Origin of the sequence: Sedimentibacter sp., from assembly GCF_032080165.1 — a bacterium.
Classification (GTDB): Bacteria; Bacillota; Clostridia; order Tissierellales; family Sedimentibacteraceae; genus Sedimentibacter.
The window spans coordinates 1-46,219 of sequence record NZ_DAMASY010000016.1 but is presented as its reverse complement, the minus strand read 5'-3'; the positions used below and the strand labels follow the sequence as shown (position 1 = coordinate 46,219).

37 protein-coding genes, 5 pseudogenes and 1 riboswitch are annotated in these 46,219 nt (G+C 32.9%); of the genes and pseudogenes, 23 read left to right on the top strand and 19 right to left on the bottom strand.

The window, feature by feature from the left end:
* Positions 1-101 precede the first annotated feature (101 nt).
* The 3 genes from RT412_RS16350 to RT412_RS16340 form a co-directional block, all read right to left on the bottom strand.
* Positions 102-683 (bottom strand): TetR/AcrR family transcriptional regulator C-terminal domain-containing protein, encoded by a 582-nt coding sequence (locus tag RT412_RS16350; RefSeq protein ID WP_313346534.1) that lies wholly within the window; start codon positions 681-683, stop codon positions 102-104.
* A gap of 28 nt (positions 684-711) precedes the next feature.
* Positions 712-1,164 (bottom strand): response regulator transcription factor, encoded by a 453-nt coding sequence (locus tag RT412_RS16345; protein ID WP_313346536.1) that lies wholly within the window; start codon positions 1,162-1,164, stop codon positions 712-714.
* Between the two features lie 247 nt (positions 1,165-1,411).
* A complete protein-coding gene (locus RT412_RS16340; protein WP_313346538.1) occupies positions 1,412-2,092 on the bottom strand; it encodes a Crp/Fnr family transcriptional regulator in 681 nt (226 codons plus the stop codon).
* Between the two features lie 158 nt (positions 2,093-2,250).
* Between RT412_RS16340 and RT412_RS16335 the strand changes: the two genes are divergently transcribed.
* The 7 genes from RT412_RS16335 (at position 2,251) to RT412_RS16305 (ending at position 11,250) form a co-directional block, all read left to right on the top strand.
* Positions 2,251-2,730 (top strand): permease, encoded by a 480-nt coding sequence (locus RT412_RS16335; protein WP_313346541.1) that lies wholly within the window; start codon positions 2,251-2,253, stop codon positions 2,728-2,730.
* Positions 2,730-3,275 (top strand): permease, encoded by a 546-nt coding sequence (locus RT412_RS16330; RefSeq protein ID WP_313346544.1) that lies wholly within the window; start codon positions 2,730-2,732, stop codon positions 3,273-3,275. Before RT412_RS16335 ends, RT412_RS16330 begins: the two co-directional genes overlap by 1 nt.
* A gap of 181 nt (positions 3,276-3,456) precedes the next feature.
* Positions 3,457-4,557, top strand: coding sequence for an efflux RND transporter periplasmic adaptor subunit (locus RT412_RS16325; protein ID WP_313346547.1), 1,101 nt, complete (start codon positions 3,457-3,459; stop codon positions 4,555-4,557).
* Positions 4,558-4,559: 2 nt separating this feature from the next.
* Positions 4,560-7,640, top strand: a complete 3,081-nt coding sequence (locus tag RT412_RS16320; protein WP_313346550.1) for an efflux RND transporter permease subunit — start codon at positions 4,560-4,562, stop codon at positions 7,638-7,640.
* A complete protein-coding gene (locus RT412_RS16315) occupies positions 7,640-8,233 on the top strand; it encodes a TetR/AcrR family transcriptional regulator (RefSeq protein WP_313346552.1) in 594 nt (197 codons plus the stop codon). Before RT412_RS16320 ends, RT412_RS16315 begins: the two co-directional genes overlap by 1 nt.
* Before the next feature lie 17 nt (positions 8,234-8,250).
* Complete coding sequence (locus RT412_RS16310) at positions 8,251-9,417, top strand: TolC family protein (RefSeq protein WP_313346554.1); 1,167 nt, start codon at positions 8,251-8,253, stop codon at positions 9,415-9,417.
* Between the two features lie 474 nt (positions 9,418-9,891).
* On the top strand, positions 9,892-11,250 hold the full coding sequence (locus RT412_RS16305; RefSeq protein WP_313346556.1) for a sodium-dependent transporter: 1,359 nt from the start codon (positions 9,892-9,894) through the stop codon (positions 11,248-11,250).
* Between the two features lie 120 nt (positions 11,251-11,370).
* Here RT412_RS16305 and RT412_RS16300 read toward each other — a convergent pair whose 3' ends face one another.
* The gene (locus tag RT412_RS16300) at positions 11,371-15,387 is read right to left on the bottom strand and encodes a DUF445 family protein (protein WP_313346558.1); all 4,017 of its coding nucleotides are present in this window, start codon (positions 15,385-15,387) and stop codon (positions 11,371-11,373) included.
* A gap of 258 nt (positions 15,388-15,645) precedes the next feature.
* Between RT412_RS16300 and fusA the strand changes: the two genes are divergently transcribed.
* Positions 15,646-17,712, top strand: a complete 2,067-nt coding sequence (fusA, locus tag RT412_RS16295; RefSeq protein WP_313346560.1) for an elongation factor G — start codon at positions 15,646-15,648, stop codon at positions 17,710-17,712.
* Positions 17,713-18,019: 307 nt separating this feature from the next.
* Here the strand turns inward: fusA and RT412_RS16290 are convergent, their stop codons facing one another.
* Positions 18,020-18,454: an isochorismatase family protein gene (locus tag RT412_RS16290; protein ID WP_313346562.1), complete on the bottom strand. Its 435-nt coding sequence runs from the start codon at positions 18,452-18,454 to the stop codon at positions 18,020-18,022.
* Between the two features lie 120 nt (positions 18,455-18,574).
* Between RT412_RS16290 and RT412_RS16285 the strand changes: the two are divergent.
* The 3 genes and pseudogenes from RT412_RS16285 to RT412_RS16275 form a co-directional block, all read left to right on the top strand.
* Positions 18,575-18,913: pseudogene (locus RT412_RS16285) on the top strand (helix-turn-helix transcriptional regulator); the annotation flags it as partial.
* Between the two features lie 118 nt (positions 18,914-19,031).
* Complete coding sequence (locus tag RT412_RS16280; protein WP_313346564.1) at positions 19,032-19,442, top strand: GNAT family N-acetyltransferase; 411 nt, start codon at positions 19,032-19,034, stop codon at positions 19,440-19,442.
* Between the two features lie 308 nt (positions 19,443-19,750).
* The gene (locus RT412_RS16275; RefSeq protein ID WP_313346566.1) at positions 19,751-20,605 is read left to right on the top strand and encodes a methyltransferase domain-containing protein; all 855 of its coding nucleotides are present in this window, start codon (positions 19,751-19,753) and stop codon (positions 20,603-20,605) included.
* Between the two features lie 147 nt (positions 20,606-20,752).
* Here the strand turns inward: RT412_RS16275 and RT412_RS16270 are convergent, their stop codons facing one another.
* On the bottom strand, positions 20,753-20,935 hold the full coding sequence (locus RT412_RS16270) for a hypothetical protein (RefSeq protein WP_313346568.1): 183 nt from the start codon (positions 20,933-20,935) through the stop codon (positions 20,753-20,755).
* A gap of 558 nt (positions 20,936-21,493) precedes the next feature.
* Between RT412_RS16270 and RT412_RS16265 the strand changes: the two genes are divergently transcribed.
* On the top strand, positions 21,494-22,006 hold the full coding sequence (locus RT412_RS16265; RefSeq protein WP_313346569.1) for a dihydrofolate reductase family protein: 513 nt from the start codon (positions 21,494-21,496) through the stop codon (positions 22,004-22,006).
* A 235-nt stretch (positions 22,007-22,241) separates the two neighbouring features.
* Here RT412_RS16265 and RT412_RS16260 read toward each other — a convergent pair whose 3' ends face one another.
* From RT412_RS16260 to RT412_RS16250, 3 genes are read right to left on the bottom strand one after another with little or no spacing between them, the layout of a single operon-like run.
* Positions 22,242-22,778: a DUF2703 domain-containing protein gene (locus tag RT412_RS16260; RefSeq protein ID WP_313346571.1), complete on the bottom strand. Its 537-nt coding sequence runs from the start codon at positions 22,776-22,778 to the stop codon at positions 22,242-22,244.
* Between the two features lie 41 nt (positions 22,779-22,819).
* Complete coding sequence (locus RT412_RS16255) at positions 22,820-23,059, bottom strand: thioredoxin family protein (protein WP_313346573.1); 240 nt, start codon at positions 23,057-23,059, stop codon at positions 22,820-22,822.
* A 31-nt stretch (positions 23,060-23,090) separates the two neighbouring features.
* Positions 23,091-24,095, bottom strand: coding sequence for a permease (locus RT412_RS16250; RefSeq protein ID WP_313346576.1), 1,005 nt, complete (start codon positions 24,093-24,095; stop codon positions 23,091-23,093).
* 446 nt (positions 24,096-24,541) lie between these two features.
* Here RT412_RS16250 and RT412_RS16245 point away from each other — a divergent pair, with 446 nt between their 5' ends.
* The 5 genes and pseudogenes from RT412_RS16245 (at position 24,542) to RT412_RS16225 (ending at position 28,090) form a co-directional block, all read left to right on the top strand.
* On the top strand, positions 24,542-24,955 hold the full coding sequence (locus tag RT412_RS16245) for an arsenate reductase ArsC (protein ID WP_313346578.1): 414 nt from the start codon (positions 24,542-24,544) through the stop codon (positions 24,953-24,955).
* Between the two features lie 62 nt (positions 24,956-25,017).
* Entirely contained in the window at positions 25,018-25,410 is a 393-nt protein-coding gene (gene arsD / locus RT412_RS16240; RefSeq protein WP_313346580.1) for an arsenite efflux transporter metallochaperone ArsD, read from the top strand.
* Positions 25,411-25,422: 12 nt separating this feature from the next.
* Positions 25,423-25,755 carry a metalloregulator ArsR/SmtB family transcription factor gene (locus RT412_RS16235; protein WP_313346585.1) on the top strand — a complete coding sequence of 111 codons (333 nt, stop codon included), beginning with the start codon at positions 25,423-25,425 and terminating at the stop codon, positions 25,753-25,755.
* Between the two features lie 12 nt (positions 25,756-25,767).
* Positions 25,768-26,817, top strand: coding sequence for an ACR3 family arsenite efflux transporter (gene arsB, locus RT412_RS16230; protein WP_313346588.1), 1,050 nt, complete (start codon positions 25,768-25,770; stop codon positions 26,815-26,817).
* A 56-nt stretch (positions 26,818-26,873) separates the two neighbouring features.
* A pseudogene (locus RT412_RS16225) lies at positions 26,874-28,090 on the top strand (ArsA-related P-loop ATPase).
* Positions 28,091-28,257: 167 nt separating this feature from the next.
* On the opposite strand, the gene RT412_RS16220 reads toward RT412_RS16225, so the two are convergent.
* Both RT412_RS16220 and RT412_RS16215 read right to left on the bottom strand, forming a co-directional pair.
* On the bottom strand, positions 28,258-28,965 hold the full coding sequence (locus RT412_RS16220) for a peroxiredoxin (RefSeq protein ID WP_313346591.1): 708 nt from the start codon (positions 28,963-28,965) through the stop codon (positions 28,258-28,260).
* 196 nt (positions 28,966-29,161) lie between these two features.
* The gene (locus tag RT412_RS16215; RefSeq protein WP_313346594.1) at positions 29,162-30,052 is read right to left on the bottom strand and encodes a LysR family transcriptional regulator; all 891 of its coding nucleotides are present in this window, start codon (positions 30,050-30,052) and stop codon (positions 29,162-29,164) included.
* Between the two features lie 154 nt (positions 30,053-30,206).
* Here RT412_RS16215 and RT412_RS16210 point away from each other — a divergent pair, with 154 nt between their 5' ends.
* The 3 genes from RT412_RS16210 (at position 30,207) to asnB (ending at position 34,932) form a co-directional block, all read left to right on the top strand.
* Positions 30,207-31,448: a dicarboxylate/amino acid:cation symporter gene (locus RT412_RS16210; RefSeq protein ID WP_313346597.1), complete on the top strand. Its 1,242-nt coding sequence runs from the start codon at positions 30,207-30,209 to the stop codon at positions 31,446-31,448.
* 47 nt (positions 31,449-31,495) lie between these two features.
* Positions 31,496-32,779 (top strand): aminotransferase class V-fold PLP-dependent enzyme, encoded by a 1,284-nt coding sequence (locus tag RT412_RS16205; protein ID WP_313346602.1) that lies wholly within the window; start codon positions 31,496-31,498, stop codon positions 32,777-32,779.
* Between the two features lie 308 nt (positions 32,780-33,087).
* Positions 33,088-34,932, top strand: a complete 1,845-nt coding sequence (asnB, locus tag RT412_RS16200) for an asparagine synthase (glutamine-hydrolyzing) (protein ID WP_313346604.1) — start codon at positions 33,088-33,090, stop codon at positions 34,930-34,932.
* Positions 34,933-34,995: 63 nt separating this feature from the next.
* On the opposite strand, the gene RT412_RS16195 is transcribed toward asnB, so the two are convergent.
* From RT412_RS16195 to RT412_RS16185, 3 genes are all read right to left on the bottom strand, one after another.
* Positions 34,996-36,390 carry a tryptophanase gene (locus RT412_RS16195; RefSeq protein ID WP_313346607.1) on the bottom strand — a complete coding sequence of 465 codons (1,395 nt, stop codon included), beginning with the start codon at positions 36,388-36,390 and terminating at the stop codon, positions 34,996-34,998.
* Positions 36,391-36,590: 200 nt separating this feature from the next.
* Positions 36,591-38,186 carry an L-glutamate gamma-semialdehyde dehydrogenase gene (gene pruA / locus RT412_RS16190; RefSeq protein ID WP_313346609.1) on the bottom strand — a complete coding sequence of 532 codons (1,596 nt, stop codon included), beginning with the start codon at positions 38,184-38,186 and terminating at the stop codon, positions 36,591-36,593.
* Between the two features lie 281 nt (positions 38,187-38,467).
* Entirely contained in the window at positions 38,468-39,889 is a 1,422-nt protein-coding gene (locus RT412_RS16185; RefSeq protein ID WP_313346612.1) for an aldehyde dehydrogenase family protein, read from the bottom strand.
* Between the two features lie 77 nt (positions 39,890-39,966).
* Positions 39,967-40,088: riboswitch (molybdenum cofactor riboswitch) on the bottom strand.
* A 246-nt stretch (positions 40,089-40,334) separates the two neighbouring features.
* Here RT412_RS16185 and RT412_RS16180 point away from each other — a divergent pair.
* Positions 40,335-40,634 (top strand): metalloregulator ArsR/SmtB family transcription factor, encoded by a 300-nt coding sequence (locus tag RT412_RS16180; protein WP_313346615.1) that lies wholly within the window; start codon positions 40,335-40,337, stop codon positions 40,632-40,634.
* A gap of 2 nt (positions 40,635-40,636) precedes the next feature.
* Here RT412_RS16180 and RT412_RS16175 read toward each other — a convergent pair whose 3' ends face one another.
* The 5 genes and pseudogenes from RT412_RS16175 to RT412_RS16155 all read right to left on the bottom strand — a co-directional run bounded on the left by RT412_RS16175 (position 40,637) and on the right by RT412_RS16155 (position 45,494).
* Positions 40,637-40,873, bottom strand: coding sequence for a thioredoxin family protein (locus RT412_RS16175; protein WP_313346618.1), 237 nt, complete (start codon positions 40,871-40,873; stop codon positions 40,637-40,639).
* Positions 40,874-40,896: 23 nt separating this feature from the next.
* A pseudogene (locus RT412_RS16170) lies at positions 40,897-41,214 on the bottom strand (permease); the annotation flags it as partial.
* Between the two features lie 148 nt (positions 41,215-41,362).
* Positions 41,363-41,587, bottom strand: coding sequence for a MoaD/ThiS family protein (locus RT412_RS16165; RefSeq protein WP_313346620.1), 225 nt, complete (start codon positions 41,585-41,587; stop codon positions 41,363-41,365).
* Positions 41,588-41,599: 12 nt separating this feature from the next.
* Positions 41,600-43,414: an aldehyde ferredoxin oxidoreductase family protein gene (locus tag RT412_RS16160; protein WP_313346623.1), complete on the bottom strand. Its 1,815-nt coding sequence runs from the start codon at positions 43,412-43,414 to the stop codon at positions 41,600-41,602.
* A gap of 169 nt (positions 43,415-43,583) precedes the next feature.
* On the bottom strand, positions 43,584-45,494 hold the full coding sequence (locus RT412_RS16155) for a sigma-54-dependent Fis family transcriptional regulator (protein WP_313346625.1): 1,911 nt from the start codon (positions 45,492-45,494) through the stop codon (positions 43,584-43,586).
* A 240-nt stretch (positions 45,495-45,734) separates the two neighbouring features.
* On the opposite strand from RT412_RS16155, the pseudogene RT412_RS16150 reads away from it, so the two are divergent.
* Together RT412_RS16150 and RT412_RS16145 are read left to right on the top strand one after the other, a co-directional pair.
* A pseudogene (locus RT412_RS16150) lies at positions 45,735-45,969 on the top strand (arsenate reductase ArsC); the annotation flags it as partial.
* Positions 45,960-46,121 (top strand): annotated as a pseudogene (locus RT412_RS16145) (arsenical-resistance protein); the annotation flags it as partial. The pseudogenes RT412_RS16150 and RT412_RS16145, both read left to right, overlap by 10 nt.
* Positions 46,122-46,219 lie beyond the last annotated feature (98 nt).

Sequence of the window (46,219 nt, the reverse complement as noted above, 5' to 3'; positions counted from 1 at the left end):
TATTATCTCATCTTATTATTTTGCTGTAAATGTACCGGCAGGTTTGACGCTTACTCTGAAACATAGTAACATAAAACCCTCTAATATTAATATTAGGGGGTTTAACAATTAGAGGATTCAGATTCGTATTCTTGAAGAATATTAGACATTGCTGAATTTAAAGTCATGTCTAACATTTGGACGATTTCATCAATATTTTCTTTCATACCGTTATTTGCCCATTGAATTATAACAGATAATAATGTGATAGTTTGCAAATTTGCTAAAAAGTGTATTTTATCTGTGGGAATTTCCAATTCCAAAGAAGCCTTATAAATTTTGTTTTTGCTGAATTCATATAAATTCGGATAAACAGCTTGTTCAAAATGCTCACGTCCAACGGATTGAATAGTATATGCGAACATTGATTTATTCTCTTTAATATAGTTCAATATACCTTTAATGACAATGTCCCAACTACTATTGTTTGCAGTATGCAAAATATGACCTAATTCATTTTTATAAGTCCAATCAAGCAATTCAAAAATATCCTGAAAGTGATAATAAAAAGTTTGTCTTGTTAATTTGCAGTCACTAACAATATCCTTTACAGTTATTTTGTTTAATGGTTTTTTACTTAATAATTTTTTTAAAGATTTCGAGAGTATTAATTTAGTCATTTCTGTCATTATTGAATGTGCCACGTTTATCCTCCTTACAAATGTAAGATTATTAAATGTCTTTCAACATATATCCTTTGCCTCTTATAGTCTTTAAATATTTATTGTCCGGGTCTATTTTATTTCGCAATCTTTTAATAGCTACTCTTAACATTCCTGCATTAGCATAGGCAATACCCCACACACAATTAATAATCTGTTCGTTTGTTAAAGTCTTTCCTTTATTATCAATAAAAAGATGAAACATTTTATATTCTCTTGGAGACAAGTCGATTTTTATTTCATCTCTACATACTTCAGAACTGTCAGTATTTATTGTTAATGGTCCATAATTAATTATATTCTTGTTTTTTCGTGATTTTAATTCAATAATATTTAACTTTTCTAAGAAATCTTCAATGGAAATTTGTTTATATGAATTATCATTGCTGTTAATTTCTAAAATCACAAAATTATCAAGCTTTTCATCTATATTCTGTATATTTTCAGAAATTGCACTTTCCACATAAATCTCCTCACAATCAAATGTAAGTCCTTTAAATTACAATAGCGAGCATATGTTCTAAGCTAAGCTTTTAAATATGCTCGCTATTACATCCCCTTAAACAATTTCATAGGAGTTTGGGGGAATAAAGAATTTAAAATACTACAAGTATTCTTAATCTAAATTATATATTTTTATCGTATTAACACAATAGACAATATAGCAGTATTGACAATAATTCTTACAAATTCGACAATTTGTAAATCATCTAACTATCTATATGCAGCTCATTCAATAATTCTACATCCTTTATGATTATATATTTATTATTGAAATCAATAAGATTGTCTTTACGCATTTTATTTAATTCCCTGGAAAGTGATGTTCTCTGAACACCAATTTTGTCAGCTAATTCTTTTTTTGTCATGTTCAGTTTGATTTTATTTGTTTTTTGCACGTTATACTCATATAATAAAAATTCTACTATACATTGCCGTAATGTTTTCATTGTTAAGGAAGCAATTTTATTTGACAAAAGCAATGCTTTTCCGGACAAAGATCGTAAAAAATTGATTAAAAAACATTCATTGGTTTGACATAATTGAAGTATAAGCTTTTTATCAATATGCAATATTTTAACATTGCTTTTTGCTAATACAGTATTTGGATATTTATTATCTATAGAAAAAAGTAAATTTTCTCCGATAACATCTCCATTTGAGAAATCACTAATAGATAGTACATTGCCATCAGAATCTATTTTTTGTATGGTGATTGTTCCTTCTAAAATTATATCTAAACTTTTACATTTTTCATTTTGTATATAAATTATAGAATTTTTTGCATAATATTTTGTACTGTAGTTGTTTCTAAAAATATTTTCTAAATTATCGGTAGTAAAACATTTAAACATATCTATATTTTTAAGCAGGTTTATAAAATTCTCCATTAAAGTCTCCCTTTTCATTATATAAATGTTTTTTTAAAATTTAGTTACCATGGTAACAGTTTTAATTATTGTTTTATATTATATTTTTAAAGTGACTTTTTTACAACACTTAATGTAGAATTAAATTTAAAAAGAAAATAGAATAAAAGGAGGGTTTTATGTCATCAACAATAGTATTTTATTTAGTAACATCAATCGCTTTGACTGTATCTTTTGTGAAAGATAAGAATAATACAAAGATGGCGCTAAAAAAGGCGTGGAAGTCATTTGAAAATATTTTGCCTCAATTCCTTTCCATATTGATCTTGATTGGAATAATATTGGCAATAATGACTCCGGAACAAATATCCAATATTATAGGAAAAGAATCAGGATGGATGGGAGTAATTCTTGCCTCCATGGTGGGAGCAATAACGCTTATACCGGGTTTCATAGCATTTCCATTAGCAGCGGCTTTGTTAAAAAGCGGGGCCGGATATATACAGATTGCAGCATTCATCTCAACATTAATGATGGTAGGAGTTGTTACAATTCCTTTAGAAATGAAATTTTTCGGAAAAAAAGCAGCATTAATCAGAAATGCCGAAGCATTTATTTTCTCTTTGATTGTAGCTTTTGTAATGGGGGTATTTTTATAATGAAAAAATTTATATATGTAATTAAAAGATATAAAATATTTATTTTACTTGCAACTGCAAATGCCATAGTTGTTGTTTTATATCCTGAAACAGGAATGAGATCAGTTGATATTACAATGAGTAGCGCCTTGGAAATGCTGTTTATATTACCTCCGATATTTATACTTTTAGGCTTATTGGATGTTTGGGTAAAAAAAGAAACTATGATGAAGTATATGGGTGAAAAATCAGGATTTATAGGAGTGCTTATTGCATTTTTGTTGGGGTCTGCGGCAGCAGGACCACTATATGCTGCATTTCCTGTAGCGATTGTGCTGCTTAAAAAAGGAAGCAAACTTACTTATGCATTAATAATGATCGGGGCATGGTCCACAACGAAAATACCTCTCTTGTTGTTTGAAGCTTCGTCAATGGGAATTAAATTTACTGTTTTAAGATTTGCCCTCAACATTATAGGAATTTGTATAATTGCCTATACAACAGAAAAATTATTGCCTAAAGAGGATAAAGATAAAATTTATGAAAGAGCTTCATTAATGGAGTAAATTACAATTAATTAACCGTTAATAAATAATTAATAAACTTTTAATAATAATGTCTTATATTTATTAATATAACTTTTTAGAATAAGAATAGATTTTACATGTTTTATATTGACAATGAAAATTTTCAGTGATAGAATTTTTTTAATACTGACCGGTCGGTCGAAAAAAAGAGGAGGAAACTTTGAAGAAATTTTTGACATTATTATTAGTTATTGCAATTGTATTAACCGGCTGCAGCCAAAATGCAGCTGTAACCGAAGAAGAAGCTTATACTGCAGTAGAAGCGGAAACTTTAAAACCAATGGAATTATTTATTGAAAACATAATGACGGCTAAGGTTTTTGCAGACAAGGATGTGTTTGTAATTCCCTTAACGGCAGGAAAAGTTGAAAAGATAAATGTGAAGGTTGGAGATAAGGTACAAAAAGATGATGTATTGTTCGTTATGGATAAGGATGATATAAATAAGCAGGTTAAACAGGCATATGCTGCATATGAAGCAGCAAAAGCCGGTTATGATGTAAATGAATCTCAAATCCAAAGTGCAAAGGATAACTTTGAGAAAGTTAAAAAGTTATATGAAGAGGGAGCAATTCCTGAAACTCAGTATGAACAGGCAAAGCTTGCTGCTTCGGATGAAGCTTTAGAAGCAGCCAAAATGAGTGTGGAACAGGCAAGAGTCGCTTATGAAAATGCTGCATCCATGTTGGATAACGCACAGGTAAAAGCACCTATATCGGGTGTAATTTCAAGCGTTAATATTGTAGAGGGTGAATATGCAACATCAAGTAATCCACCTATAACTATTGTTGATTCAGACAGCATAACCATAGAATTTGGTATACCCGGAAATTTGGTTAACAAAATAAATAAGGGTGATACTGTAACTGTTGAAATAAGTGCAGCTGAATATAAGAAGGAAGCGGTTATAAACAGTGTTAGTACATCTGCTGATTTGATGACTAATTTATACAATGTGAGTATAATTTTAGAGAATGACGGTTTAATTAAACCGGGTATGTTTTCTAAGGTTTATTTAAATACGGATAGAATAGAAAGTACTCTTGCTGTTAAAACAGAAGCAGTTAAAGAAAAAGACGACATAAAATATGTATTTGTGGTTAACGGTGATGTGGCAGCAGAAAAAGAAGTAACTACTGGGCTTGATACGGGGACATATATAGAAATCAAATCCGGATTAACAGAAGGTGATATAGTAGTTGTGAAAGGTCAAGATTACATAACAGATGGCAGCAAAATAAAGGTTGTAAGGGGTGAATAAGCATGTTTGCAAAATTCTCGGTTAAAAAACCCGTTACAATTACAATGATGATTTTAATCGTTATTGTATTAGGTGGAGTGTCATTAAGTAAGCTGCAAATTGATTTGCTTCCTCAGATGGAACTGCCATATGTAATGGTTCAGACGTCTTATTCAGGTGCGGGACCTGAAGAAATTGAGAATATGGTTACAAAGCCTCTTGAACAAACGGTGGCAACGGTTGAAAACATAGAAGGTATATTGTCGTATTCAAATGAAGGCAGCTCCATAGTGCTTATGCAATTTGCATTTGGTACTGATATGGATGATGTAATGCTTCAATTACGGGAAAATATAGATATGATTGAGGGATTTTTGCCTGAGGGGACCTCCTCCCCTATAGTTGCCAAGCTTGATCCAAATGCAATGCCGATAATTCAAATGGCTGTTTCGAGTAAAGGAGATATACATACAACCCAAAAAATTGCAGAAGACGTTATTTCACCTCGTCTTGAACGTATAGAAGGAACAGCTTCGGCTAATGTATCAGGCGGTTTGACTCAGGAAGTTGAAATAATGCTGAAGGAAGAAGTCCTTAAGGGCTATAATCTGAGCGAATCATATATAACTCAAATGCTTCAGGCAGCAAATATAAATCTTCCGGGTGGTACTGTAAGTAAAGGAAACAACGAGCTGACAGTAAGAACTGTAGGAGAATTTAAATCATTAGACGAAATTAAAAATCTGAGCATACCTTTAACCAAAGGTGGAACTGTGCGATTAATGGACATAGCAGATGTAAATATAGTTAACAAGGAACAATCCTCCATAACTAAATTGGACGGCAAAGAGGTTGTTCAAGTATCTGTTATGAAACAGTCTGACGGTAATACGGTAAATGTTTCAAAGCTTGTTAATAAGGAAATAGAAAAAATTAAAAAAGAATACCCCGATATAAACATTGTTAATGTTTTCGACCAAGCAGAATTCATAAATTTTGCTATAAATAATTTAACGAAGACTGCCTTACAGGGTGGGTTATTAGCTATTATCATACTTTTAATTTTCTTGAGAAGCTTTAAGACTACGTTGGTAATAGCACTTTCAATACCTATATCAATAATAACTACATTTGTTATTTTGTACTTTGCTGATATAACATTAAATATGATGACAATAGGTGGTCTGGCACTTGGAATAGGTATGCTGGTGGACAACTCGATTGTAGTTCTCGAAAATATTTATAGAAACAGAAGTTTAGGCGTTGATAGAATTAATGCATCAATAGACGGAGCGAATGAAGTTTCCATGGCAGTTACAGCATCTTCATTAACAACTGTTGCCGTCTTTATACCCATAGTGTTTACAGGAGGATTAGCTGCAACAATTTTTAAGGATTTTGCTCTATCAATAGTCATTGCGCTTTTCAGCTCATTGCTTATTGCATTGACATTAGTACCGATGTTATCTTCAAAGCTCGTTTCTGTAAGAAATTTAGAGTCCGAAGAGCTTCAGGAAAAGAAGCATGGAGTTTTGGTAGTATTCTATAAAAAGATATTAAGCTTCGGTTTGAATCACAGATTTATTACTATAGCCATAAGTATAGCAATTTTTGTTGCCAGCATATTGATGGTGGCTTCAGTAGGTGCGGAGTTTTTCCCTGCAACTGATGAAGGTATGATTAATGTAAGTGTAAGTTTACCTGCGGGTTCTGAAATCAAAGAAGTAGATAATGTATTAAAAGAGGTTCACGAAACAATTCAGGAAATCCCTGAGGTTACCTCTGTATTTACCTCAGCCGGAAGCGGAGGAGTTATGAGCATAGGCGGTGGCAGTAGTACCGGTTCTATGAGTGTAATTTTAAGCGATCTGAATGAAAGAGACAGAAGTGTTAAAGAGATAAGTGATGAAATAAGAAAAATTGTTAAGGATATACCCGGTGCGGAAATAAGTGTATCCGAATCATCAATGATGATGATGGGTATGAGTGGAGGAGCCATAAGTATAAGCATTAAAGGTGATGATATAGAAACACTTAAAAGTATCGGAAATGATTTTAAAGGTCTAATAGGAAAGGTTGAAGGTACAAGGGAGGTTTCTACAAGCTATGAAGACGGCATTCCTCAGGTACAGATTGTTTTAGACAGGGGTATTGCATCTCAATACGGTCTTTCAACGGTACAGGTAGGTACTGCAGTAAAAAATACTTTATCCGGTTCCAATGTGACTAAATTTAAGGTTGACGGCAATGAATTAGATGTTGTACTTAAAGGTGACAATATGTACGGACAAAGTATGTCATTGTTGGAAATGCTGCCGATACCGACACCTATAGGCAGTAATATTCCATTATCGGAAATTGCTGATATAAAAGTTGAAGAAGGACCTGTCAGCATAATGAGAGAAAATCAAACAAGAGTTCTTACGGTGACAGGCGGCGTGGCAGGAAGGGATGTTCAGACGGTTTCTACAGAGATAGAAAAGCTTCTAAAAGAATATGATATGCCTTATGGCTACAGTTATACATTTGGCGGCGAAACAGAACAAATCGTAGAAACCTTTACTGATTTGGCAATGGTTCTGTTGGTTGCTATAGTATTGGTTTATATGATAATAGCTGCTCAATTTGAATCACTCCTGCAGCCGTTGTCAATAATGTTTTCTGTGCCTCTTGCATTATCAGGAGGATTTATCGGCTTGTTTATAACAGGACTGCATTTAAATGTAATAGGCATAATCGGATTAATAATATTGGTCGGTATAGTTGTTAATAATGCAATTGTATTGGTTGACTATATTAACAACAGAAGGAATAAAGGGGAAGACAGAACATCTGCAATTATGAAGGCGGGACCTATAAGGATAAGACCTATTATGATGACTGCTTTGACCACTATATTAGGATTGGTGCCTATGGCATTAGGTATAGGAGAGGGTGCTGAACTGACTCAGTCAATGGGAGTCGTTGTAATAGGCGGATTAGCGCTTTCGACTGTTTTAACATTGGTTGTAGTTCCTGTTATGTATACTATATTTGATGATATTGCTAATTTCTTTAAAAGAAAATTTACAAAACACAATAAAGTTACGCCGGAGAAAATATAATGGATGAAAAAAATATTAAGCGAAATGAAATTTTGGATTCAGCAAGATTTTTGTTTAAAGAAAACGGATTCCATAAAACTAAGATGGAAGATATTGCTTTAAGAGCAGGTGTTGGAAAAGGAACATTATACGAGTATTTCAGCAGTAAACAAGAAATTTTTGATGAAGCTTGCGTAGAATATGTTAAGTCTATTCACGACCATGTACAAGAAATAAGCGAATTGGATGTTTCGTTTAAAGATAAGTTAATATCATTATTTCAAGGAAAAGAAAATGCTTTCGAGGAAGATTTTGAAAAAAACCCGGTTGACTATATAATGTCTTATAAAAATATTATTTCAGAGAAATTTGTGAAAACTTTGTTTGAACATGTTTTTGATATGAATAAAATTATTATAAATATAATTGATCAAGGCAAGGAGGAGGGGGTTGTAAAAAAAGAAATACCCTCCGATATAATTGCCTGTTCGATAGTGGGAACCATGGGTGAATACTTCAAGCTTAAGATGCAAAAAAAAAATTATGTGCTAACTGATGATGACATTATATTTAACTTGTTATATAATGGATTTAGCGTAAAAAAAGAAATATAAACTTAAAAGGAGAACGTATGAAAAGAAAAATATCATTATTTTTGGTTATGATTTTAATGCTGAGCACATTGATGAATGTTGTTACGGCAGAGGATACGGCACAAATCGGTAATGTTTCAGCCGAAAACAAAATTTTAGAATTATCGATTAATGAAGCTGTCAGAATAGCAACTGAAAACAGCAGAGAAATGTGGAAGATAGATGATAAAATTAAGGAATTGCAAGATTTAAGAAGGCAAGGTAGCAGTGCAAAAGAATTATATGAACAGCTGAATGAGATGCCTATGGGAACTATGGAGTTAAGTGGAAGTGAATATGTGAATTTAATACTATCTAAAAATAATTATTTCTCCAAAAATGCTGAATTAAGAACAAAAGAATTAAATAAAAGCAGAGAAAATATACTTGTAGGCATTGAAATAGGAACAAAATCACTGTATTACAACGTGCTTGTTGCCGAAAAAGCAATTGAAATTAATCAAGCTAAACTTAACAAGGCAAATGAGCAGTTAAGAGTTGTTAATTTGAAATTCAATAACGGCTCGGCAACAAAAGCTGAAGTGTTAAATGCAGAAATGGCAATACAACAGGCGAAAACAGATTTGGATTCAGCATTGGATGACTTAAACATTGCTAAATTAGATTTACTGAATGCGTTAGAATTGCCCTTTGATACTAAGTTTGTGCTGACAGATACCGATTTGTCATATGTTCCTGCAAATGAAATAAATTTAGATGAGAAAATTGAAAACGCAAAGCAGGGTAGGATAGAAATTTTAACGGCTGAAAATAATTTTGAATTGCAAAAAATAGAAACTCATGCTATTACTGCGTATTACACATCTAATTTATGGCAACATAAATCAGCAAAGGAAAAACTAAAGGATGCTGAACTTAATGTACCACAGGCATACAAGGATGTTGAGCTTGATGTAAGAAAGACATATTTAAATCTTGTAAAAGCAGAAAGAGCTTTAGTTAATATGGATAAAACAGTGGAATTAGCTAAAGAAGCTGCAAGAATAAACAAACTGCTTTATGATAACGGTATGTCAACATCCTTAGATGTATTAGATGCTGATACAAAGTTAGCAGAGGTTGAAATCGGAAGATACCAGATGCTTGCTGCTTACAATATGAGTAAGCTGATGTTTGATTATTCAAATATAGGGACGTTTAAATAAATAGATCTGAAGAAGCCCACAGGGCTTCTCAGATTGCTGAAAAAGTCCCCCTGCTTCGTTGCCGTTCACCCGGTCAATCCTCACGTATGTCTGAATACGCTGCGGTTGCCCGTCTTCCGGCGCCTTGCAGGATGAACTTTTTCAACATCCTATCATCTTGATGACTTTGTCATCAATCTGAGAAGCCAATAAGGCTTCTTTTTTTGCATTAATTTTTGCAAAAACGTGCTAAAATGAAACTTGTTGCACGCAATTAGTTGCATAATCGACAGTAAAACCATAAAATCATTAATAAATGTCAATGTTTTTAAAATAATAAAAGTTGGAATGAATTTTGCTATATATATGCTCATATGTCAGTTTATCTGCATTTTTTTATTGTTAATAAAAAAACGTTTTTACGCAACTGACTTTTACATCGATGAAGTGAATTATTTTGTAATTCACTAAATTATTTTATTTATGGAGGTTAAAATGTCAGAATTGAAAAATGAAAGAGGATCCTGGGGGTCAAGAATAGGATTTATATTGGCAGCAGCAGGGTCTGCAGTCGGATTAGGTAATGTTTGGAAATTTCCGTACTTAACCGGTGAATACGGTGGTGCCGTATTTATTGTTACCTATATTGTTTTACTTGTTTTAGTAGGATTTACAATTATGCTTGCAGAACTTGTTTTAGGCAGACATTCTCAACAAGGTCCGGTAGGAGCTTACAGAGCAATAAAGAAAAATTGGGCATTTGCAGGATTTTTCGGAATATTAGCATCTTATTTAATACTAACTTATTACAGCGTAATCGGTGGTTGGATTATTAAATACATTGTATCAGGTCTTTCAGGTAATTTTAATACATCAGATATGGATGCACTTGGCGGTATATTTACGACTTTCATAGGTCAACCTTTTGAGCCGCTTATTTACCACGCTATATTTATAGTAATTACTCTTGGTATAGTTATGGGAGGAATTCAAGGAGGTATTGAAAAGGCAAGTAAAATATTGATGCCGGCATTGTTTGTTATCTTAATAGCAGTAGTTATCAGAGCCGTTACACTTCCCGGTGCTATGGCAGGGCTTGAATACATGTTAAAACCGGACTGGTCTAAATTTGGCATAGACGTAGTTGTTGCTGCTCTTGTTCAAGTATTCTTCTCATTGAGCTTAGGTATGGGAGTTATTATAACTTATGGTAGTTATTTAGGTAAGGATGAAAATTTAGCTAAATCAGCAGTTCAAATTCCGTTATTAGATTCTGCTGCTGCATTATTATCTGCATTTGCAGTATTGCCGGCTGTATTTGCTCTTGGATACAATCCGTCAGCCGGACCTGGTTTATTATTTATAACACTGCCCGGTGTTTTTGCTAAAATGCCTATGGGTTCATTCTTTGGAGTATTGTTCTTCATATTCGTACTTTTCGCAGCAGTGTCATCTTCTATTTCTTTATTAGAAGCAGCAGTAACATATGCAGTGGATGAATTTAAATGGAAAAGAAAAAATGCTACAATAGGATTAGGAGCATTAGCTTTCTTAATAGGTATTCCTTCTTCATTAGCTAACGGTGCCTTTGGAGCTATTACTTTCATAAACGGCATGAATTTCTTTGATTCAGTTGGTTACATTGCAGAAAACTTATTGCTTCCATTGAGTGCTTTCGTACTTTGCATATTTATAGGCTGGGTATGGGGGTTAGATAAAGCTATTGAAGAAGCTACTAACAATAGAAAGGTAAAATTTGGCATGGCTAAAATTTGGGCAGTTTCAATCAAATATTTGGCACCAATTGCAATAGGTTATATATTAATTCAAAGTATAATGGGATTATTCAGATAAGAATATTATATTGCATAAGCAATTTTAAATATAAGCAGACGACCCAAATCTTTGATTTGGTGTCGGTCGTTTATCCTGTAAGTGCAACAAAAAGCTGTTTCTGTGCAGATAGAAGCAGCTTTAATTTTTATTCATTAATTGAGATGAAACCTTTAGTGCGGTCAATGACATTCCTATGTATACATTTATACCAAAAATAAATCCTCCAAAGCCGTAAATCATTAACCTTCTGAAATACTTTTCACCAAATGAATTAAACATTTTATGTATTTTTTGCGGTTTCATTTTTTCAATTTCTTCTTTGGCGATTTTATCGAATTCAACAGATTTTAATATTTTGTCTAAGTTTCGTTTTAAGCTGTTAATTGTACTGTCAATAAAAATATTAAATAAGTAATCTTTTGAATCGTTACTTATAAAATTAAGGTTATGAGAAACAGCAGTATCTATTGTTTTAATGAATATATCCTTTAATACTTTCTCATTTTCACTGCTTTCAATTAACCTGCTGATATAATTTCTTAACGAAGCTATAAATTCATCTTCATTTAAAATTTGCTCAATAGTTGCATCTTCATTGTTACTTACAAAGAAATTAATAAACTCATCTATAATTTTTTCTATATTACTATTTTTGTTCAATTGATTAATTAAGTTATTTACTGAACTTTCAACATCTTCATATTTTATTTCTTTAAAAATGTCATTGTGTGAAATCTTATTAAATTCTGTTAAAGAATTGATTATATCATTTTTGTTTTCTTTAATATTTTCAGAGATTAAAGTTGTGAAAGTATCTAATTCAGCTCCGTATACATTATAGGCAGTTTGTATATTATTCAAATAAAACACATTCAATATATTTCCGATCTCTATATTATCTGAATTGTTAACTAAACTACTCGTCTTGGTTTTTATAATATTTTCGATTTTTTCTGATTTCTCAGATACGTAGTTGTCAATTAATTCCTTAATTTTAAGCTTATTTACAATTGAAAATAATATTTCGGCTTTCGCTTTATATAGCTTTTCATCCGTTGTAATTGAAATAATATTATTTAGTTCATTCTTTTTAAGCTCTAAATATGCAGGAACCTTTACAGTAATTATTTTACTTAACAGCTCATCTATTATTTCATCTCCACCCATTAATGTATACATTCCTTTTTCAATAAAGCCAAGCTGATTTTTGATTTCTGATTGAACCATTAAGGTTACTTTTGGCTTATTGCTTTGTATACTCTTATTTAACATATTGATTATACTTTCTGTTAAATCAGGAAGGTGTGAATCAATATAATTTTTAAGCTTTCCGTCAAAGATTTCTCCGATAGTATTGTCCTTGTCAATAGATTTATTTAACAATAGAGAAGCATTTTGAAACATTTTATTTCTGATGTTTTGTGATAATAAAATTGAATTGATTTTTTTTGCTGTAAATTCTTCGATATTCTTTAACTGATTTCTGTCTAATATTTCATTTATTTTTTTACTGTTAAGCTGTTTATATTCTTCTTCAAATTTGTAAAGATTATCTTTTAAATTGTACTCACTAAAATTATCTATAAATTTGGATACAAAATTGTTGATGAAATTTCCTCTAATATTACGTTTAGAATTTAAGAAACTATAAATACCTTTGCTTATATTTTCAGAATTTATAAAACTATGACAATAATTTTTAAATACATTGTCAATTACAGAAAATATTTTTATTTTGCTGATTTTAATATATAAAAAGCTGCATAATCGATTTAAGTCATTTTTTATTTTATTTTTAGAAAATAAAAATACTTTATTGACAATATTAATCTTACTGTTAGAAAGCAAATCTTTCAATATTTTATAATCGTTGTCTGCAGCAGTTTTTATGAAGCTGCTCTTAATTTTTTCTTCATGTTTTTCAAATAGATTACTGATGCTTTTTTTGCTTAATAGGTTATTATCAATAAAATAAGAAGTTTTCTCCGCAAATATTTTTTGATTTTTAACAATGTATCCTAATGAAAAATTTCTGAAAAACGGAATTTTAGATATAAGCTTATTTTCCTTGTATGGTTTAAAAATCATATTGATAGCTATGACATTGGTTATAAAGCCTACAAATGCATATAAAATCATGTTAGCAAAGCTGATTTCCTGAGGGTTCAGGGCTTTGTTCTGAAAAGCAGCTAAAATAAGTCCGGCTATAACACCTAAAGCACCTCCGAAAAACATAATTGGTTTTAATTCTCTTCCAATAAAATCATTAGCTAAATCAACAAGCTCGTCATCATTTAGTTTATTCAAATTATCTGTTACAATTAACTTAATTGATCCCTTTAAAATAGTATCAGTGTTTTTTATTGCGTATGAACGCAAATAATCAGAACTGTTATTAGCAATATTGTCAATACTCTTTAACTTGTCTATTGCCGGAGACAGTTTAGTATTTCTCAAATCTTTAGAATAAGCTTCATATTCTTTATACAGCTCTTCATTCAAAAAAGAAATTGTTTCATTGTTCAGGCTTATATCCAAATTTTCAGTAATATTATCAATTTGGGCACAAATCCATTTTTTAATAATATACTTATTGTTTAGCTCTTGAACAATAAAATTATTAAAATTTAAAGACAGATTATTAATTTTTTCTTCCGATAATAAATTCTCCAATTTTGCAGATAAAATATTATCTGTATACAAAGACAATTTTTCTGTAAAAAAATCCTGTACATTTTGTGACGAACAAATTTCCTTAAATTTAATTATTGCCTTATCAACCGATTCATCATTTGGCGACGAAGCAGGAAAAAGATTGTTTATTTTAATATCTTTGATAAATTCAACCGATTGTTTTAAAATTTTGGTGAAGTTATTATTTAAATAGGCAATAATAAGTTCTGTGCATTTATGAGGAGTTAAACCGTTAATTTCTGCCTCTTCAATAAATTCTCTGATAGTTAAGTTATTCATCATATCAAGTATTTTAGCACTCAGAAAAATACTTAACTTTTCCGGCTCAGTATTGCTTTCCACATAAGCAACTATTTTGTCAACTATTGAATACTTTTTACTCAAATTGCTTAAATAAGTATTTTTAATGGTTGAAAGCAGCTTAGCTTTTAGTCCGTCTGATTCATTTATAACCTCATCAATGGAATCCTCTAATAATTTATCAATTGTATGGTTATTTTCTTTAATCCAATTAACGATTTTTTCGGTTATACCGGGTATGGTTTCTATTAAATAATGTTTAAGATTTTCTTCAAAATTATTGTCTAACAGCTCAGATATTGTTTTATTGATTGATTTGCCGTGGGTAAATAGCGAAGTACATAAATTAAATATAAATCGGTATCCTTTATCAGAATTTATATACGATAAAACTTTATCATCAACCTTAACGATGATTTCACTGCTTATATTTATCACTTCATGTACTTGTTTGTTGAGCAATATATTGACAGATTCTTCAACAGCTTTTTCAACACCTGTTATATTAAGTGCTTTTTGTAACTCAAAATTATCACATTTTATAATATTATCTTTTAATGCATTAACCATATTTGAAACTATCTGTTGTGGCGATTTTTTATCTATTATATTATCAAGGGTTAAATTTAAGTTGTTGTTATATATAGACAACAACACATTTTTTGTAATATCTCTATTGTTTTCAAATATTTCAAGGATTGCATCATGAAAAAAGCTGCTGATGGAGTTAAGCTGATTATCATTTAAGAACTCTTTTATATCGAAATCTTTAATCAATAATTCAAATACCTTGGGAGAGTATTCTATTATTAAATTACGGATAAATTTATCGGTATCATCAGTTATTATTTTATCCCAAGTATCATCACCTGCGGTTTCATCAATACAGTTATTATAAAAATCAGCTGTCAGATTTTCAAATTTGATTTTAAAATTTTCATCACTCAATATTTCCTGAAGCTTATCCTTGTTTATTATGTCGTTTTCCACCATTGAGCTTAGGTTTTCTATAAATTCTCCACGGGTTTTCTTTATAACTCCGCCTATTTTTAATGGAGTATACTCCTTAAAAAGCATATTAATAGCATAGTCGTTTGTAATGTAACCGGAAGCTCCGCCCAATATTGCTTGAATTATGTAATTTAATACAATGTCATTCATGCTATTTCCCTTTCATTGTAACCCTCCTGCTATGAAGCTAAGGGGATGTCTTAATTTAGTTATATCACTTTGAAGCAAAAAATGCAAATAGTGTAAATTTAATGTCGAGTCTGTCATAAATTATAAATTTAATGTATACTTCCTATTGTTTGCATAAATTAGACAAAAAAGTCACATAATTAAAATTATATTGATTTATAAGTATAATTCATGTAAAATATTATTAATTAGCTGAATTTAGTAGGAGGAATAAAGTAAATGAAAACGTATAACATTGACAAAATTAGAAACGTTGCATTAGTAGGTCATAGCAATTGCGGTAAAACAACATTAACAGAAGCACTTTTATATGTTACAAAAGTTACAAACCGTATGGGAAAAGTTGAAGATGGAAATACAGTATCAGACTTCGATAAAGAAGAAAAAGATAGACAAGTTTCAATCGGTACATCAATTATACCTGTAGAGTATGAAAACACTAAAATAAATTTTCTTGATACTCCTGGTTATTTTGATTTTGTAGGCGAGGTTTACGGAGCACTGAGAGTTGCAAGCGGAGCTGTTGTGGTTGTAGACGCAAGCTCGGGAATTGAAGTCGGAACAGAAAAGGTTTGGCGATATTTAGAGCAAAGAAACCTGCCAAGAATTATCGTACTTAACAAGATGGATAAAGAAAACGTTAAGTTTGATGTATTGCTTGAAGAATTAAGAGAAAGATTCGGAAAAAAGGTCGTTCCTTTCGCGCTGCCTATCGGAGAAGGAGAAAACTTCAAAGGATACGTGGATATAGTTGACCGTCAGGGACGTTTAATAGAGGAAATAGATAATGTTAAGATAGAAGTGCCGGAAGAGCTGACTGACAAGGTTGAAGAATTGAGAGGCGTTCTGATGGAATCCGTTGCGGAAACAGACGAATTGCTGCTGGATAAATTCTTCAACGGAGAAGAATTTACATATGAGGAAGTAAGCACCGGTCTGAAAAATGCTGTATTGGCAGGAGAGGTAGTTCCTGTTATAGTGATGTGTGCCACAAAAGCCATGGGAATCAAGTGCATGATGCACATGATTAACGAATACCTTCCTAACTCGTCAGATACGGGTGAGGTAACGGGAATGGTGGACGGAAAAACAACACCAAGAAAGGTAACTTCCACTCAGCCTTTGTCTGCTTTCGTTTTCAAAACGATTGTGGACCCGTTTGTCGGCAAGATTACTCTGTTTAAGGTAATGTCCGGAGTTATGAAAAAGGATACGGAAGTTTACAATGACGCTAACAGAGAGACTGAAAGAATCGGAAACATATTCTACCTGAGAGGAAAGGATCAGATAGAGGCTGCGGAGATTGTGGCGGGAGATATAGGAGCCACCGCTAAATTAATGAACTTTAAAACAGGAGACACTATTTCGGTAAAAGCAAGCCCGATTATATACAAGGGAATAGATTTCCCGAAACCTTCCTACTTTATGGCTGTAAGCGCCAAAACAAAGGACAGTGACGAAAAGGTGGGAGTTGGACTCCACAGATTGAACGAAGAGGATCCTACTTTTATAATAGAAAGAAATGTGGAGACAAAAGAGCTGGTTGTAGGCGGTCATGGAAATATTCAGCTTGCCGTTCTTGCAAATAAATTGAAAAATAACTTCAAGGTTGAAGTTGATCTGACCAATCCAAAGGTTGCTTACAGAGAAACCATCAGAGGCAAGTCAGACGTACAGGGTAAGCATAAAAAACAATCAGGAGGAGCAGGTCAATACGGTGATGTCCGTATTCGTTTTGAGCCTTCAGATGCTGACTTTGAGTTTGTAGATGAGGTTGTCGGCGGAGCAGTTCCGAGAAACTATATACCTGCCGTTGAAAAGGGACTGAAAGAATGCCTGGATAAGGGAGTGCTGGCAGGCTGCAAGGTTGTTAACATAAAGGCTACGCTGTATGACGGCTCATATCACGACGTTGACTCCAACGAAACATCCTTCAAGATGGCGGCATCCATCGCCTTCAAAAAAGGTATGCAGGAAGCCAAACCAGTTATATTGGAGCCTGTTGCAAAGGTTGAAATATATATTCCCGACGAATACATGGGAGATATAATGGGTGACATGAACAAGAGAAGAGGAAAAATCCTAGGTATGGAGCAGCAGGAGGACGGCACTCAGAAGGTACTGGCAGAAGCTCCGATGGCTGAAATGTACACCTATGCAATTGATTTAAAATCAATGACTCAGGCAAGGGGAAGCTTCGAAATGGAATTTCTGAGATACGACGAAATGCCTTTCAACATGGCCGAAAAAGTTGTAGCCGACTACAAAGCAAAGAGCGAAAATTAAAATAATTAATACCAGATAAATATATAAGACAAAATAGCACCTATGGGTATCATAACCAATAGGTGCTATTTTTGTGTTATAAGAATGATTATGATATAGACACAGAAATCTAATATTAGATATGAAATTTTATTAGAGTATTCATTCGGGGGGTGCTCGGTTGTATGTCCAATATAAATAATACGCCAGTGAATTTTCAATGTATTTAGATTCTCGTCCCTGCAAGCGGCTTGACGATCTCCCTTGAAAACTGTCTTATGTAAAAAGCACCAACAAACAATATAATTTTATTGCAATTTCAATGATTTCATCCAACGTAAACATACATATCATGCCTGTATTGATACCAAACATCAGACCGTTTAACGCCATAATTTGCTTTGCGTAAGTTGTAACAGGTTGATTTAACACAAGCAACGGCATCTGCTCCTGCTATGTAGAAATCACATATTTCATTTTTACTAATAAAGTCTGTGAATTCTTCACTGGTTAATGCGTTTCCTTTGTATTTTGTAAAAACACTTTTTGATACTATTCTCAAGTCTGAAGCTAATTCAGATCCATGTGTATTGGGTTTAAGAGTCCTCGTGCCGGCTGATAAATTTTCATGCCTTATATAAATAACATGAATATTATTATTGACTGCCCAATCAATAGCTTTATTGATATTGTCAATAATATCCTTGTAATTCTTTGTTATGTCATTTTGAATATCAATTATTACTAAGGCTTTTTTCTGCATAGTGTCTCCTCCTGATAGGTAGATTGATTTGTTTACTTTTTTATTGTACCATGTAATTGTTGACAACATTATGGCAACAATCTATAATGATAAAAAGAAATTTTGAAAGGTGGCTATCAGATGAAAGTTGACAGGCTTGTTAGCATTATTACGATACTCCTTGATAAAGAGCGTATAGGCGCACAGGAGTTAGCAGATATGTTTGAAATTTCACCCCGCACAATCTACCGCGACATAGACACTATCAACATGGCGGGTATTCCTGTTCGCTCAACATCGGGAGTGGGCGGCGGCTTTGAAATCATGCAGAAATACAAGATTGATAGAAAGGTTTTTTCGACTGCCGACCTTTCCGCTATCTTGATGGGACTTTATAGTCTTTCCAACATGGTACGAGGTAATGAACTGGTAAACGCCCTTGCCAAAGTCAAGAGTTTTATCCCCGCCGAACATAGTAAGCAATAGGAAAATATTCGCTTTGTATGAGAGTTGAAAAGTTTACTGAATTACAAAATAATTAGTCATACAAATTCAAATTTATATAGGAAATTATCTGTTTTAAAAGGAGGAAATTGCTTTGAGAGTAGAATTGAATCGATTAAAACCTGAGGAATTTATAATTCTATTTCACAGCGTTGGTTGGGATCCTCCAGAAGTGGATCAGGTAGCGATTGCTTTAGATAATTCAATATGCACATTTAGCTTATATGAAGGTAGTGAATTAATTGGGATGGCGCGAATTTTAGGCGATAAAGCCATGAGTTTTTATATTAAAGATTTTGTCATTTTACCTGAAAAACAAAATAAGGGAAATGGAAAATTATTAATGAATACAATTATTGCTACAATTAAAAATAAATTATCAAACGGATATAAGGTTAGTATAGAGTTGATAAGTTCTAAGGGGAAAGAAGAATTTTATGAAAAGTTTGGTTTTGAAAAGCGACCTTGCGATTATGACGGTGCAGGTATGTTTATGATGATATAGTTTGAAAAATGAACATTATATTTATGAAGGAGTTTTTATGAGCTTCAAATTTTGAAAAGGTGAAAAGGTATGTGTTAGAGCAATTGAACACAAAGATGCGAAACATTTTTTAAATGGTCAAGAGATTATGATCACAAGTCAGATAGATGTTGTGATGAAATTCATTTCCCAAGTACTTATTATATGGTAAAGGATGATATAAATACGGACTTCCATATAAAAGAACTAAAAATAAATAAAAGTTTATCTATAAATATTATTCAAGATAATGATTTAAGGTCACGTTACATTTTTAGAGGGGAATAACTATGTATGAGAATATTTTAAATTATTTAAAAGATAAGCCCAAATTATATGAGCCGAGTACAGCTCCATTTTGGGATGATGAAAATATTTCTAAATATATGTTAGATGCACACTTGAATCCAAATATAGAAGCTGCTTCTAGGCAATTGGATTTTATAAAAAGTTCTGTTGAATGGATTAGCTCTATGTTAAAAAAAACATCAGGAAAAAAATTATTAGACTTGGGATGTGGTTCTGGAATTTATGCTGAATTATTTTCAGAAATAGGATTTCAGGTAACAGGAATTGATTTTTCAAAAAGATCAATAGAATATGCAATTACAAATGCTAATTTAAATGCGAAAAATATAGATTACATATATAAAAACTATTTGGATATTGAATATCATAATGAATTTGATTTGATAACATTAATTTACTGTGATTTCGGAGTGTTATCTCCAAATAAAAGAAACTTTATTTTAGACAAAATTATGAATGCATTAAAACAAGATGGTATTTTAATATTAGATGGGTTTACAAGGAATCAACTTTCTGATGTACCAGAAAAACAGGATTTATATTATGCAGATTCTGGTTTTTGGTGCTCGAAACCGCATGTGTGTATACAACGAAATTATCATTATATTGAAACGAAAAATTATCTTGAACAGTATGTAATTATATCGGAAGATAATTGTGATTGTTATAATATATGGAATCAATTATTTACTGTGAAGTCTCTTTCGGATGAGATAAAGTCAGCTGGTTTTGAAAAAATAACACTTTATGATGATGTTTGTGGGAAAAAACTCTCTGATAAATCAAAAACTATATGTGCAGTGGCACAAAAATTTAACAAGACTGTGAAAGTATAATTACAGATAATATATCAAATTTGGGTGTAACAATTAAGAAGAGCGTATTGAGGAGGGGTTGGGATCAGGGAAAGGCAAAGAAAATATAAGAAGGTTGTTTAAAAAACAATCTTTCTTTGAATTTATTGCCTTATAGGGTATTTTAAATTAACCTCCACCTATTTCATCAGAATCGCTGAAAACACCTGGCACAAGACAATTTCCATCAGCGTCTTTAACCGGGCATTCATTTGAATAAATACTTTTATTATTAGAATTTCTTTTCAGAGATTTATTTAAATGAATATTTTTATCCTCTAGATTATTTTGATTATTTTTACTTCTTTCCATGTTGTGTTCTCCTAATTTAATATTATTATAAATTTATATATAGTATTGTGTATTTATACGATTTTTATGTATTGCAATTACTTAATAGTTAAAAATCAGGTTATGCTGTCTTTAAAGATTCACTTAATTAACACCTCTTGGGTGTAATAACAAGAGGTGTTTTTTATTTAATAAAAATGTGTCGGAAAGAATTGAAATAAATAGGAAAAATGTTATAATTTACTTAAACCTTTTTGAATAATAAAAATGTGATAATTCTCTTGTATTTTACAAAGGAAGAACAAAACAGATGGAAATATTGAATGAAAAACAATTACCGGAAGCATTTATATGGAATGATTCCATTGCTTAGTTACAAAATCGTTAGGTGCTGCAGGAAGCCAAAAAATTTATGTGAACATTGATTATGTTCCGCCTAAAGCATATAGCACCAAATATCATAGCCACTCCAGTCAGGAAGAGTTTTTTATGATCCTTTCTGGCTTGGAACTTTGTGCTTGAACGACAAAGAGTGGATTATATCAATAAATGAGAATTTATCAAAGGAGGGTTTAAAAAATGAGTGTATTTTTTTACGGCTGCATTACCATGGATGGTTATCTTGCTGACAAAAACCATAATCTGGACTGGCTTTATCAAACTGGTTCAATAGAAGAAACTGGTTATGAAAGTTTCTATAAAAGCATGGATATTACTATAATGGGCAAAAGAACATTTAATGAAATTGAAAACATAGAGAATATCGGCAGTCTTTATCCGACTACCAAAAATTATGTTTTTACACATGCTGAAAGCTTATCAGTCAGAGAATTTATTCCTATGAATTGTGATGTTGTTGAATTTGTGAAACAAATAGAGAGGGATAAAAATATTTGGATTGTTGGAGGAAACACAATATTAGCCCCTCTGTTAGATAATGATATGGTTGATAATATGATAATACAGATTGCCCCTGTGTTATTGGGGATGGGAATACCATTATTTTCACAAAAAGAAGTGTTGAAGCGATTTTGCTTGAAAGAAGTAAAAAAATACGGACAATTTGCAGAATTGATTTATAGTAAAATATAGTTCGTTCAGCTTTCAAAATTCCTTACCTTTATCATAGTTTGGTCATACAAATTCCAATTTGTTGTGAAGGGTAGCATAAATGTGTTTTGTCAGACTTTATTTTAAAGCTACAATTATGCAGTTTTAAAATAAAGTCTGACTTAAAAAAATAATCTGCACCTAATTTCAGGGGAGCAGATTATTTTATGTTACTTGTTCAAGAATTTTTTTATGCATATATTGATTTTTAAAGAAACTATTTGCTATCCTTGATTTTCTTTGCATTATAAAACTTCATAAGATTTTCAGGCATAATGTAATCATGTTCTTCCTGCTTTGTACTGCCACCACCATAAACCTCTTTTAAAATAGCTTCGATTATCATGGCTTTTGGAGGTTGCGTGTATTCTTCTCCTTCATAAACCCAAACCCGGCAGTCTATGTCGTCACCGCATAAATCTCCACATGATTCACATAAGCTTTCTCTAAAATTCGTTTGAATATCATTTCCATTAATACGAATGGTTGGTGAAGTTTTAAATTTATACTTTCTCGCAAGTTCCGGGTCAACTACATTTATTTTATTTACCGTTACATGTACACCTGTTGCTTCAAGAACTTTTGAAATTTCTGAAATTGCTTCATCTAAACTATTATCTGTTCCCTGGCATCGATTACATACTGTAACATCAAGATACAAAAAATCGATTACAATATTTTTTTTGTTGAAATCATTGTTAGTGGAAGTGCTGCAACAATTTGAACCGCAACAACATGAATTATTATTTTTCATCACGTAACATCTCCTTTTTTTATATAAAGATTATGAAATTACTATTTTACTTTCTCGAGAATCTTTATTATGTCGCTTGATTTCAACACCTTTCCGAATGACATAACTTTTTCATCAATTACCAATGCAGGTGTTTGCATCACACCATATGATACAATATCTTTCATATCTTGCACCTTTACTACTTCGGCTTTAATACCTGTTTCCTTTAATGCTGCTTCAGTATTTTCTTTTAATGCAACACAATTTTTACATCCCGAACCTAAAATTTTAATTATCATAGTTGAGCTCCTTTTAATATATTTTTATAAATTATATGAACAAATACCCAAAAGCATTAAATGCATATCCTATAATGACAATACCTACAGCAACTAATCCGACAAAAATCCCCAAGAGTCTTGGTTTAACAACCTGCTTTAACATAATAATTGAAGGCAAGGATAATGCCGTTACTCCCATCATGAATGAAAGAGCAGTTCCAATTCCGACGCCTTTGGCGACTAATGCTTCTGCAATAGGCAATGTACCAAATATATCGGCATACATAGGAACACCTACTATGGTTGCTATCAAAACGGAATACCATTTATCTTTTCCTAATATTGCAGCAATAGCAGTTTCCGGTATCCAATTGTGTATTACAGCCCCAATACCAACACCTATCAATATATACAACCAAACCTTTTTAATAATTGATAAAACCTGTTCTATAGAGTAGTTAATTCTATCTTTTCTTGTCATGCTTTCCTGTTTAATGTCAATGGATTTGTTGCCATAAACAAATGGTTCAACGTACTCTTCAAGCTTTAATTTACTAATTGCTGTTCCGCTAACTACCGCAAGTATAAGTCCTACAACAACATAACCAAATGCAATTTTCCAATTGAATATGCTTGCAAGCAACAACACTGAAGCCAAATCAACAAGCGGAGATGATATCAAGAATGAGAAAGTTATACCTAATGGCAATCCCGCACTTGTGAAACCAATAAATAACGGAATTGACGAACATGAACAGAAAGGTGTAACGGTTCCCAGTAATGCACCTAATATATTCCCCGTAATTCCATTAAATCTACCTAATATTTTTTTAGTTCTTTCAGGAGGGAAGTAACTTTGTATATAAGAGATTATAAAAATCAGAACTGATAAAAGTATAAATATTTTTATAACATCATATATAAAAAAGTGAATACTTCCGCCTACTCGCTCTTGGATACTTAATCCAAATACATTTTCCACTAAAAGCTTAATTAAATCGGAAAGCCACTCCATTTTAAGCAACTGGTTATTTAGCCACTGAAAAATATTCATTTTTATTCTCCTTCAAAGCATTAAATTACTATTCTGATTTCATATTTTGTGCTATACTGTCAATAAAATTTTGAAGATTTTCAAAATTATCTATGTCGATTGAATACTTAGTCCATATACCGTCTTTCCTGCCGTTTACCAAACCACTTTCGCATAATATTTTGTCAAAATAATTTGCCTCCTACTTATATAGATATCCATCTATGTATTTAGGATTATTATATGCAATATATAGATAACTGTCAATATAATTTTGAAATTATATTTGCGTTCGTCTATGTATAATCTATAATACATGATGAATCCCGGCGTTATTGCTTGTTTGCGCAATCAGGCGTTATACAATCGCATTTTACATAATATTTACAAAGTACATATTGACACATGAGCATATAATCATATACAATGATTTTGTAAATTAAAAAAATATTAGTAGGAGATAGACTATGAGTAATAAGTCAAAAGTAGCATTTATATGCGTTCATAATTCATGCAGAAGCCAAATAGCAGAAGCGTTAGGCAAACACTTTGCGAGTGATGTATTTGAAAGTTATTCAGCTGGAACAGAAACTAAGCCGCAAATTAATCAGGATGCAGTAAGGCTGATAAAAAAGATTTATAATATAGATATGGGACAGACTCAATATTCAAAGCTGATAACAGAGCTTCCTGAAGTTGATATAACTATAAAAATGGGATGTAATGTTATATGCCCTTTTGTAGACAGCAAGTATGAAGAAGATTGGGGATTAGATGACCCGACAGGCAAAAGCGATGAAGAGTTTGAGGTTGTTATTGCAGAAATTGAGAAAAAAGTAAAAGAACTTGCTTCAAAAATAAAATCGGGAAGTCTATTTTAATAATTTTGTGTTAAATATGAGTAAATGCTCATAAAATAATATAGAAATATGAGGAGGATAGTATGAAAAGAATACAAATATTTGAACCGGCAATGTGCTGCTCAACAGGAGTATGTGGTGTGGGTGTTGATACGGAATTAATTAGAATATCAACTGTTATTAATATGTTAAATAATAAGGGTATAGAAGTTGAAAGATTTAATTTATCAAATGCACCACAGGAATTTATTAAAAACAATAAAATAAACAAATTAATTAATGAGAAAGGTGTTGATGTTCTTCCGGCAATATTATTAGATGGTGAATTAGTTGTAACAGGAAGATATCCAACCAATGAAGAAATAGCAAAATTTTTTGATTTAACTGTAAGAGACTTTGGTTCCCGGCCAAATGTTCTAAAGGCAAGCAGAAAGAAATCAGGCGGCTGCGGCTGCGATAGCGGCGGAGATTGTTGATAGGAGGAAATTATGATTGATATTTTAAAAGCATTAGCTGACGAATCAAGATTACGCATTTTATCTCAAGTACTTAAAAGTGAAATGTGTGTTTGTGAAATTGAACATTGCTTGGGACTTACCCAATCCAATGCATCAAGGCATTTAAATGTACTAAAAAAAGCAGGAATCTTAGACAGCTATAAAAATGCTCAGTGGACTTACTATAAAGTAAGCGAGGAATTTATAAATGACAATAAGGAACTATACGATTATCTGAAAATAAAAATCAGCACACTTCCTTTCTATACAGATGATTGTTCTAAATTTGAAGACTGTAAACCGCAGGATTTATGTAATAAATAATTGGAGGATACTATGAGCAATGAAAATACATCCGGAATAGGATTTTTTCAAAAATATTTAACGTTATGGGTTGCACTATGCATGGCGGCCGGTGTTCTTATAGGAAGGTTAATACCGGCAATTCCAGAATTTTTCGGCAAGTTTGAATATGCTAATGTTTCAATACCGACTGCAATATTAATTTGGGTAATGATATACCCTATGATGATGAAAGTTGATTTCCAAAGTATTAAAAATGTAGGCAAGAATCCAAAAGGATTGTACGTAACATGGATAACAAACTGGATTATAAAACCGTTTACAATGTATGCTATTGCATCATTTTTCTTGTTTACAGTATTTAAAAACTTTATTACACCTGAACTTGCAACAGAATATCTTGCCGGTGCAGTACTATTGGGAGCAGCCCCCTGCACAGCAATGGTTTTTGTATGGAGCACATTAACTAAAGGTAATCCTGCATATACAGTGGTTCAAGTAGCAACCAATGACTTAATTATATTAGTAGCATTTATTCCAATAGTTAAATTTTTGTTAGGAGTCAGCAATGTTTCAGTACCTTGGGATACGCTGGTTCTATCTGTAGTGCTTTTTGTTGTTATACCACTATCAGCGGGAATATTAACCCGAATGAATGTAATAAAGAACAAGGGATTGGACTACTTTGAAAAAGAATTTCTGCCTAAATTTGATGGCGTAACAACAGCAGGGTTATTATTAATGCTCGTTTTATTATTCTCATTCCAGGGAGAAACTATATTAAATAATCCATTGCATATTTTGTTGATAGCAATACCGCTTACTATACAGACATTATTAATATTCTTTATTGCATATTTTGCTTGTAAATGGCTTAAGTTGCCTTATGACACAGCAGCACCGGCTGGAATGATCGGAGCATCAAATTTCTTTGAACTTGCAGTAGCAGTGGCAATAGCACTGTTTGGAATGGATTCTCCTGCAGCACTTGCTACTACAGTAGGCGTATTAACCGAAGTTCCAACAATGTTATTTTTAGTGTTTATTGCAAACAAAACAGCACACTGGTTCCCGGCAAAATAATTTAACAAGTGGAACATTTTCATGCTGTTATGCATTGAAACAAATTAGGAGGCAAAATGGAAATATTTAACCCTATAAATATAAATTTTACAAAATACTTATTTTTTACAGGCAAAGGCGGTGTGGGTAAAACATCCGCCGCTTGTGCCACAGCTGTGACTTTGGCAGACATGGGTAAAAAAGTTTTATTAATAAGTACAGATCCGGCATCAAATTTACAAGATGTGTTTGATACCTTAGTAATTAATGGACTGTTTACTGAGTACGATGACGAAATATCTAAAAGCTATTATATCAAGCAGCAAAGAGCATTGTCAGAAATGCCAATGGGACTTAAGAATATAACAACCTATGTAATACCTCTCAGGGCGTATAATATTACAGGTATTGAAAATGTAAGAGCATTTTTAACAGAAGAAAAATTTAATATAAACGAAGAAAAATTAAATACAGAGTTTTAAAAGGACTAAAAGATATAACAGATGATCTTTATAGCAAAAACAAAAAAGTAATATTCACAATGGGAAAAGGTGGAGTAGGCAAGACAACAATAGCTGCAGTAATTGCCTTAGGATTAGCTGAAAAAGGAAAGAAAGTTCATTTAACAACAACTGATCCCGCAGCTCATCTTGATTTTGTTATTGAAGAGCAAATTGGTATCACTATAAGTCACATAGATGAAAAAGAAGTACTTAAAAAATATCAAGATGAGGTTTTAGATAAAGCAAAAGAAACAATGTCGGAAGATGATGTAGCTTATATAGAGGAAGATTTGCGTTCGCCATGCACGCAAGAAATTGCAGTATTCAGAGCATTTGCAGAAATAGTTGAAAAAGCTGAAGACCAAGTCGTGGTTATTGATACCGCACCGACGGGTCATACATTGCTGTTGTTAGAATCAACCCAAAGTTACAATAAAGAAATATCACGTTCTCAAGGCGATATACCAGAATCGGCAAAAAAATTATTACCAAGACTAAAAAATACTGATGAAACTGAGGTAATAATTGTTACTCTACCGGAAGCAACCCCTGTTTATGAAGCATTGAGATTAGAAGAGGATTTAAAACGTGCAGACATATGTACAAATTGGTGGGTTGTAAATTCTTCTCTCTATAAAGTAAATACTATCAATAAATTGTTATCTGCAAAAGCAAGCAACGAAATTGAGTGGATCAACAGAGTTTTAGAACATTCAAAAGGAAGATTAGCAGTTGTCGGCTGGAGTTCTGACGAAATCAAGGGTGAAAAATTAAACGATTTAGTTAAATAACTGTGTCAAACTTTGTTTTTAAGCTACAAATTATTGTAGTTTTAAAAAATGGGATAGGGAACGGTTCTATTCGTTTTATGTTGCGACGAATAGAATCGTCCTTTTAATTTTGATAATTCAAATAATTATTTTCGTAAGTAGAATTAATACTGACGGAATAACTTTTATTAAGGTGAATCTTCGTCGGATGCAACTGCATCCGGTGTAACCGGAACAAGGTCGCTGTAGTCTTCAAAACAATAATACCATTGTAAGCATGACATATCCGGGCTCGGAGGCGTTGAGGCTCTTTCTAAAAGACCATCATATGTATATGGGGGCGGTACTATAACCGGCTGTCCGGGCAGCCAGTTTGCAGGCGTGGAAACCATGTATCTGTCGGTTGTTTGAAGGGCATCAATCAATCTGAGCAGCTCATATATGTTTCTTCCGTTCGTGGCGGGGTATGTCAGTATGGAGCGTATTTGGCGGTTGGGGTCTATAATAAACACATCTCTTACGCTTGTTTCATATATTCTGTCGGGATTAACCATGCCGTACAGTCTTGAAATCTCGGCATCTCTGTCGGCTATCAGAGGAAATGGTACTTCCATTCCGGTAAATTGCTGTATATTGTACAACCATGCCAAATGTGCCGGGTTGCTGTCTATGCTTATGCCGAGAAGTTGTACATTCCTGTTTTCAAATTCAGGAGCAAGCTGCGTAAATGCAATAAATTCAGACGTACAAACAGGCGTGAAATCTCCCGGATGTGAGAACAGCAATACCCATTTTCCCGTATATTGTGACAGTGTTATTACTCCCCGGGTTGTTATTGCGGTAAAGTCAGGGGCTATCCGCCCTATGGAGAGACATTCTCTGTTATTCGATATCATATAAAATCCTCCTGTATTTCTGATAACATTATATCATACCTGAGTCGAGTGCAGCGCAAGCTCGCTTGCATTGCCGAGGCGATGGTATAATATATGTATTATATAATATGAATACTGTATTTTATTGTGAAGAGAAGTAACAAAAAAGATTAGTTAAATTCCATCGACTATAGATGCGGTGAACATCTTAATTTAGTTATATTAAAGTATTTATTTCGTTTTTTATAAAATCTTCCAGAATATCATCAAAAATTTCTAGTGATTTTATCTTGTTAGGTATAGGATTTTTATTGGTAATCTGATAGCAAATACGTTTTGGCGGAGGGTCAATTATTTTTGAAATTGTAATATTTTTTTTGTTGAATTTTTTCGCTACAGAAAAAGGTACAATTGACCAGAAATCTGGTATATCCATAAATAAACTCAACAGTGCTACTGTATCTACTGTTGAAAACTTTGTTGTATGGTTTTGCCATATATTTTCATGCCATAATTGAAACTTCGGTCCGTGATACATAAATATTCCCTTATCAGGCTTTAGGTCTGTTGGATTAACAATATCAGGCAGATCAGAACCTGACGAAGAAATTAAAACCATGTTTTCACTGAATAAAGGTTTGCATGTGATGTTCTTATATGGTAATTCCCATAATACAAAACCTGTATCAATTTCATAATTTTCAATCATTTTATATATAGTGACTGTCCAATGTGTACTAACTCTAATAATCATATGTCTGTCACTTTTTAAAATTTTTCTATATAATTCATAGAATATATATGTATTTAGACTATCAACACCACCTATGCTAAGTTCATGTAAGGCTTTTTGTATTTTCCATACTTCGGTATCCTTATGAAGGGATTTCCATCTTTCTGCGATATTAATAAACTCTTCACCTTTAGTAGTTAGTGTAATAAATCCTTTTCCTTGCTCACGCTGTATAAGTTCGCTGCCTATTTCTTGCTCCAAAGCTTTTAATCGATAGCTTACGGTTGACTGAGACAAAAAAAGCAACTCGGCTGCCCTTGATAGGCTTCTGGTTTCTGCAATAGCCAGAAAAGTTTCAACATTAGTATAGTCCATAAGCGTCCTCCAAAATATAATATCGAATCTTTAGATATTATATATTAAACTTTTCAGTTTTACAAATATTTTAAATAATAATATAATTAGGAAAACGAAATCATAATTTGTAGCAATGATTTTAGTAAAAATAATATTAAAAAGGAGCATATGTATGGAAAAGTTAAAAAAGTTATCATTGGGTAAACAAATTTTAATCGGAATTATAGTAGGCTTGGCAGTTGGGCTAATTTCACCAAAGACAGCTGAGACATTGTCGCCTTTAGGGGATGTCTTTCTCAGATTGTTGAAGATGCTCATCGTTCCACTTGTATTTTTCAGTATTACCAATGGAGTATGTAAAATGGGAGATGTTAAGCAGCTTCGTACTGTTGGACTGCGATTTGTATTATATATTGTTATAACATCGGGTATAGCAGCAGCTATTGGAATTATCGCAGGACTTATTTTCCAACCGGGTACAGGGACAACTGAATTTTTGAACACAGAAGCAGTTGTTGAAAGTGTATCTTATAACTTTATTGATAATGTTGTTTCGTGGGTACCGGATAATATTATACAAGCAATGTCGACTGCTAATATGCTTCAAATTATTTTCTTTGCCATTTTCATAGGAGTTGCTTTGCTTTCATTAGGTGAAAAAGTGAAAGTATTAATTTCTTTTTTTGCTCAGGGAAGTGATGTAATGCTAAAGATTACAGAGTTTGTAATGGCGTTTTCACCAATAGGTATTGCATCATTAATGGCAACCATGGTGACTACAGTAAGCGGTTCAACAATGAAAGAAGTAATTGGCTTAATTATAATTGATAACATAAGTGTATTACTGGTACTATTTGTTACTTATCCAATATTAATTAAAGTATTTGCTAAACTTAATCCTCTTATATTTATGAAAAAGATTACTGCACCAATGCTGGTTGCGATAACTACGACATCTTCAGCAGCTACGCTTCCTGTTTCTATTCGTACTGCCGATGAAAAATTAGGAATTCCTGAAAACATTTATGGTTTCACGCTCCCGCTTGGAAATACATGTGGTATGAATGGGTTTGCCCTCTTTATAGGATTATGCTGCATATTTGCTTCGAATTTATATGGGTTTGATATTACATTTGGCAGGATATTTCAATTTGTTTTTCTAGGTATGATCTTATCCGTTGGAGCTGCTGGTGTAAAGGGTGCAGGTATTGTTATGTCAACAGTTTTAATGGAAGCATTAGGAATGCCATTATCACTGATTCCAATATTAGCAGCTATATGGCCTGCTATCGATCCAGCTCATACTGTATTAAATAATGTTGGTGACTTAGTTGGAACTACAATTATATCCAGACAATTAGGAAAGATGGATATGGAAGTATATAATAAAGAATTAAGTAGGAGTAATAGTTAGGTAAATGTTAACCAATATAAATTATAATTATTATTTGGAGGCAAAAAATGAATGACAAAATTAACCAGGGAGAGTTGTTTAATGAACAGCTTTCTAAAGAAATTAAAGAATTATTTCACCATGTGGATGAAGATCCTATATTAAATAAAAGAAGAATCTTTTTCGATAATGCAGGTGGTTCTCTAAGACTAAAAAAAGCTAATGATGCATTAAAAGAAGTGGATGAGTTGCCTGATTGTCCGGAACACTCTAATTATACCGCTAAGTGGCTATTGGAAGTTCAGAAAAAGGCTAGTGAGGATATTAAAACAATATTCAACGCAAAATCAGGTAGTATTATTACATCCTTGACAGCATCAATGGTTATATTTGAAATGAACAGAGCGATAATAGAAAATGTTTCAGGCAATAATGTTGTAACCACTGCTCTGGAACATCCATCTGCATATGACTCAGTTGTTAGCTATGCTGAGAAAATGGGGAAAGAAGTAAGAGTTGCAAAAACCAATCCTGTAACTGGAGGAGTTGATGTAAGTGAGATTACAAAGCTCATAGATAAAGATACTTGTTTGCTAAGTTTTATATATGCTTCAAATATTTCAGGTGCAGTTATAGATGTAGAATCAATTATAAGAGAATGCAGACAAATTAAACCTGACCTTTATATTGTTGTAGATTCTGTGCAGCATACACCCCACGGTGCTTTAGATTTAGAAAAAACTCCGGTTGATGGAATAAATTTTGCACCTTATAAGTTTTTTGGCACGAGGGGATTTGGAGTTGGATTTATGTCTGAAAGAGCCGCAAGGCTGCCTCATAATAAACTCATTGCAAAGCCGTTAGAAGAATGGGAGTTAGGAAGTCCTGCACCATCCCAATTTGCGTCAATAACAGAAATAGTAAATTATGTTTGCTGGATTGGAGCAAAATTTATTGATTCAAATGACAGACGAGAGTTATATGTGGAAGGTATGAACAGAATAAATCTTCATGAAAGAGCATTGATGTATAGAATGCTGAATGGCTCTGATATAATAGAAGGACTCAGAAATATTAATGGTGTTAAGGTATATTTGGATTATGAAGATCTTTCTACAAGAGATTTTATAATGGCTGTAGGATTTGATAATATTGGATGTATTGAAGCGGTTGCAGAATATGAAAAAAGAGGAGTAATAACATTTGAAAGAGTTGCTTCAAGTTTATATTCTGTAAGAATGCTTAATTCATTCGGTATAGAGGGAGTAGTTAGAGTATCTCCGCTTCACTGTCATGATGTGAATGATATTGATGAATTCTTGAGAATTACAAAGGAGATTTCTTTGCTATAACCTTTAGAACAGTATTCGACAGGTCGAAATGTTGAGTACTGTTTGGTTTATACCGGAAATTAAGGGATTTCCGTATAAGCCTGTTGTCAGAACATGGAACAAAAGAGCTGTGAATTGTTATAAATCACAGCTCTTTGAAATTGTTGAAACAAAACACCAAAAACATATGCCGGAGATGGTGAACTTTATGTAATGAGATTATATACATATTCTCTGGTTAAGTAAGGGCATTAAATGGAAAAATTCAGCACAATTAATTATTTTTCACATAAAATATTTTTATTTAATTAAAAATAGGAGGAAAATAGATGTGCGGAATTGCAGGATGGGTAAATACAAATATTAGTTTTTCGGATGAAATAAATATCATGGAAAAAATGACAGAAACACTTAAGGAAAGAGGTCCTGATGATTGTGGATACTTTAAATCCGAAAATGTTTTATTTGGTCACAGACGTTTAACTATTGTAGATCCTGAAGGCGGAAAACAGCCTATGGAACGTAAGGTAGGAGAAAGACACTATGTAATGGTATATAATGGTGAGCTTTATAATACAGATGAAGTCAGAGATGAACTTAAATCAAAAGGACATAAGTTTAATTCTTATTCAGATACAGAAGTGTTATTAGTTTCGTTTATTGAATGGGGACCGGATTGTGTACATCATATAAATGGTATATATGCTTTTGCAGTCTGGGATGAAAATGAAAAAACATTATTTTTGGCGAGAGATCCTCTTGGAGTAAAGCCGTTATTTTACAGTATTAAAAATAATAATTTGATATTTGGCTCTCAAATAAAAGCATTGTTGGCCAATCCGTTAGTAGAACCTGTAATAAACGAAGAGGGCATCATGGAAATATTCGGACTTGGACCCGCAAGAACTCTCGGTAATGGTGTATTCAAAGACATAAAAGAAATTGCTCCGGCACATTATTTAATTTACAAAGACAATATTCCAAGAATTCATGAATATTGGAAATTGGAAGCAAAACCGCATGAAGAAAATATCCGATCCACTATTGAGACTACAAGAAATTTACTTGTTGATGCTGTAGAAAGACAATTGGTATCTGATGTACATTTGTGCACATTTCTTTCAGGAGGATTAGACTCCAGTGCGATATCCGCAATTGCCTCAAATTATTATAAAAAAAGAGGAAGAGAAACACTTGATACATTTTCAATCGATTATAAAGACAATGATAAATATTTTCAAACGAATCTTTTTCAGCCTGATTCAGATCAAGTTTGGGCAGAGAGGATGTCTGAATCTATAGGAAGCAATCACCATACAGTCATATTGGACAATATAAAATTGGTTGAAGCATTAAAAGATGCTGTTTTGGCAAATGATTTACCTGGAATGGCAGACATTGATTCATCTCTACTTTTATTTTGCAAAGAAATCAGGAAAAATTCAACTGTAGCATTATCAGGCGAATGTGCTGATGAGATATTCGGAGGTTATCCTTGGTTTACACGTCCTGAAGACATTGATGCTGATACTTTCCCGTGGTCTAAATCATCAAAAGAACGCAATGAAATAATTAATAAAGAATTCTTTAAATTACCACTAAAAGAATATGTGGCTCAAAGATACAGTGATACAATCAAAAAAGTTCCAAAGCTGACAGGCGAATCCAAAGAAGAAGCAAGGATGAGGGAATTATTTTATTTAAATATTAAATGGTTTATGATGACTTTGCTTAACAGGAAAGACAGAATGAGTATGTACAACAGCCTTGAGGTCAGAGTACCTTTTGCGGATTATCGAATAGTAGAGTATTCTTATAATATTCCTAATAAATTTAAATTCTATAATGGAAGGGAAAAGGGAGTATTGAGGGAAGCTCTTAGAGGAATATTACCTGATGATATAATTGAAAGGAAAAAAAGCCCGTATCCAAAAACTCATCATATGGATTATACAGAAGCTGTTCAAAAGTGGATGAAAGAAATTCTTTCTAATAAGAACTCTCCAATTCACCATTTGATAGATGGCAAGAAAGTTAATGAAATAGTAAATACCGGTGGTAAATCATTTAAAAAGCCTTGGTATGGACAATTAATGACAGGGCCACAGTTAATTGCTTATTTTATCCAGATTAACACCTGGATGGATGAATATAAAGTTAAAATTGAAATTTGATTTAAATTATTATATAAAAAGCTGCAGCATGTTGCTGCAGCTCAATTTTTATTTTTCAGCTGTTTACTCTATTGGTTCCAAATGTGCTTGGAAATGTCTTAATATAGGAGGTTCCCAGAGTATTTTGTAACCGCGTTTAATTTCATGAGATCTTTCCTTAATAGAAATCAGGGCATCAGCAATAACGTCTAAGTGTGCCTGAGTGTATACTCTTCTTGGAATTGCCAGACGTGTGAATTCAAATTCTGATTTTAGCTGTTCGCCCGTATCAGGGTCGTTTCCAAGCATGTAAGAACCGATATCACATGATCTTATGCCAGCTTCCTTGTATAGCTCTAAAGCTAATACCTGAGCAGGGAATTCATAATATGGTATATGCGGAAGCATTTTCTTTGCATCTATAAATAGTCCGTGACCGCCAACAGGAGCCTGATAAGCAATTCCCGCTTCATCCAAGAGGCCTGCCAAGTATTCCATTTGACCAATTCGGTATTTCAGATAATCTTCCTCAAGAGCTTCGTTTAAACCTATTGCAAGTGCTTCTAAATCTCGTCCGTTTAATCCGCCGTAAGTGGTAAATCCTTCGAAGCTTATACAGTTTGCTTTTATTTTCATGATAGTATCTGCAAATTTCTTATCATCCTTTACACCTATCATACCGCCCATATTAACAATTCCGTCTTTTTTAGATGACATTGAGAACATATCCGCATAAGAGAACATTTCATGAACTATTTCTCTTATGGATTTACTTTCGTATCCTTCTTCATCGCGTTTTATAAAGTATGCATTTTCTGCGTATCTTGCCGCGTCAATATCCAGTGGGATATTGTATTTTTTACAAATAGAAGAAACATCCTTCATATTTTGCATTGATACAGGTTGTCCCCCTGCAGAATTGTTGGTTACTGTCATAACAATCAGACCAATATTTTCAGGACCATGTTCCTGAATTAATTCTTCTAATTTTACAACATCCATGTTTCCTTTAAATTTTGCACGTTTTTCAGGATCTTTTGCTTCTTCCACCACACAGTCTATGCAGCGAGCACCTGCCAGTTCAACATGAGCACGGGTAGTATCAAAAAACATGTTTGAAACAGCAAATTGTCCTTTGTGAAGAAATGTAGGGAATAAAACCTTTTCCGCAGCTCTACCTTGATGAACCGGCTGGATATAGCTGTATTCGAAAATTTCTTTAGCTGTTTCTAAAAGACGATAATAGCTTTTTGCGCCTGCATAAGCCTCATCTCCCATCATAATACCTGCCCATTGATTTGAGCTCATTGCATTTGTTCCTGAATCTGTCAAAAGATCGATGTATACATCCTCTCCTCTGAGATTGAACACGTTGTAGTGCGCATCCTTGATTTTTTGTTCTCTTTCTTCGCGAGTTGTCATTTTGATTGTTTCAACCATTTTAATTCTAAATGGTTCAGGAATGTACTTAGTTTTCATATTTATCCTCCTATGACACCCCGGTCCTCTTGCGAGTAGCGGTCAGTATGCACAATAATTATACAATAATAAATACGTTTGCACAAGCCTTTTTACAATTTGTACCATACAATAAAATGCTTTTACAACAATTTTTCAGATAGAGAAACAGCAGAAAATATTAGGGTTTCTGCTGTGTTATCTATTAATAAAAAGTTATTTTAATTACCTAAAGTTTCTTTTATAACTCTTGGGCTTATCCAGCGCATAAGGTTTAATTTTGAACCGGCCTTGTCGTTAGTTCCTGACTGCCTTGCACCTCCGAACGGCTGTTGTCCAACAACCGCACCGGTCGGTCTATCGTTGATGTAAAAGTTTCCGGCAGCATTGACTAATTTTTTTTCGGCTATATCTATTGCATGTCTGTCTCTTGCAAATATTGCACCGGTTAATCCGTAATTTGTTGTATTGTCAACAAAATCAAGTGTTTCTTCAAATTTTTCATCATCATAAACATAAATTGTCAATACAGGACCAAAGATTTCTTCTTTCATTGTTTTAAAATGTGGATTTTTGGTTAATATTATTGTAGGTTCCACAAAATAACCCTTACTGTCATCGCAGTTTCCACCGAATATAATATCTGCCTCATCAGAATTTTTTGCATAATCAATGTAGCCTTTTATATTGTTAAATGATTTTTGATCTATTACAGCACCCATGAATGTGTTGATTTCTTCAACATCACCTACTTTTATATCAGCGGCCTTTTCTATTATTATTTCTTTTATGCTTGACCATATACTTTTTGCTATATATGCACGAGAAGCAGCAGAACATTTTTGTCCCTGATATTCAAATGCTCCGTCTATAAGTCCGCGTGAAGCAGAATGTATATTGGCAGAATTGTGAACAACTATAAAATCTTTACCTCCTGTTTCTCCCACTAACCTTGGAAAGTTTCTGTAATTCGATATATTATTACCTACTGCAGTCCACATATTTTGAAAAACTTTTGTTGAGCCGGTGAAATGTATTCCGCTTAAATGCTCATTTTTTAGTACTGCATCGCTGATTTCATCCGCATTGCCGGGTACAAAATTAATTACTCCGTCAGGAAGTCCTGCTTCCCTAAGCAATTGATAGATTATATAAGCTGTGTAAACAGCAACTGAAGCCGGTTTCCATACAACGACATTACCTGTCATTGCAGGCGCACATGGCAGATTACCTGCTATTGCAGTAAAGTTAAATGGTGAAACGGCATATATAAACCCTTCAAGAGGTCTATATTCTATCTTATTCCATGCCTTGACCGGAGAAATTGGCTGCTCGGCATAAATTTGAGGCAGGCATGATACATTATATCTGAAGAAATCAGCTAATTCACAGGCCGCATCAATTTCTGCCTGCTTATATGTCTTGCTTTGAATAAGCATTGTTGCAGCATTAAATTTTGCTCTCCAGGGCCCTGATAATAATTCAGCAGCTCTTAAAAAAATTGCAGCCCTTGATTGCCAAGACATTTTTTCCCACTCTTTTTTTGCTTTTAAAGCTTCTTCGACTGCCATCTCAACTTCCATTTTTGAAGCTTTGTGGAACTCTCCGATGACTACATTCTTATTGTGAGGGAGAATGCAGGATCCTTTATTTCCTGTTCGTATTTCTTTTCCTGCTATTATTATAGGAATGTCTGCAAATGATGTTTTCATAGCTGCCAATTCTTTTTCAAGCTCAATTCTTTCATGGCTGCCTTTATCATATTTTAATATGGGTTCATTAACAAAATTAATCTTATTAATTACACTGTTATTCATTGTTGATGCTCCTTCGAAATATATTATAGTTTTGTTAATTATATAACTTTTAGTTATAATTATTTATTTTATGCATACTATAATATACTATTTTATTGATTTAATCAACTATATAAATGTGTATTATCAAGAAACAAACTAAAAGTAATTTAATAAGCTTTTATTTTGAATAATTTTTTGTTTTCGAATCCGAAAACGTTGCCATATATAAATATTGTTATATTTTTAAGGAAATAACCGTTTAAAATGACTTTGAATTTTTTTTTACATAACTCAAAAGATTATACGTTCATAACAATCATTTTTTCATCGGTCATTTCTTCAACCGCATATTTTCCCCCTTCTTTACCAAAACCGCTTTTTTTCAGTCCGCCATAAGGCATGTTACGTGCCTTGAAATATGAAGTATCGTTAATTATAACTCCACCGCATTGTATTTTTCTTGCTGCTTTCATTGCAAGATGTATGTCTTTGGTATAAACTCCTGCTTGCAAGCCGTAAATAGAATCATTAACGTAATTTATCGCTTCGTCAAAATTGTCATATGTATTTATTACAAGTACAGGTCCGAAAACTTCTTTGTTATATACTTTCATGTCTTTTTTTACATCCGTTAAGATTGTCGGAAGATAGAATACTTCATTATGAATTTTTCCTCCGCAAACTGCTTTTGCCCCTTGAGATAGTGCTTCATCAATCCATTCAGCAATTCGATTAACTTCTTTTTTGCTAATCAGCGGTCCCATCGTTGTGTTTTCATCCATTGGATTTCCTAAAACTAAAGATTCCGCATATTTTTTTGATATACTGACGAACTCTTCGAATACATCCTTATGAACAACTATTCGTTGTATAGAGACACATACTTGTCCTGCATTATAAAATCCTTTTAATGTACATTCCTTGGCAGCCGCTTTTATATCAGCATCTTTATGTACTATTACGGCAGCATTACTGCCAAGCTCCATGGTTGAGCGTCTTATTCCTATAGTGTTTGTTATATGTTCTCCTATTTCAGCACTTCCGGTAAAACTATAAAAATTAATATCATCATTATTCAGAAGCATTTCTCCAACGGTAGAACCCGGCCCCATGACTAATTGTATGTGCTCCTGGGGTAATCCTGCCTCTAACAGTATTTCAACTAATTTACAGGCATTAACCGGAGTTTGTTGAGTTGGTTTTAAAATCACAGCATTGCCGGCAGCTATTGCAGGAGCAACTTTCGATACAGATAAACTGAGGGGATAATTAAACGGGGTAATAGCACAAACTATTCCAACCGGCACTCTCAGAGTAAAGCCGATTCTATTTTCAAAGCCGGAGGTTGCATCTAACGGAACCATTTCTCCCGTTATTCTCTTGGATTCTTCAGCCATATTTTTAAAATTAAAAATAACTCCTGATACTTCTGACCGGGCTTCACTTATAGGTTTTCCCACTTCTCTTGACAGAATCTCTGCTAATATTTCCTTATCCCTAATAACTATATCAGCTGCATTCATCAAAATATTGTATCGCATTGTTGGTGTAAGATAAGTGTTGTTAAATGAATTCCTTGCGGATATAACAGCATTATCTACATGATCTTTCGCAGCCTGGGCTATCGTAGCAAAAGGATTACCGCTGTATTTATCGATAACATTAAACCTTTCATCTGAATCTACCCATTTTCCGCCTATGAATAATTTGTAATGTTTCATAAAATATCCTCCAATTATTTTTTTGTAAATAAAAAAATCAGACGAGCGAACCAAAAAAGCACGTCTGACATAACATACTGAATTAAGCTTAAGGTTCTTCTCAAACACGGAAAGCCTGCAAATTTCTTATACAAACTCATTGGTCCAAAAATCATAGGCATAACCCTTAGACTTAGAGGACTTGAACCATATTAAATTAATATAATTGTAATCTACTATAAAACATATAGCAAGTATTATGCCATTATTAGATTTGTTGATAGTACTGATTAAAACAAGATAAATTACTAATTTAAAATTTCAGCGCATATTTTTTGTTTCAAATTGTAATACTTTAAATTCAGTTTGAAATATTTGTAAATATATATTAATACTATAACACCTCTTGCAATATGTTAGATGTGTTTATATAATAGTAGGTGTCAATATATACTGAGGTGTTATTATGAATAGAAAAGATTTTGAAAGAAACTACGAACTAATAAAAGCTTTATCTGATGTTAACAGATTATTGATAATAAATACTTTATCCAATGGTGAATTATGTGCATGTAAGATTTTAGAGAAATTTAATATTACTCAACCTACACTATCTCACCATATGAGAGTTTTGTCAGAATGTGGTCTTGTTAACTTTAGAAAAGAAGGAAAGTGGACACACTATTCATTGAACATGGAGAGAGTGAACGAGTTTCAAAGCTTTATTGCTAATCTAACATCTGTCAACAAAATTTCAGATAAATAATATTAGTTTTTATTTATTAATTTTATTATGTCCTTCGGCTTTAGAACTTTTCCGAATGATACTACCTTTTCATCGATTACTAATGCCGGAGTTTGCATAACACCGTATGAAACAATATCCTTCATACTTTCAACTTTTACTACCTCTGCATCGATTCCTGACTCTTTTAACGCTGCTTCGGCATTCAACTTTAAATTTTCACAATTTTTACATCCTGTACCTAAAATTTTAATTATCATTTTAATCTACCTCACATTATTTTTTATATGAACATATGCCCAAGGGCATTAAAAACATATCCGATTATTATTATTCCAATTGTACAATAGCCTGCAAATATTGCCAATAATGTTGGTTTAACTACTTATTTTAACATTATTATTGAAGGCAATGATAATGTTGTAACTCCCATCATAAACGACAATACTGTTCCAAGTCCTACACCTTTTGAAATCAAAGCTTCTGCGATTGGTAACGTTCCAAATATATCAGCATACATGGGTATTCCGATGAAAGTCGCTATTAAAACTGAATACCACTTATCCTTTCCTAAAACCATGCTTATTGCTGATTCGGGTATAACCACTGAAAAATATTCAAATTTTTGCTCCTCCAAATTGTAAATCTTATTTTTTTATAAGATTATTATATGGAACGTATAGATGATTGTCAATATGAAATTGATAAAATAAAGGCGATTGTTGAAAAAACAACCGCCTTATTAATTTTTACCCTCCACCTATTGGCGGAAATATAGATAAAGTATCACCATCTAAAGGCTCGTTATCCATTTTTGCACTTATGCCATTTTTCAAAAGAATTGCAACATCATTTTCGTCAATGTTTAAATCTTTAATTATATCTCTGACTATTGTTCCTTCGGGATATTCTTTTTCTAATATTTTGTCTCTGCCTCTACGAAGTGTTGCAAAAAGTTTTATTGTAACCCTCATTTGCGCTCCTTGCTATTTGTATTCTTTTATTCCTAAGGACTCAAGTTTTTTATCGGTAGGCAAACCGCCTTCGGTCCATCCTCTTGCCTTGTAATATAAAGGCAGTGTTTCGCTTAACTTGCTTAACCAACCTTTTGAAGGTCCGCTTGGTACCGGGTCTTCAAGAAGTCTCTTAGGCAGAGTGTCTTGAGACGGATCAATTCCTGCTTTTAAATTAAACTGTCTTTCTAAGTTCCATATTCTTTCACCGTATTTTATAAAATCATCACCGCTTAAACTTGTTCCGCATATAGCATTATACAAATCTGCATAATCGTCCGCACCAAGTGCAAATGATGTAAATAAGCAAAGTCCAACTGAGTCAATAGCAGCGGTAAAGTCCTGGAATATTTTTGTCCATTCTGCTTTTCCCTCGGTAGCAAATCTATCTAACGGCTGAGGCAGTCCTAATATTTCAGGAGAAATCGTATAACCTCTTACGTGGCATCCGCCTCTGTTGGAGGTGGCATAATTTAATCCTATTCCTTGAATGCCTCTCGGATCATAAGCAGGCATTTCTTGTTTTTTAACACTCATGGAAAGTTCGGGAACCCCAAAGCTTTCACATAATCTGTAAGAACCTTCTGACATTATTGCTCCAAGGCCTTTTCCTGCTCCCATCCTTTTTGTCCATTCTATTATAGCATCTGAATTACCCCAAATTAATTCAGGACCGTCATCCAAATCTTCTTTTTTGATATATCCTCTCTGGTATAATTCCATTGCTGCAGCTATGGTTGCAGCAGTTGATATGGTATCTAAGCCGTATTCGTTGCACCAGTAATTTGCTTTTATTATAGCTCCTAAATCAGATACTCCGCAGTTGGAACCATAACCCCAGATTGTTTCATATTCAGGTCCGGATCCTTTTGCATAATCAGCTTCGCAATATCTTCCGCAGCCAATTGGACATCTGTAGCATGGGTCTTTTTTCTTTAAATATTTTTCTGCAAGAGTTTCTCCGCTTATTTCTTCCGCTAAATCAAATTGTGATTCTTGGAAATTATTTGTTGGAAGGGCACCGTGTTCGTTTAATATGTTAACAAGCACGGCTGTTCCGTAAGCCGGTAAACCTTGCCCTGTAACACCATTTTCCCTGATTTTGGTCATGCTGTTTGAAAAAACTTCCTTTAATTTATCCGGGTTTTTAACATTAACTTTGTTTGTTCCGCGAACAACAATAGCTTTAAAGTTTTTAGAACCAAGAACAGCTCCGACTCCTGACCTTCCTGCAGCGCGGCCTCTTTCGTTCATAACACTGGCAAGTTTTGAAAGCTTTTCACCGGCGGGTCCTATAGTTGCAATTCGTGCTTTTTCTCCGTGGATATTTTCCAATATAGTAGTTGTTTCATCTACTAATTTCCCCCAAATGTTAGATGCATCCTCAAGTGTAACAGAATCATCAACTATATTAAGATAAACTGGCTTTTCAGATTTGCCTTCAATAATCACAGCATCATATCCTGCAAACTTAAGCTCTGCTCCCCAAAATCCTCCTGAATTTGAACTTGCTATAGTGCCTGTAAGGGGAGATTTTGTAATTACCATGTATCTGCCGCCTGTTGGTGTGGCTGTTCCGCTTAATGGACCTGTAGCGAATATAACCTTATTGTCAGTACTTAATGGATCTACATTAGGATCTACTTCGTCAAATAGGATTTTAGTTCCTAAACCTCTTCCGCCTATAAACTTAACTCCTTCTTCGAAATTAAGTGCTTCTTTGCTTATCTTACCATTGCTTAAATTTACTCTGAGTATAACTCCTTGATATCCAAAATAATTATTCATTGCGTACCTCCTTCTTGGTCTGACTACATATATGCAAAATGCATTCCAACTTGTATAGGGTAGAAAAACCTTTGATAATAGTCACATAGAGGTGTTCAAAAAAATAACCTTGTTCCATATTGAAACAAAGTTATAATATTATATTGTTCTGTTTTGGCGCAATGTACTCTTATGGAACGAAAATTTCATACTCTTTTATCTTTCTATAAAGTGTATTTCTGCCAATACCTAAGATTATTGCCGCTTGGGTTATGTTGTTACTGTTTGTTTTCATTACATTAATAATGTGCTGTTTTTCCAAATCTTTCAAGCTGCATAAGTTAACTGTTGCTGTTGATGTTTTAATAATATCATTGCTATTATAATTGTTTATTTCCATGTTATAAATATCAGGTAATTCTTCTGTATTTATGACAAGTTCAATATAATTTTCCAGTTCTCTTATGTTGCCGGGCCAATCATAAGAGGATAGCTTCTCAATTGCTTCATCCGAAATAACTACCTTTTCCTTGTTTAGTTTTCTGCTGATTTTTTTCATGAAATATTCTATAAGAAGCTTTATATCACTTCTTCTTTCCCTCAGGCTTGGAAGTCTAAGAGGTAAAACATTCAACCTATAAAATAAGTCCTTTCTAAAGGTTCCGTTTTCAACTTCCTGTATAAGATTTTTATTGGTAGCGGCAATTATACGAACATCAACTACATTTACTTTTGAACTGCCGATTCTGCTGATTGTACCTTCTTCAATAACTCTTAATAACCTTGTTTGTAAATCGTAAGGCATCTCTCCTATTTCATCAAGAAATATTGTTCCTCCATCTGCTATTTCAAATTTACCCGGATTTCCCTTTGCTTTTGCTCCGGTAAATGATCCTTCATCATAGCCAAAGAGTTCTGCTTCTATAAGGTTTCTTGGAATTGCTCCGCAGTTTATGGCAATAAAGGGGGCGTTAGATCTGTTAGAGCTGTTGTGTATAGATTGTGCAAAAAGTTCCTTCCCTGTGCCGCTTTCACCGGTTATAAGTATATTAGACCTGCTGTCAGCTATTTTCTTTGCATAATTAATTACATTAAGGAAATTTTTATCTTCTCCCACAATTTTATCAAATGTGTAGATGGCAAAGCCGCTGTTTATTTTGTCAATCATTTTTCTTTTCTTTTGTACTTCATTTAAAAATAATAATATATGTGTTGTTTCATTATTGTTGACTCTTACAGGATATGCACTTATATTTAATTCAAGGATGTTTCTTTTGGCGTATACATCGACATTGTTCTGAAAAGTTTTATCTCCCTCCGTAATTGATTTTTTAATATCGTTCCAATCTTTAACAATATCTTTAATATTCATTTGATTTATTTCATAATCTTCATAACCAAATAGTCCGCATGCAAAGGAATTTGCCTTTATTATTGTACCTTCATAATTTGTTATAATTAACCCCATCATTATTGAATTTTGCAGGCAATCATGATATTTTTTTTCGCTTGCTAATTCAATATTATAATAATTTGCAATTAATTCATTTTCTATTGCTTTTGCACCGGCAACCACCATACCTAATGTATGTGAATGTACGTATTCACTGTAACCGGTTAAGTCAAGTGTACCAATTATATTGCCATCCATATCTCTTATGGGACATGCAGAACAAGTCCACCTGTGATATACTTTAATAAAATGCTCTTTTCCTGAAACCTGTATCGGTGTTCTTTCTTTTAGTGTCGTTCCCATAGCATTAGTTCCAATATTTTCTTCATCCATATATGCTCCGGGAATCATTTTGAAAGAAAATGCCTCAGACAGTATATCTTCATCACCTATAACATTAAGGATACAACCTTCATTATCTGTCAGTATAGAAAAGAAATTTGATCCTTTGACAAAATTATATATTTCATTCATGATTGGTGCAGATGCAAGAATAAGCTCTCTGTTTTCTTCCATTTTAAGAAAGAGTTCTTGTTCGGATAGTATTTTATTAGAATATATTTGATTGTAATTTATTTCATACTTTTTGCTTCTTTCATGAGAAAGCATAATGCATTTTTTACTTAGACAATCATTCTTATCAAGCATAATTTCACCTTCTTTACATGCTTTTTAATAAATGTACTTATAAAAATTATACTATACTATAACAAAAAATTAAATAAAATTATTCTTCGGATAAAATTCATTTCCTAAAAGTATTCAAACAATATATACCTCGTATGTTCTATGAAAATTTACAAAATTTTTACATAACACATATTGACATATGAGCATATAATCATATACTCTAATTTAGAAGTATATAAAATAAGGAGTGATAGGATAATGTACAATAAAACTAAAGTAGCATTTGTATGTGTTCATAATTCTTGCAGAAGCGTTGGGTAAATACTTTGCAAGTGATGTTTTTGACAGTTATTCGGCCGGAACAGAAACTAAGCCAAGCATTAATCAAGATGCCGTAAGATTAATGAAGAAAATTTACAACATAAATATGGAAGAAACACAATATTCAAAATTGATAACAGAATTACCTGAAATAGACATAAAAATAACTATGAGCTTGCAGTGGCTGTAGCAATAGCGCTTTTCGGCATGGATTCACCTGCTGCATTAGCAACAACGGTAGGTGTGTTAACAGAAGTTCCTACCATGCTGTTTCTTGTGTATATAGCCAACAGAACAACGCACTGGTTTATGACTGAAAAATAAGCTAATTTATTATTAAGAGCGGTTCTTCAAGAACCGTCTTTTTTGATTGTATCAACAATAAACCCCCGGCTATGCCGGGGGAAGCAAAAAGCTTTAGC

What these genes read in the sequence shown, in the direction of transcription:
- RT412_RS16340 (WP_313346538.1), bottom strand. Translation starts at nt 2,092, where the DNA reads ATGGAGAATTTTATAAACCTGCTTAAAAATATAGATATGTTTAAATGT.
- RT412_RS16335 (WP_313346541.1), top strand. Translation starts at nt 2,251, where the DNA reads ATGTCATCAACAATAGTATTTTATTTAGTAACATCAATCGCTTTGACT.
- RT412_RS16330 (WP_313346544.1), top strand. Translation starts at nt 2,730, where the DNA reads ATGAAAAAATTTATATATGTAATTAAAAGATATAAAATATTTATTTTA.
- RT412_RS16320 (WP_313346550.1), top strand. Translation starts at nt 4,560, where the DNA reads ATGTTTGCAAAATTCTCGGTTAAAAAACCCGTTACAATTACAATGATG.
- RT412_RS16315 (WP_313346552.1), top strand. Translation starts at nt 7,640, where the DNA reads ATGGATGAAAAAAATATTAAGCGAAATGAAATTTTGGATTCAGCAAGA.
- RT412_RS16310 (WP_313346554.1), top strand. Translation starts at nt 8,251, where the DNA reads ATGAAAAGAAAAATATCATTATTTTTGGTTATGATTTTAATGCTGAGC.
- RT412_RS16305 (WP_313346556.1), top strand. Translation starts at nt 9,892, where the DNA reads ATGTCAGAATTGAAAAATGAAAGAGGATCCTGGGGGTCAAGAATAGGA.
- RT412_RS16300 (WP_313346558.1), bottom strand. Translation starts at nt 15,387, where the DNA reads ATGAATGACATTGTATTAAATTACATAATTCAAGCAATATTGGGCGGA.
- fusA (WP_313346560.1), top strand. Translation starts at nt 15,646, where the DNA reads ATGAAAACGTATAACATTGACAAAATTAGAAACGTTGCATTAGTAGGT.
- RT412_RS16290 (WP_313346562.1), bottom strand. Translation starts at nt 18,454, where the DNA reads ATGCAGAAAAAAGCCTTAGTAATAATTGATATTCAAAATGACATAACA.
- RT412_RS16275 (WP_313346566.1), top strand. Translation starts at nt 19,751, where the DNA reads ATGTATGAGAATATTTTAAATTATTTAAAAGATAAGCCCAAATTATAT.
- RT412_RS16270 (WP_313346568.1), bottom strand. Translation starts at nt 20,935, where the DNA reads ATGGAAAGAAGTAAAAATAATCAAAATAATCTAGAGGATAAAAATATT.
- RT412_RS16265 (WP_313346569.1), top strand. Translation starts at nt 21,494, where the DNA reads ATGAGTGTATTTTTTTACGGCTGCATTACCATGGATGGTTATCTTGCT.
- RT412_RS16260 (WP_313346571.1), bottom strand. Translation starts at nt 22,778, where the DNA reads ATGAAAAATAATAATTCATGTTGTTGCGGTTCAAATTGTTGCAGCACT.
- RT412_RS16255 (WP_313346573.1), bottom strand. Translation starts at nt 23,059, where the DNA reads ATGATAATTAAAATTTTAGGTTCGGGATGTAAAAATTGTGTTGCATTA.
- RT412_RS16250 (WP_313346576.1), bottom strand. Translation starts at nt 24,095, where the DNA reads ATGAATATTTTTCAGTGGCTAAATAACCAGTTGCTTAAAATGGAGTGG.
- RT412_RS16245 (WP_313346578.1), top strand. Translation starts at nt 24,542, where the DNA reads ATGAGTAATAAGTCAAAAGTAGCATTTATATGCGTTCATAATTCATGC.
- arsD (WP_313346580.1), top strand. Translation starts at nt 25,018, where the DNA reads ATGAAAAGAATACAAATATTTGAACCGGCAATGTGCTGCTCAACAGGA.
- RT412_RS16235 (WP_313346585.1), top strand. Translation starts at nt 25,423, where the DNA reads ATGATTGATATTTTAAAAGCATTAGCTGACGAATCAAGATTACGCATT.
- arsB (WP_313346588.1), top strand. Translation starts at nt 25,768, where the DNA reads ATGAGCAATGAAAATACATCCGGAATAGGATTTTTTCAAAAATATTTA.
- RT412_RS16220 (WP_313346591.1), bottom strand. Translation starts at nt 28,965, where the DNA reads ATGATATCGAATAACAGAGAATGTCTCTCCATAGGGCGGATAGCCCCT.
- RT412_RS16215 (WP_313346594.1), bottom strand. Translation starts at nt 30,052, where the DNA reads ATGGACTATACTAATGTTGAAACTTTTCTGGCTATTGCAGAAACCAGA.
- RT412_RS16210 (WP_313346597.1), top strand. Translation starts at nt 30,207, where the DNA reads ATGGAAAAGTTAAAAAAGTTATCATTGGGTAAACAAATTTTAATCGGA.
- RT412_RS16205 (WP_313346602.1), top strand. Translation starts at nt 31,496, where the DNA reads ATGAATGACAAAATTAACCAGGGAGAGTTGTTTAATGAACAGCTTTCT.
- asnB (WP_313346604.1), top strand. Translation starts at nt 33,088, where the DNA reads ATGTGCGGAATTGCAGGATGGGTAAATACAAATATTAGTTTTTCGGAT.
- RT412_RS16195 (WP_313346607.1), bottom strand. Translation starts at nt 36,390, where the DNA reads ATGAAAACTAAGTACATTCCTGAACCATTTAGAATTAAAATGGTTGAA.
- pruA (WP_313346609.1), bottom strand. Translation starts at nt 38,186, where the DNA reads ATGAATAACAGTGTAATTAATAAGATTAATTTTGTTAATGAACCCATA.
- RT412_RS16185 (WP_313346612.1), bottom strand. Translation starts at nt 39,889, where the DNA reads ATGAAACATTACAAATTATTCATAGGCGGAAAATGGGTAGATTCAGAT.
- RT412_RS16180 (WP_313346615.1), top strand. Translation starts at nt 40,335, where the DNA reads ATGAATAGAAAAGATTTTGAAAGAAACTACGAACTAATAAAAGCTTTA.
- RT412_RS16175 (WP_313346618.1), bottom strand. Translation starts at nt 40,873, where the DNA reads ATGATAATTAAAATTTTAGGTACAGGATGTAAAAATTGTGAAAATTTA.
- RT412_RS16165 (WP_313346620.1), bottom strand. Translation starts at nt 41,587, where the DNA reads ATGAGGGTTACAATAAAACTTTTTGCAACACTTCGTAGAGGCAGAGAC.
- RT412_RS16160 (WP_313346623.1), bottom strand. Translation starts at nt 43,414, where the DNA reads ATGAATAATTATTTTGGATATCAAGGAGTTATACTCAGAGTAAATTTA.
- RT412_RS16155 (WP_313346625.1), bottom strand. Translation starts at nt 45,494, where the DNA reads ATGCTTGATAAGAATGATTGTCTAAGTAAAAAATGCATTATGCTTTCT.